52 protein-coding genes and 1 tRNA gene (1 of these 53 only partly in view) are annotated in these 56,262 nt (G+C 66.1%); 21 read left to right on the top strand and 32 right to left on the bottom strand.

The features are described 5' to 3' along the window. Nucleotides 1-7: 7 nt before the first annotated feature. Nucleotides 8-964, bottom strand: coding sequence for a zinc metalloprotease HtpX (htpX, locus tag K9B35_RS10880; protein WP_224921863.1), 957 nt, complete (start codon nt 962-964; stop codon nt 8-10). Between the two features lie 66 nt (nt 965-1,030). Here htpX and K9B35_RS10875 point away from each other — a divergent pair, with 66 nt between their 5' ends. Both K9B35_RS10875 and K9B35_RS10870 read left to right on the top strand, forming a co-directional pair. Next, on the top strand, nt 1,031-1,192 hold the full coding sequence (locus K9B35_RS10875; RefSeq protein WP_224921862.1) for a DUF1674 domain-containing protein: 162 nt from the start codon (nt 1,031-1,033) through the stop codon (nt 1,190-1,192). Between the two features lie 66 nt (nt 1,193-1,258). After that, entirely contained in the window at nt 1,259-3,073 is a 1,815-nt protein-coding gene (locus K9B35_RS10870) for an AsmA family protein (RefSeq protein ID WP_224921861.1), read from the top strand. Here K9B35_RS10870 and K9B35_RS10865 read toward each other — a convergent pair. From K9B35_RS10865 to K9B35_RS10840, 6 genes are read right to left on the bottom strand one after another with little or no spacing between them, the layout of a single operon-like run. After that, entirely contained in the window at nt 3,070-3,585 is a 516-nt protein-coding gene (locus tag K9B35_RS10865; RefSeq protein WP_224921860.1) for a DUF1697 domain-containing protein, read from the bottom strand. The genes K9B35_RS10870 and K9B35_RS10865 overlap by 4 nt on opposite strands. A gap of 11 nt (nt 3,586-3,596) precedes the next feature. After that, nucleotides 3,597-4,574, bottom strand: coding sequence for an NAD(P)H-dependent glycerol-3-phosphate dehydrogenase (locus K9B35_RS10860; protein ID WP_224921859.1), 978 nt, complete (start codon nt 4,572-4,574; stop codon nt 3,597-3,599). Then, entirely contained in the window at nt 4,571-5,596 is a 1,026-nt protein-coding gene (gene tsaD, locus K9B35_RS10855; RefSeq protein ID WP_224921858.1) for a tRNA (adenosine(37)-N6)-threonylcarbamoyltransferase complex transferase subunit TsaD, read from the bottom strand. The genes K9B35_RS10860 and tsaD overlap by 4 nt, the downstream gene beginning before the upstream one ends. Nucleotides 5,597-5,613: 17 nt before the next feature. Further along, complete coding sequence (locus tag K9B35_RS10850; protein WP_224921857.1) at nt 5,614-6,168, bottom strand: SRPBCC family protein; 555 nt, start codon at nt 6,166-6,168, stop codon at nt 5,614-5,616. Further along, a complete protein-coding gene (locus K9B35_RS10845) occupies nt 6,165-6,497 on the bottom strand; it encodes an ArsR/SmtB family transcription factor (protein WP_224921856.1) in 333 nt (110 codons plus the stop codon). Before K9B35_RS10845 ends, K9B35_RS10850 begins: the two co-directional genes overlap by 4 nt. 44 nt (nt 6,498-6,541) lie before the next feature. Next, nucleotides 6,542-7,204 carry an MBL fold metallo-hydrolase gene (locus K9B35_RS10840; protein WP_224921855.1) on the bottom strand — a complete coding sequence of 221 codons (663 nt, stop codon included), beginning with the start codon at nt 7,202-7,204 and terminating at the stop codon, nt 6,542-6,544. A gap of 79 nt (nt 7,205-7,283) precedes the next feature. Between K9B35_RS10840 and pabB the strand changes: the two genes are divergently transcribed. The 3 genes from pabB (at nt 7,284) to msrA (ending at nt 11,345) form a co-directional block, all read left to right on the top strand. Further along, the gene (gene pabB, locus K9B35_RS10835) at nt 7,284-9,053 is read left to right on the top strand and encodes an aminodeoxychorismate synthase component I (RefSeq protein WP_224921854.1); all 1,770 of its coding nucleotides are present in this window, start codon (nt 7,284-7,286) and stop codon (nt 9,051-9,053) included. Between the two features lie 33 nt (nt 9,054-9,086). Continuing rightward, on the top strand, nt 9,087-10,286 hold the full coding sequence (locus K9B35_RS10830) for a pyridoxal phosphate-dependent aminotransferase (RefSeq protein WP_224921853.1): 1,200 nt from the start codon (nt 9,087-9,089) through the stop codon (nt 10,284-10,286). Between the two features lie 381 nt (nt 10,287-10,667). Further along, nucleotides 10,668-11,345, top strand: coding sequence for a peptide-methionine (S)-S-oxide reductase MsrA (msrA, locus tag K9B35_RS10825; protein ID WP_224921852.1), 678 nt, complete (start codon nt 10,668-10,670; stop codon nt 11,343-11,345). A 115-nt stretch (nt 11,346-11,460) separates the two neighbouring features. Here the strand turns inward: msrA and K9B35_RS10820 are convergent, their stop codons facing one another. Together K9B35_RS10820 and mgtE are read right to left on the bottom strand one after the other, a co-directional pair. Beyond that, on the bottom strand, nt 11,461-11,856 hold the full coding sequence (locus K9B35_RS10820; RefSeq protein WP_224921851.1) for a DUF1489 family protein: 396 nt from the start codon (nt 11,854-11,856) through the stop codon (nt 11,461-11,463). Between the two features lie 36 nt (nt 11,857-11,892). Beyond that, nucleotides 11,893-13,299, bottom strand: coding sequence for a magnesium transporter (mgtE, locus tag K9B35_RS10815; RefSeq protein ID WP_224921850.1), 1,407 nt, complete (start codon nt 13,297-13,299; stop codon nt 11,893-11,895). A 149-nt stretch (nt 13,300-13,448) separates the two neighbouring features. Here mgtE and K9B35_RS10810 point away from each other — a divergent pair, with 149 nt between their 5' ends. The 6 genes from K9B35_RS10810 (at nt 13,449) to K9B35_RS10785 (ending at nt 18,861) form a co-directional block, all read left to right on the top strand. Then, nucleotides 13,449-13,907 (top strand): peptidylprolyl isomerase, encoded by a 459-nt coding sequence (locus K9B35_RS10810; protein ID WP_224921849.1) that lies wholly within the window; start codon nt 13,449-13,451, stop codon nt 13,905-13,907. 169 nt (nt 13,908-14,076) lie between these two features. Then, complete coding sequence (locus tag K9B35_RS10805; protein WP_224922234.1) at nt 14,077-14,688, top strand: LolA family protein; 612 nt, start codon at nt 14,077-14,079, stop codon at nt 14,686-14,688. Between the two features lie 253 nt (nt 14,689-14,941). Beyond that, nucleotides 14,942-15,727, top strand: a complete 786-nt coding sequence (locus K9B35_RS10800) for an exodeoxyribonuclease III (protein WP_224921848.1) — start codon at nt 14,942-14,944, stop codon at nt 15,725-15,727. 47 nt (nt 15,728-15,774) lie between these two features. Then, the gene (gene ribA / locus K9B35_RS10795) at nt 15,775-16,806 is read left to right on the top strand and encodes a GTP cyclohydrolase II (RefSeq protein ID WP_224922233.1); all 1,032 of its coding nucleotides are present in this window, start codon (nt 15,775-15,777) and stop codon (nt 16,804-16,806) included. A gap of 277 nt (nt 16,807-17,083) precedes the next feature. After that, nucleotides 17,084-17,422 (top strand): P-II family nitrogen regulator, encoded by a 339-nt coding sequence (locus K9B35_RS10790; RefSeq protein ID WP_145848270.1) that lies wholly within the window; start codon nt 17,084-17,086, stop codon nt 17,420-17,422. Between the two features lie 14 nt (nt 17,423-17,436). Continuing rightward, nucleotides 17,437-18,861: an ammonium transporter gene (locus K9B35_RS10785; protein WP_224921847.1), complete on the top strand. Its 1,425-nt coding sequence runs from the start codon at nt 17,437-17,439 to the stop codon at nt 18,859-18,861. Nucleotides 18,862-18,950: 89 nt separating this feature from the next. On the opposite strand, the gene K9B35_RS10780 is transcribed toward K9B35_RS10785, so the two are convergent. From K9B35_RS10780 to K9B35_RS10755, 6 genes are read right to left on the bottom strand one after another with little or no spacing between them, the layout of a single operon-like run. Next, nucleotides 18,951-20,522: a GMC family oxidoreductase gene (locus K9B35_RS10780; RefSeq protein ID WP_224921846.1), complete on the bottom strand. Its 1,572-nt coding sequence runs from the start codon at nt 20,520-20,522 to the stop codon at nt 18,951-18,953. Further along, the gene (locus K9B35_RS10775; protein WP_224921845.1) at nt 20,456-21,418 is read right to left on the bottom strand and encodes a sterol desaturase family protein; all 963 of its coding nucleotides are present in this window, start codon (nt 21,416-21,418) and stop codon (nt 20,456-20,458) included. The genes K9B35_RS10780 and K9B35_RS10775 overlap by 67 nt, the downstream gene beginning before the upstream one ends. A 53-nt stretch (nt 21,419-21,471) precedes the next feature. Further along, entirely contained in the window at nt 21,472-21,867 is a 396-nt protein-coding gene (locus K9B35_RS10770; protein ID WP_224921844.1) for a hypothetical protein, read from the bottom strand. A gap of 4 nt (nt 21,868-21,871) precedes the next feature. Next, complete coding sequence (locus tag K9B35_RS10765; protein WP_224921843.1) at nt 21,872-22,297, bottom strand: TIGR01244 family sulfur transferase; 426 nt, start codon at nt 22,295-22,297, stop codon at nt 21,872-21,874. Continuing rightward, complete coding sequence (gene recQ, locus K9B35_RS10760; protein WP_224921842.1) at nt 22,298-24,067, bottom strand: DNA helicase RecQ; 1,770 nt, start codon at nt 24,065-24,067, stop codon at nt 22,298-22,300. It lies immediately after the preceding gene. Further along, a complete protein-coding gene (locus K9B35_RS10755; protein WP_224921841.1) occupies nt 24,064-24,954 on the bottom strand; it encodes a hypothetical protein in 891 nt (296 codons plus the stop codon). The genes recQ and K9B35_RS10755 overlap by 4 nt, the downstream gene beginning before the upstream one ends. A 65-nt stretch (nt 24,955-25,019) precedes the next feature. Here K9B35_RS10755 and K9B35_RS10750 point away from each other — a divergent pair, with 65 nt between their 5' ends. Beyond that, nucleotides 25,020-25,310, top strand: coding sequence for a GNAT family N-acetyltransferase (locus tag K9B35_RS10750; protein WP_224921840.1), 291 nt, complete (start codon nt 25,020-25,022; stop codon nt 25,308-25,310). A 121-nt stretch (nt 25,311-25,431) separates the two neighbouring features. On the opposite strand, the gene K9B35_RS10745 is transcribed toward K9B35_RS10750, so the two are convergent. From K9B35_RS10745 to K9B35_RS10735, 3 genes are all read right to left on the bottom strand, one after another. Continuing rightward, a complete protein-coding gene (locus tag K9B35_RS10745) occupies nt 25,432-26,523 on the bottom strand; it encodes an ATP phosphoribosyltransferase regulatory subunit (protein ID WP_224921839.1) in 1,092 nt (363 codons plus the stop codon). Between the two features lie 19 nt (nt 26,524-26,542). Next, on the bottom strand, nt 26,543-28,120 hold the full coding sequence (gene serA / locus K9B35_RS10740) for a phosphoglycerate dehydrogenase (protein WP_224921838.1): 1,578 nt from the start codon (nt 28,118-28,120) through the stop codon (nt 26,543-26,545). 86 nt (nt 28,121-28,206) lie between these two features. Next, nucleotides 28,207-29,367, bottom strand: a complete 1,161-nt coding sequence (locus K9B35_RS10735; protein WP_224921837.1) for a phosphoserine transaminase — start codon at nt 29,365-29,367, stop codon at nt 28,207-28,209. 334 nt (nt 29,368-29,701) lie between these two features. Here K9B35_RS10735 and rnk point away from each other — a divergent pair, with 334 nt between their 5' ends. From rnk to K9B35_RS10720, 3 genes are all read left to right on the top strand, one after another. Then, nucleotides 29,702-30,118, top strand: a complete 417-nt coding sequence (gene rnk / locus K9B35_RS10730) for a nucleoside diphosphate kinase regulator (RefSeq protein ID WP_224921836.1) — start codon at nt 29,702-29,704, stop codon at nt 30,116-30,118. Nucleotides 30,119-30,201: 83 nt separating this feature from the next. After that, complete coding sequence (locus tag K9B35_RS10725; protein ID WP_224921835.1) at nt 30,202-30,888, top strand: extensin family protein; 687 nt, start codon at nt 30,202-30,204, stop codon at nt 30,886-30,888. A 46-nt stretch (nt 30,889-30,934) separates the two neighbouring features. Beyond that, on the top strand, nt 30,935-31,801 hold the full coding sequence (locus K9B35_RS10720; protein ID WP_224921834.1) for an LOG family protein: 867 nt from the start codon (nt 30,935-30,937) through the stop codon (nt 31,799-31,801). 72 nt (nt 31,802-31,873) lie between these two features. On the opposite strand, the gene K9B35_RS10715 is transcribed toward K9B35_RS10720, so the two are convergent. After that, nucleotides 31,874-32,539 (bottom strand): c-type cytochrome, encoded by a 666-nt coding sequence (locus K9B35_RS10715; protein WP_224921833.1) that lies wholly within the window; start codon nt 32,537-32,539, stop codon nt 31,874-31,876. A 111-nt stretch (nt 32,540-32,650) separates the two neighbouring features. On the opposite strand from K9B35_RS10715, the gene K9B35_RS10710 reads away from it, so the two are divergent. Further along, nucleotides 32,651-33,544 (top strand): prephenate dehydratase, encoded by an 894-nt coding sequence (locus tag K9B35_RS10710; protein WP_224921832.1) that lies wholly within the window; start codon nt 32,651-32,653, stop codon nt 33,542-33,544. A 113-nt stretch (nt 33,545-33,657) separates the two neighbouring features. Here K9B35_RS10710 and K9B35_RS10705 read toward each other — a convergent pair whose 3' ends face one another. From K9B35_RS10705 to rpmI, 10 genes are all read right to left on the bottom strand, one after another. Next, entirely contained in the window at nt 33,658-35,232 is a 1,575-nt protein-coding gene (locus tag K9B35_RS10705) for a peptide chain release factor 3 (protein ID WP_224921831.1), read from the bottom strand. Between the two features lie 38 nt (nt 35,233-35,270). Further along, nucleotides 35,271-36,140, bottom strand: coding sequence for an aldose 1-epimerase family protein (locus tag K9B35_RS10700; RefSeq protein ID WP_224921830.1), 870 nt, complete (start codon nt 36,138-36,140; stop codon nt 35,271-35,273). 1 nt (nt 36,141) lies between these two features. Next, on the bottom strand, nt 36,142-36,879 hold the full coding sequence (locus K9B35_RS10695; protein ID WP_224921829.1) for an SDR family NAD(P)-dependent oxidoreductase: 738 nt from the start codon (nt 36,877-36,879) through the stop codon (nt 36,142-36,144). Nucleotides 36,880-36,881: 2 nt separating this feature from the next. Next, nucleotides 36,882-37,292 (bottom strand): hypothetical protein, encoded by a 411-nt coding sequence (locus tag K9B35_RS10690; RefSeq protein WP_224921828.1) that lies wholly within the window; start codon nt 37,290-37,292, stop codon nt 36,882-36,884. 5 nt (nt 37,293-37,297) lie between these two features. Continuing rightward, nucleotides 37,298-39,724 (bottom strand): phenylalanine--tRNA ligase subunit beta, encoded by a 2,427-nt coding sequence (pheT, locus tag K9B35_RS10685; RefSeq protein ID WP_224921827.1) that lies wholly within the window; start codon nt 39,722-39,724, stop codon nt 37,298-37,300. Next, on the bottom strand, nt 39,721-40,809 hold the full coding sequence (gene pheS, locus K9B35_RS10680; protein WP_224921826.1) for a phenylalanine--tRNA ligase subunit alpha: 1,089 nt from the start codon (nt 40,807-40,809) through the stop codon (nt 39,721-39,723). Before pheS ends, pheT begins: the two co-directional genes overlap by 4 nt. Nucleotides 40,810-40,860: 51 nt before the next feature. Next, nucleotides 40,861-41,484 (bottom strand): LysE family translocator, encoded by a 624-nt coding sequence (locus K9B35_RS10675; protein WP_224921825.1) that lies wholly within the window; start codon nt 41,482-41,484, stop codon nt 40,861-40,863. Nucleotides 41,485-41,514: 30 nt separating this feature from the next. After that, the gene (locus tag K9B35_RS10670; RefSeq protein ID WP_224921824.1) at nt 41,515-42,540 is read right to left on the bottom strand and encodes a hypothetical protein; all 1,026 of its coding nucleotides are present in this window, start codon (nt 42,538-42,540) and stop codon (nt 41,515-41,517) included. Between the two features lie 96 nt (nt 42,541-42,636). Then, complete coding sequence (gene rplT / locus K9B35_RS10665; protein ID WP_224921823.1) at nt 42,637-43,002, bottom strand: 50S ribosomal protein L20; 366 nt, start codon at nt 43,000-43,002, stop codon at nt 42,637-42,639. Nucleotides 43,003-43,015: 13 nt separating this feature from the next. Further along, a complete protein-coding gene (rpmI, locus tag K9B35_RS10660; RefSeq protein WP_224921822.1) occupies nt 43,016-43,216 on the bottom strand; it encodes a 50S ribosomal protein L35 in 201 nt (66 codons plus the stop codon). A 170-nt stretch (nt 43,217-43,386) separates the two neighbouring features. Here rpmI and K9B35_RS10655 point away from each other — a divergent pair, with 170 nt between their 5' ends. Then, nucleotides 43,387-45,546: an AsmA family protein gene (locus tag K9B35_RS10655; RefSeq protein WP_224921821.1), complete on the top strand. Its 2,160-nt coding sequence runs from the start codon at nt 43,387-43,389 to the stop codon at nt 45,544-45,546. Nucleotides 45,547-45,550: 4 nt separating this feature from the next. Here K9B35_RS10655 and K9B35_RS10650 read toward each other — a convergent pair whose 3' ends face one another. The 3 genes from K9B35_RS10650 to K9B35_RS10640 are packed head-to-tail and all read right to left on the bottom strand — an operon-like array spanning nt 45,551 to nt 47,521. Beyond that, nucleotides 45,551-45,919, bottom strand: coding sequence for a DUF2809 domain-containing protein (locus K9B35_RS10650; protein WP_224921820.1), 369 nt, complete (start codon nt 45,917-45,919; stop codon nt 45,551-45,553). 1 nt (nt 45,920) lies between these two features. Beyond that, nucleotides 45,921-46,703, bottom strand: coding sequence for a histidinol-phosphatase (gene hisN / locus K9B35_RS10645; protein ID WP_224921819.1), 783 nt, complete (start codon nt 46,701-46,703; stop codon nt 45,921-45,923). A 41-nt stretch (nt 46,704-46,744) separates the two neighbouring features. Continuing rightward, complete coding sequence (locus K9B35_RS10640; protein WP_224921818.1) at nt 46,745-47,521, bottom strand: DUF1134 domain-containing protein; 777 nt, start codon at nt 47,519-47,521, stop codon at nt 46,745-46,747. Nucleotides 47,522-47,677: 156 nt separating this feature from the next. Here K9B35_RS10640 and K9B35_RS10635 point away from each other — a divergent pair. From K9B35_RS10635 to K9B35_RS10620, 4 genes are all read left to right on the top strand, one after another. Next, nucleotides 47,678-47,767: transfer RNA gene (locus tag K9B35_RS10635), tRNA-Ser, on the top strand. A 482-nt stretch (nt 47,768-48,249) separates the two neighbouring features. Then, entirely contained in the window at nt 48,250-49,440 is a 1,191-nt protein-coding gene (locus tag K9B35_RS10630; protein WP_224921817.1) for a M48 family metalloprotease, read from the top strand. After that, nucleotides 49,437-54,875, top strand: a complete 5,439-nt coding sequence (locus K9B35_RS10625) for an AAA domain-containing protein (RefSeq protein ID WP_224921816.1) — start codon at nt 49,437-49,439, stop codon at nt 54,873-54,875. Before K9B35_RS10630 ends, K9B35_RS10625 begins: the two co-directional genes overlap by 4 nt. A gap of 475 nt (nt 54,876-55,350) precedes the next feature. Beyond that, nucleotides 55,351-56,262, top strand: partial view of a TonB-dependent receptor gene (locus K9B35_RS10620; RefSeq protein WP_224921815.1) — the 5' end (the start) only. 1,833 nt of this gene lie beyond the right edge of the window; only the first 912 of its 2,745 coding nucleotides appear in the window; its start codon is at nt 55,351-55,353; the stop codon falls past the right edge of the window.

Raw genomic sequence — 56,262 nt, 5'->3', positions numbered from 1 at the left:
CAAAGCGTCATCCGCGCCGGTTGGGGTCGAGCGCGCTGCCGCGACGGGGCGTCGCGCGTACACCGAGCGCGGACGGACGGTTGGCAGGCGCGGGGGCAGCGAACACGTCGAGCGGCGCACTCTGGCCCATCGTGACCGCCAGTTCCTCCAGCGCCGCGATGCGGTTGCCGGTATCGGGGTGGGTCGAAAACAGGCTGTCGCCGCCGCGTGCGAGGCCGGGGACGATGTACAACTGCGACGCAGCCGGATTGCGCTCTGCAACCGGGTTGGGCACCGCTGCCGCGCCCTGCGCGAGCTTGGCGAGCGCTGAGGCGAGCGCGCGGGGGTTGCCGGAAATCTCCGCGCCACCCTTGTCCGCGCCATATTCGCGGGTGCGGCTGATCGCCATCTGCACGATCATCGCGGCGAACGGCGCGACGATCACCGCGAGGATCGTCGCCAGCATCGCGCCGCGATTGTCCCCGCCGCCGCCGCGAAAGAACAGGCCGAAATTGGCGAGCATCGAGATCGCACCCGCAATCGTCGCGACCATCGTCATGATTAGCGTGTCGCGGTTGCGCACATGTGCGAGTTCATGCGCCATCACGCCGGCAATCTCTTCGCGGTTGAGGATGTTGAGCAGGCCGGTTGTCGCGGCGACCGCCGCATTCTCGGGATTGCGGCCAGTAGCGAAGGCGTTGGGGTGGGGCGAGTCGATGACATAGACCTTGGGCATCGGCAGCTGCGCGCGCTGGGCCAGCCCGGCTACAAGGTTGTAGAATTCGGGAGCCGAAGTCGCGTCGACCTGTCGCGCGCCATGCATTTTCAGCACAATCTTGTCGGCGTTCCAGTAGGTGAACAGGTTCATCCCCACCGCGACCAGCAGCGCGATGATCATGCCCCCGCGCCCGCCGATGGTGAAGCCCAAAGCCATGAACAGCGCGGTCAGCGCTGCCAGCAACATCGTCGTCTTGAAGCCGTTCACTTGGATTCGATCCTTTCACTCCCCAATGTGGGAAATGCCACGTCCCGCTTCAATCGAGGAACCATCATGGGCAAGCGTCCCCCACATGTGAAGCCGCCCGCATACCTGTCCAAGAGCCCGCCGCTGCCGCGACCGGAGGCGGGCAAGAAGGCGGAAACCGACCCGCTCGGCAACGATCCCACGCGCTATGGCGACTGGGAGCTGAAGGGCATCGCGATCGATTTCTGAACCGGCCCCGGAACGAAATCGGGGACGGCGCGTCCTGCGGCGATGACTGCGCCTTCCCGCACCCTGATGATCCGGATCGCTATCGGCATTGCCGCGGCGCTCCTTCTGCTGCTGCTCGTGCTCGCGATGATGCCTTGGGGGGCGTTCAAGGGGCGGGCGGAACGCGCGTTGTCGGCGCAGATCGGTGCGCCGGTTACGATCGGGGCGATCGAGCGGCGCGGGTTCTTTTCCTTCTCGCCGCTGCTCGACATTCGCGATCTGCGCATTGCCCAGCCCGACTGGGCCGGTGCAGGCGAAATGGTGCGGGTCGAGCGGGTGACCGTGCGGCTGCCGGTGTTGCCGATTCTGACCGGACGCTTTGCGCCCGAGCCGGTCGAGGCGGAGAATGGACGCATCGTGCTGATTCGCGCGAAAGATGGCCGCAAGAGTTGGGAGCGCGAACGCGAGCGCAGCAGCGGCGGGGGCAGCGGGCTCGACCGGCTGGCGGTGCGCAACCTGATCCTCGATTATCGCGATGCAAAGAAGGACCGACGCGCGACGCTGCGGATCGATTCGGATGGATCGGCCTTTCGTGCGGGTGGCGATGGCGCGCTGGGCGATGAACCGGTGCGAATCCGGATCGCTGGCGACCCGGTGGCGGGGCGCAAGCGCTGGGGCTTTCGCGCGACCGTGGCGGGACCGCGCACCCGGATCGAGGCCGACGGCGCGATGGCGGCACCGTTCAATACCCGCGACATGGCCTTTGCACTCAAGGCGCAGGGTAACGACCTGCTCGATATCGACCGGGTGATCGAGGCGGGACTGTTCGGTACCCAGCCGGTGGCGCTGACCGGACAGGTGTCGCGCAAGGGTGACCAGTGGCGGATCGAGCGGCTCGCCGGTACGATCGGGCAATCGCGCCTGTCGAACGCGAACGCAACCGTGGACAAAAGCCAGCCCGGACGGACGCGGATCGAGGGCGATGTCGAGCTCGCCACGCTCGCCTTTGACGATCTCGCCAGTGATCGCGGGCTGGCCATCGCTGCCGCGCGCCGCGCACGGCTGGGCGACCGGCTGGTCCCGGCGACGCAGATCGACCTCAAGAGCGTGAGCGATGTCGATGGCGTGCTGCGCGTGCGGGTGGACCGGATTCTCGGCACGATGGGCTTCGGTTCGGTCGAGGCGACGCTGACGCTCGACGATGCGCGGCTGACCGTCGCTCCGTTCGCGATGGGGATGACGCCCGGGCGGATGAGCGGGCGCGTGGTGATCGACCAGCGTGGCGGGAAGCCCGCACCGACCTTGACGCTCGATCTGTCGCTGCGTGGCAGCCGCATCGCCGCGCTGGCCGGGGACGGGGTGCTCGATGCGCCGCTGCAGGGGCATGTCCGTCTGACCGGAGAGGGGCGCACGATCCGCGCTGCCGTCGGTCGGTCGAGCGGCAGCGTCGCGCTGGTCGGTGGCGCGGGGCAGATTCCGGCGAACATCGCATCGTATCTGGGCCTGGATGTCGGGCGTGGCGCGCTGGTCGATGGCGACAAGGTGGCGGCGTTGCGCTGTATGATCCTGCGGCTCGACGTGAAGGGCGGCACCGGGACGCTGGCGCCGTTCCTGATCGACACGTCGCGCAGCCAGTCGCGTTTTGCCGGCACGGTGGACCTGTCGAACGAGCGGCTGTCGCTGGCGATGACCGGATCGCCGAAGAAGGAAAGCCTGTTGCGGCTGACCAAACCGGTGCCGGTGTCCGGCACGATCAAGTCGCCGGTGATGCGCCTGCCCGAAGGCGCGAAGCCCAATGTCGGCGGGGTGCTGAAGCTGCTGGGCGATGCGATTGCCGGCGATCGTCCGCCGCTTGCGCAGGATGCCAATTGCAGCGCGCTGGCGGCGGCAGCGCTGCGCTAGAGTGCGTCGCGGATCTTCAGGACGGTGTTCCAGTTGCGCGCGGTGTTGACGGGATCGCGCGTCGCCTTGCCCAGCGGAGCATGCAGGATCGACCGCGCCTGACCTTCCGGAAAGTCGATATACAGCTCCCGGCCGATCGCCTGCGCGCGTTCGGGGCCATCATGGCTGGCCATCAGCGCGTCGACGGCAGCGGCATCCACTGGCTTGCGATGGAAGGTGACGACGAGAAAGCTGGGCCGATCCGCGGCCGCATCGGGGAACGGGTTGGCTGACACGACCGCCGCCATCTCCTCGGGCGTGCGGACGAAGATTTCGGACTTGAGCCCGGTCGCCTCTGCCAGCGCGGCGTGGATCTGCGTTTCGAGCACGTCGCGGATCGCGCCGGGCGCGGTGAACATGACATTGCCTGAGGCGAGCAGGGTCCTGACGTCGGTAAAGCCCAATCCCTCGATCACCGCCTTGAGTTCCGCCGATTTGAGCTGACGCTTGCCGAGGTTGATCCCCCGCAGCATCGCCGCCCATCTCATGCGGCTTCGCCGCGCGGCGGGCGGGCGAGCAGTGCGTCGACCACGGTGCGGACCGGCGTTCCTTCGAGCAGTGCACAGACGGCTTCGGTCACCGGCATTTCGACCCCGGCGGCGCGCGCGGCCTCGCGCAGCACCGGCGCGGTCGCGGCACCCTCCGCCACGGTGCGGCGGTCGGCAAGCAGCTCGGCGGCGGCTTTGCCCTGACCGAGGCCAACGCCGAGCGAGAAGTTGCGCGAATTGGTCGAGGAGCAGGTCAGGACGAGGTCGCCCAGACCCGACAGCCCCGCCAGCGTCTCCGGCCGCCCGCCGCGCGCGACGCCAAAGCGCTTCATCTCGGCAAAGCCGCGCGCGATCAGCGCGGCGCGGGCGTTGAGGCCGAGCCCCGCGCCCTCGACCACGCCGCACGCGATCGCGAGGACATTCTTGACCGCGCCGCCAATCTCCGCGCCGGTGACGTCGGACGAGCCATAGGTGCGGAACGTCGCGCCGCCGAGTCGCTCAGCCAGTGCATCGCGCAGGGCATCGTCCTCGCACGCCAGCGTGACGGCGGTAGGCAGCCCCTTGGCAACTTCATGCGCGAAGGTCGGGCCGGACAGGACCGCGACCGGCGCGTCGGGATGCAACTCGCGGGCAATTTCGGCGACGAGTTTCTGCGTCCCCGCCTCGATCCCTTTGGCGCACAGCACCAGCAGGCGGTTGTCGGTTGGCAGTTGCGCGAGGACCGAGCGGAGGAACTGCGCGGGGACGACGACGAGCAGCGCGTCGCAGTCCGACAGCGCCGCGAGGTCGCTGGTCGCTCGGATCGACGGCGCGAGCGGGATGCCGGGCAGGAACAGCGCATTCTCATGCGCCGCGTTGATCGACGCCACGACGTCATCCTCGCGCGCCCACAGCGTCACTGGCTGGTCGTTACGCGCCGCGACCTGAGCGAGCGCCGTGCCCCATGCTCCGCCACCGAGAACTCCGATCTTCATGCCTTCACCCCCGCGCCACGCACCTTTTCCGCATCCGGGTCGAGCGGCCAGCGCGGGCGCGCGGGCATGTCGAGCGGATCGGTCAGGCCGAGCGCAAACCGCTCGACCCCGGCCCAGGCGATCATGGCGGCATTGTCGGTGCAGAGCCAGAGCGGCGGCGCGACGAAGCGCAGGCCATGTTCTGCGGCGAGCAAGGTGAGCGCCCCACGGACGGCGGTGTTGGCAGCGACCCCGCCCGCAACGACGAGAGCGGTAGCCTCAGGTGCCTTGGCCAGCGCAATGCGGGTGCGATCGACCAGGCAGTCGACCACCGCTTGCTGGAACGAGGCGGCGAGATCTTCGGGCGCGAACTTGCCGACCTTGCGCGCGACGTCGCTCTTGAGGCCCGCGAAGGAGAAATGCGGCTCGCCCGATCCGACCAGCGGGCGCGGCAGCGGGACTGCGCGCGGGTCGCCGCGCTTGGCCGCTTCTTCGACCGCCGGGCCGCCGGGAAAGCCGAGGCCGAGCAGCTTGGCGGTCTTGTCGAACGCCTCACCCGCCGCATCGTCGATCGTGGTGGCGAGGCGGCGATAGGCGCCAACCCCCTCGACCAGCAGCAGCTGGCAATGCCCGCCCGAGACGAGGAGGAGGAGGTAGGGGAAGGCAAGGTCGGGGTCGGAGAGGCGCGGGGACAGCGCGTGTCCCTCCAGATGGTTGACCGCCACCAGCGGCTTGCCCGCGGCGTGCGCCAGCGCCTTGCCGGTGACGAGGCCGACCATCACCCCGCCGATCAGTCCCGGCCCGGCGGTGGCGGCGACCGCATCGACATCGGCGAGGGTGACGCCCGCTTCCTCGAACGCGGCGGCGATCAGCGGCTCCAGCGCCTCGACGTGCGCGCGCGCGGCGATCTCGGGGACGACGCCGCCAAACGGGCGATGCGCCTCATCCTGTCGCGCGAGGCGGTGGGACAGGATGCGGCGGTCACCCGTCACCAGCGCGGCGGCGGTTTCATCACAACTTGATTCGAGGCCGAGGATCAGCATCGCGCCGATCTAGGGAGTCATCGCGTGCTTGTCGAAGTCTCTGCGAGCGTGGCTGCGACCTTCGCCTCCGATTCCGCATGCAGCGCCCAGAAATTGCGGACCGGCTCGCCGGCCAGCAGCCCCTGAAGTACCGCAAAATGCGAATGCCAGCCGCCGCCGAAATTGGCCATCGGCGCGGGGCCGGTAATGCCGCTGTGCGTGAGGACGAGGCGGGTCTTGTCGCTCCCTTCGGCGAACAGCTCGAACCGGGCGGTGCCTTCCTTGCCATCGTCCCAGCTGATCGCGAAGACGTGGGGCGGATCATATTCCACCACCCGCTCGCGCCCGGCCGCGCCTTTCCATTTGGCGTATTTCTCGGGATAGGGGACCGCGTCCGCCGACAGATTGTCGTGGTCGAACAGCAGTTCGACCGGCGCATCCGCGTGAGCATCGGTGCCGCCCGCGAACCATTTCCGACGCAGATCGGCTTCGACCAGATAGCGCCACACCATTGCAGGTGGCGCGTCGAGGACGCGGACAATGCGCAGCGTGCCGGGGGCGAGGATGGCGAGATCGGCAATCGTGTCGGTCATGGCGTGTCTCCCTTGGGAAGGTCGGCGAGCAGGGTGTCGAGAGTGTCGAGCCGCGCGGTCCAGAACTTCGCCCATTGTTCGAGCCACTGGTTCGCCTCGGCGAGCGCGGCGGGGTTGAGCGCGCAGCGATGGGTGCGCCCGTCGCGGCGGCGGGTGACGAGGCCGGCGCGTTCGAGCACCTGGACGTGCTTGGATGCGCCGGCGAGGGTCATCGCATAGGGCTGGGCCAACTCGCCGATGCTCTTCTCCCCGCTGGAGAGGGTGGCGAGCATCGCGCGTCGGGTGGGATCGGCGAGCGCGTGGAAAGTCATGTCGAGTCGTTCAACCATTTGGTTGAATTATCCGCCGCCCCGATAACTGTCAACCGATCGGTTTAATTTCCGGCGAGCGCGCGATCCGAGACGAACGGATTTGTCTTGCGTTCCTGTCCGAAGCTACTCGGCTGGCCATGGCCGGGGACGAATACGGTGTCGTCGCCGAGCGGCCACAGCTTGCTGGTGATCGCGTCGAGCAAATCCTGATGATTGCCCATTGGGAAATCGGTGCGGCCGATCGAGCCCTGAAAGATCACGTCGCCGACGATGGCGAGCTTTGACGGCGCGTGGTGGAATACGACATGGCCCGGCGTGTGGCCGGGGCAGTGATAGACGTCGAGCGTCAGCTCGCCGACCGTCACGGTATCGCCATCGACCAGCCAGCGATCGGGCTCGAACGGCTTGCCGTCGATGCCGTAGTTGCGACCATCATCGTCGAGCCGGCTGATCCAGAAGCGGTCGGCCTCATGCGGACCCTCAATCGGCACGCCGAGTTCGGCGGCGAGTTTCCCGGCCTGACCGCAATGGTCGATATGGCCGTGGGTAATCAGCAGTTTTTCGATGGTGACGCCATGCTGCTGTGCTGCGGCCTTCAGCAAGTGGAGGTCTCCGCCGGGATCGGTGAAGACGCCGCGCATGGTGCGGGTACACCACAGCAGGGTCGAATTCTGCTGAAGCGGGGTGACAGGCACGATGGCGGCGCGCAGCGGGGGCGTGGACATGTCCGGGGAGATAGGCGGCGCGCGGCCAAGCGGCAACAGAGGCTTGCGGGCGGACGTTTAGCGCTTCATGGCCAGTGCGATGCTTGTCCAGACACCGTTTGTGCTGCTCGACGATGCCCGGCCGGGTGGTGCGGAAGCGCGCCTCTACACCGCGCCGGTGCGGGTGATCGCTGCGCATCGACCGGAGGAGGTCGCGCCGGCGCTGGCCGCGCTCGACGCAGCGCAGGCGGAGGGGCTGCATGCGGCGGGGTATATCGCCTATGAGGCCGGCCATGCGCTGGAGCCGCGCTTAGGCGGGCTGAGTCGGGAAGGCGGCACGCCGCTGTTGTGGTTCGGCTTGTTCGAGACGGTCGAGCACCTCGCCCCCGACGCGATCGCCGCACGATTACCCGATCCGGCGGGCGCATGGGTCGGCCGGCCAACGCCGCAGATCTCCCGCAGCGACTATGACGCCGCCTTCGCGCGCGTGCATGACTGGATCGAGGCGGGGGACATATATCAGGCCAACCTAACCTTTCGCGCGGCAGTGCGCGTCGCGGGCGATCCGCTTGCGATCTATGCCGCGATCCGCTCGCGCGCGGCGGCGGGCTATGGCGGAATCGTGTGGACTGGCAGCGACTGGCTGCTGTCCTTCTCGCCCGAGCTATTCTTCGCGCTCCGCCAGGGCGAACTGATCGCGCGGCCGATGAAGGGGACGACCCCGCGCGGCGCGACCCCGGAAGCGGATGAGGCGGCGCGCGTGGAACTCGCGCAGGACGAAAAGCAGCGCGCCGAGAATCTGATGATCGTCGATCTGATGCGTAACGACCTCACCCGCATCGCCGCGCCGGGCAGCGTATCGGTGCCCGAGCTGTTCAAGGTCGAAACCTATCCGACGCTGCACACGATGGTGTCGACCATCGCCGCGAAGCTTGCGCCCGAAATCGGGCCGGGACAGGCGCTGGCGGCGATCTTCCCGTGCGGATCGGTGACGGGCGCGCCCAAAATCCGGGCGATGGAGGTGATCGCTGCGGTCGAGCCCGATGCGCGCGGCGCCTATACCGGCTCGATCGGGCGGATTGACCCGGATGGCGATGCCGCGTTCAACGTCGCGATTCGCACGCTCCATCTGCGCGACGGGGCCAGCGAGGCGAGCATCGGGCTGGGCTCGGGCGTGGTCGCCGATTCGCGCGCCGGCGAGGAATGGGACGAGTGTCTGGCCAAGGGCGCGTTCCTCACGCGCGGCCAGCGGCGGTTCGACCTGATCGAGACGATGGCGTTCGATCCGGTCGGCGGGATTGCGCTGCTGGAGCGCCATCTTGAACGCATGCGCGCGAGTGCCGAGGCGTTCGGCATCCGCTTCGACCGCCACGGCGTGCGCAACGAGCTGCAGGCGGCGACCTTCCGCCTGCGCCATCCGGCCAAGGTGCGTCTGCTGCTGTCGCCGGAGGGGCGCATCGCGATCGGCACCGCACCGATGCCTGAGGTTCCGGTCGATCCGGAGACGGTCGCGCTTGCCACCCGCAAAGTCGCGCCGCGCGACTTTCGGCTGGCGCACAAGACGACCGACCGTCGCCCCTGGCCGCGTGTCGCCGGGGCGTGGGAGACGATATATGTCGATGCCGATGGCTATCTGACCGAGGGCAGCTTCACATCGCTTTTCGTGGCGCGCGACGGCATGTTGCTGACGCCGCCGCTCACCCGTGGCATCCTGCCCGGCGTGCTCCGCGCCGAGCTGATCGCGAGTGGCCGCGCGGTCGAGGCCGACCTGCGCACTGAGGACCTTTCTGACGGATTTTTCCTCGGCAACGCCCTGCGCGGGCTGGTTTCGGCTGTTACGGTTGCGGATGGGGGCATCACGACCCTATAGGGCGCGCGGTTTCCATTCAGAGAGGCGTTTTCCATGCAGACCTCCGCCGCGCTCAACCGCATCCAGCCCTCCGCGACGCTCGCGATGACGAGCCGCGTGTTCGAGCTGAAGCGCGCCGGGGTCGATGTCATTGGCCTTGGCGCGGGCGAGCCCGATTTCGACACGCCCGATTTCGTCAAAGAAGCCGCGATCGAGGCGATCCGCCGCGGTGCGACGAAGTACACCAATGTCGACGGCACGCCCGAGCTGAAGGCCGCGATTGTCGCCAAATATGCGCGCGACAACGGCCTGACCTATGCCGAAAACCAGATCAGCGTGAATTCGGGCGGAAAGCACACGCTGTTCAACGCATTCTGCGCGACCATCGACGCGGGCGACGAGGTGGTGATCCCCGCGCCCTATTGGGTCAGCTATCCCGATGTAGTCGAGTTCGCGGGCGGCAAGCCGGTGTTCGTCGCTGCCGGTGCCGACCAGAATTACAAGATCACCCCGGCACAGCTCGATGCGGCGATCACCGCCAAGACCAAATGGGTCGTGCTTAACTCCCCGTCCAACCCGACCGGCGCGGCATACAGCGCGGCCGAGCTGCGCGCACTGGGCGAAGTGCTGGAGCGGCACCCGCATGTCCTGATCTACGCCGACGATATGTACGAGCATATCCTCTATGACGGCTTCGAATTCGCGACGATCGCGCAGGTGTGTCCGGCGCTGTTCGACCGCACCCTGACCGCCAACGGCGTGTCGAAGGCCTATGCGATGACCGGCTGGCGCATCGGCTATGCCGGTGGACCGCAATGGCTGATCAAGGCGATGGGCAAGCTGCAGTCGCAGTCGACCAGCAACCCATGCAGCATCAGCCAGGCCGCGTCGGTGGCGGCGCTCAACGGCGACCAGTCGTTCCTGACCGAACGTAACGCGGCGTTCCAGACGCGCCGCGATCTGGTGGTGTCGATGCTCAACCAGATCGATGGCATGACCTGCCCGTCGCCCGAAGGCGCCTTCTACGTCTATCCCGAATTCAGCGCGCTGATCGGCAAGACGACGCCAAAGGGTCTGGTAATCGACACTGACGAGACGATGGTCGGCTATCTGCTTGACGATGCGCGCGTTGCGGCAGTGCATGGCGGCGCGTTCGGCCTCTCCCCGGCGCTGCGCATCAGCTATGCCACCAGCGAGGCGCTGCTGACGCAGGCATGCACGCGAATCCAGGAAGCGTGCGCCGCGTTGCGTTAGAGTTCAGCTGCGCTGAAGCGGCGCCGGCCCGCTCCCCCACCCGGCCACCCATAGAATACACTCGCGTTGGGTGGCCGGGTGGGGGAGCGGGCCGGTGCGGCCTAATCTAAGCCGCCACTTTTTTCGACCATTGCTGAAACCTTTTGCGCGGCCTTCCCGAATATGAACGGGAAGGCCAGCGCAGGTTCAGCGTGGCCAAGTTACTCTTTGCTTGGAATCGGAGCTGGCATCCCCATCTCCGCGCCAATCAACAAGGACCAGACTCATGATCGCGGCTCTCAAATCGCCGTTCCTCCGCCGTTTCCTCACCGGCTTTTCGCTCGGCGCGATCGGAATGATCGCGCTCCATGCGGAGCAGGTGATCGCGGCGCCGTTGTTCTGATGCTGCGCGCGGCCGCTCTTGGCCTCGCAGGCCTTGGCGCAGTCGCCTTTGCCAACCTCGCGGGGCTGGTGCCGCCGGTACTCGCGGGCGGCGGGGAGAAGGCGGTCGCGATTCCCGCTTCTGCCACCGATGTCGCGCCTGAACAGGGCGATCAGGTCGCAGTGCTCGCGGGAGGCTGCTTCTGGGGCATGGAGGCGGTGTTTGAGGGGGTGAAGGGCGTCAAGTCGGTGGCCAGCGGCTATGCCGGCGGCACGCGCGCGACGGCAACCTATGCTCAGGTCTCGACCGAGCGCACCGGCCATGCCGAGGTGATCCGCATCGTCTATGACCCGCGCGTGGTCAGCTATGCGACGCTGCTGCGCATCTATTTTTCGGTCGCGCACGATCCGACCCAGCTCAACCGTCAGGGTCCCGATACCGGCCCCAGCTATCGCTCGGCGATCTTTCCGCAAAATCCGGGACAGGCCCGCGTCGCGCGTGCCTATATCGACCAGCTTGGCAAAAGCGGTGCATATCGCGGGCCGATCGTGACGAAGATCGAAAGCGGTGCGTTCTTCGAGGCGGAGGCCGAGCATCAGGACTTTGCCCGCCGCAACCCGAACCACGGCTATATCGTCCGCTGGGACAAGCCCAAGGTGGCGGCTTTCCGGGCGGCGTTTCCGAGTCTGGCGCGATAGGTCTGCGGCGGAGCCGCAGGATCTTTGAATCGCACAAAGACACGAAGCCACAAAGAAGGTGCACGCTCTTCGTGGCTTCGTGTCTTTGTGCGAGAAAATCAGAACCGCTGCGCGCTCAAAACCCCAACTCCGCCAGCTTCCCCGCCAATTCGGGCGGGAGTGACGCGATGTCGCCGCTGCCGAGATCAACCGGGGCGTCGCTGCCCTCCAGATAGCGCCAGCCCTGATGCGCGCGCTTGGGCTGCGGCACGACCTGCACCAATGTCGGATCGAGCAGGATCGCGCAGCGCCCGCCCTCGGCCTCGGCAAAGCCCAGGATCGGCGAGCGGGCGATGAGCTGGTGCTTGAGGATCCAGAACAGCGATCCCTCTCCCGTAATCTCCTCATGCCGCTTGGGCAGATAGCGGGTGGTCAGCGCAACCGGGCCGGTCACGCCGCGCAGTGTGAGGCGTTCGCGCAGATGCTCAAAACTTGCGGCGCCGAATGCGACTTTGGTCAGATGGAGGGCCATCGCGGCGATCTGGGGGCCGCGCGCCTGCCGGTCAAGCTACCAGCCGACCAGTCCCGACGCGACGGCAAGGCCGAGAAAGGCGAGGAACCCCATCGAATCGGTCACCATCGTCACGAACACCGATGACGCGACCGCCGGATCCTGATCCATGCGGTCGAATGCGACCGGGACCAGCACTCCGGCGAGGCCCGCGACAAGGATGTTGATGACGATCGCCGCCGCAATCACTCCCCCCAGCGCGGGGTTGGAGAAGACCAGCCCGGCACCCAGCCCCAGCAGCACCGCGATCGTCCCGCCGTTGAGCAACGCGACCTTGATCTCGCGCTTGACCATCCGCATCGTGTTCGATTGGGTCAGCTGATTGGTGGCGATCGCGCGCACGATGACCGCCATCGTCTGCGTTCCCGCATTGCCACCGATCGAGGCGACGATCGGCATCAGCACCGCGAGCGCCACCATCTGCTCGATCGCGCCGCCAAAGATTGCGATGATCGACGACGCCACTAGCGCCGTGAACAGATTGGCGATCAGCCAGCGAACGCGCGCGATATAGGTGTCGCGGATCGGCTCGTTGATGTCGCCATCGCCCGCGCCCGACAGCAGCAGCGCGTCCTCGCCGGCTTCTTCGGAGATGATGTGGACGATGTCGTCCACGGTGATCACGCCGACCAGTCGCCCGGAATCGTCGGTCACAGCGGCGGAGATCAGCGCGTATTTTTGGAAGATCAGCGCGACTTCCTCCTGGTCCATGTCGACCGGGATCAGCGTCTGTTCGCGCTTCATCACATCGGCCATCGATACCGATCGCGGGGTGCGCAGCACCCATGACAAGGCACAGGTACCGACCGGGTGATGCGCGGGATCGACGACGAATATTTCCCAGAAATCGGTCGCCAGCTCCTCTTCGCCGCGCAGATAATCGAGCACGTCTCCAACAGTCCAATGTTCGGGCACCGCGATCAGCTCGCGCTGCATCAGGCGGCCGGCGGACTCCTCGGGATAGGACAGCGCCTCTTCGATCGCCGCGCGATCATCGGGGTCGAGCGCGCGGAGGACGGCGCGCTGGTCCTCTTCCTCCATGTCCTCGATGATCGCGACGGCGTCGTCGGTATCGAGCTCAGCGGCGATGTCGGCGACTTCGTGTGGCTCAAGCGCCTCGATCAGCGCCTCGCGCACCCAATCGTTCATCTCGGCGAGCACGTCGCCGTCGATCAGGCCGGCGATCGCCGCAGCGAGTGCCTGACGCTGGTCGGTCGGCGTCAGTTCGACCAGATCGGCGATGTCGGCGGGGTGCAGCGGTTCGACCCGCTCGCGCACAGCCTCGGTATCGCCCGCCTCGACCAGCTCGAGGATGGTGCGAACAAAGTCGGGCGACAGGCTGTCCTGCGCATCGTGCGACGCCGACTCGGCGGTGCCGGTCGCGGTTTCGGTCTCGTCGTTCATCGAGCCTCCTCCGACTGCGCTGCCTCGCCCCCCTCTAACGCGCTCGAATCGTGCTGCCAATCCGCCGCAGCCGCGATGCGATTTGCAACCCGCCCCGCTGCGCCCTAGTGGGGGTGCCAGAGTGTTTCCCTTCTGGAGTATCCCTTTCGATGTCCGATCTTCCGACGCGCCTCATCATGACGCTCGACGCCGGCGACGTTCATATCCAGCTGCGCCCCGACCTCGCGCCCAAGCATGTCGAGCGGATCGTCAAGCTGGCCGACAGCGGCTTCTATGACGGCGTCGTGTTCCACCGCGTGATCGACGGGTTCATGGCGCAGGGCGGCGATCCGACCGGCACCGGCATGAGCGGGTCGAAGGAGCCGAACCTGCCCGCCGAGTTTAGCCGCGAAGCGCATGTCCGTGGCGCGTGCTCGATGGCGCGCACCAACGATCCGAACAGCGCCAATTCGCAGTTCTTCATCTGCCTCGACGACGCGACCTTCCTCGACGGCCAGTACACCGTGTGGGGCATGGTGACCGAAGGCATGGAGCATGTCGACGCACTGCCCAAGGGCGAGCCGCCGCGTGAGCCGGGCAAGATCGTCAAGGCGCGCAGCGAAGCGTGATCTGACAGCTTCGCCGTGACGGTGCTGGCCCGCTCCCCCACCCGGCCACCCAACGACAGTGTATTCTATGGGTGGCCGGGTGGGGGAGCGGGCCGGCACCGCAACCTACGCGTTCAGACCAAGTTCAACGCGGAACCGGCAGGGGCGGGACATGTTTGGCACTAACATGATGTTTCGCCCCTTCGCGGCCGTAGCCGCAATCACCCTCCCGCTCGCAGTGCCTGCCGCCGCGCAGCAGGGCACCCTCGCGCAGGTGCAACAGCATCTGCGCGCCACCCAGACGATGACCGCCGCGTTCAGCCAGACCGACCGGGTCGGCAAGACGCTCAATGGCACGATGACGCTCAAGAAGCCGGGCAAGATCCGGTTTCAGTATGAAAAGGGCGTCCCGCTGCTGATCGTCGCCGATGGCAGCGCCTTGTGGTTCATCGATTATTCGGTGCGGCAGGTGCAGCGCTGGCCGGTCAAGGATTCGCCGCTCGGCATCCTGATGAACCCGGACGGCAATGTGGCCCGCTATGCCAAGGTGGTTCCGACCGGCAATCCGAACGTCGTGAGCGTCGAGGCGCATGACCCCAAGCGGCCCGAATATGGCCGGATCACGATGGTGTTCGCGCGTAATGCCTCGGCCCCCGGCGGGCTGATGCTCCAAGGCTGGGTCGCGCTGGATTCGCAGAACAACCGCACCACCGTCCGCCTGTCGAACCAGCGATTCAACGCGCCGGTCAGCGACGGAGCGTTCCGCTGGAACGACCCGCGGAAAACCGGCGGTCGTCGCTGACATTCGCGTTCATGTTGGTGACAGCTTTGAGTCGCTAAACCGGATTTTGCGGACGGGGCCTTGGGATTTTTCCCCCTGTTGCCTGAGGCACATCCCGTCCCGCCTGCGTGACGAACGCCAGGTCGGCCCTCGCTCCATGCCCCCGGAGCGGGGGCCTTTTGGCGTTTATGTGCGGCGCTCGCGCGGCGGTGCGGTGCCAGCCCGCTCAACCTTGGGCTGGCATCGGCGAGGGATCGCCCCTAGATCACGCGCGATGAAGATCGCCTCCTGGAACATCAACTCCGTTCGCTTTCGCATGGAGATCGTTGAGCAGTTTTTGCGCGAAGAGGCGCCGGATGTGCTGTGTCTTCAGGAAACCAAGGTGATCGACGGCGATTTCCCGCACGCGCCGCTGCGCGCGCTGGGGTACGACCATATCGTCATCCACGGCCAGCGGATGCATCACGGCGTCGCGATCATCAGCAAGGTGCCGTTGGTCGAGGACGATCGGCTCGACTGGCAGGCGAATGGCGAGGCGCGGCACGTGGGCGTACGGCTGCCCAATGGCGTGCGGCTCGAGAATGTCTATGTTCCGGCGGGCGGCGATATTCCCGACCGTGAGAAGAACCCCAAATTCGGCCAGAAGCTCGATTTCGTCGAGCGCATGACGCGCTGGTCGGAAGGGTTGGGCAGCTTGCCCGTGATCGTCACCGGCGATTTCAACATCGCCCCGCTCGAATGCGATGTCTGGAGCCACAAGCAGTTGCTCGACGTGGTCAGCCACACGCCGATCGAGGTCGCGGCGCTGGGGCGGATGCAGGCGGCGAACGACTGGGTCGATCTTGGCCGCCGCTTCATTCCAGCGCCCGAGCGCTGCTTCACCTGGTGGAGCTATCGCGCAAAGGACTGGGCGGCGTCGGATCGCGGGCGGCGGCTCGACCATATGTGGGCGAGTAGCGACGTCGCGGCGCAGGCGACGGCGCACCGCGTGTGTGAACCGTGCCGCGGCTGGCTCAAGCCGTCGGATCATGTCCCGATCGTCACCGAGTTCGACTTTTGAGCGGCACTGCTCCCGATCCCCGCGCCGCCGCGCGCGCGATCGACGCGATGCGGCGCGGCTGGCCGCTTGCGATCCGCGGAAGCACCGGCGCCTTGTCGCTGCTGGCGGTCGAAACGGCGGATGCCGGTCGGCTCGCCGAGTTCGATCCGGGGATCGCAGCGCCGTTGCTGATCACATCGGGCCGCGCGGTGACGCTCAAGCTCGCCAATCAGGCTGCCGCCGCCGTTCCGGATTCGCCAGTGATGATCGCGCGCCGCCCGTGGCTGGATTTTGACGCGGCGGTCGCGCTGTCCGATCCCCAGCTTGATCTGCGGGTTCCGCTCAAGGGCCCGTATCGCGCGGTGCCGGCGATGGCGCCCGATGCGGCAGCGGCGGCGCTGCGGCTCGCGCGAATCGCCGGGCTGCTCCCCGCATTCTTCGTGCGCGGTGAGGGGCCGGGGCACCGGATCGACGATGCGATCACTCCGGCCGACATTCAGGCGCATGAGGATCCCGCGCGCTTGCGGCTGGTTACTCGCGCGCGGCTGCCCGTCGTCGGGGCCGAGGATGCCGAGATCGTCGCCTTCCGCACGCCCGAATCGCCGGATGAGCATATCGCGCTGCTGATCGGCCAGCCCGATGGCAATCCGCCGCTGGTGCGGCTGCACAGCGAATGCCTGACCGGTGATGTGCTCGGCAGCCTGAAGTGCGATTGCGGACCCCAGCTCCACGCCGCGATCCGCGCGATCGCCGCCAATGGCTGGGGCATCCTGCTGTATCTGCGGCAGGAGGGGCGCGGGATTGGCCTGATCAACAAGCTGCGCGCCTATGCGCTGCAGGCTCAGGGGTTCGATACGGTCGATGCAAACACCCGGCTGGGCTTCGCGGTCGATGCGCGCGATTTCGGGGTAGCCGCGCGGATGCTGACCCAATTGGGGCAGAGAAATGTGCGGCTGCTGACCAACAACCCCGCCAAGGTTGCCGGGCTGGAGGCCGCCGGGGTCGCGGTGGCGGAGCGAGTGGCGCACCAGCTGCCCGCCAACCCGCACAACGCCGCCTATCTCGCGACCAAGCGCGACCGCACCGGGCACCAGCTTTAGCGCTGACCGCCGTCTATGATGAGCGTGTCGAAGCACCGTTCCCGCGATGGTCGGGAGGCCCGTCATCGCGCCTCCGTCAAACGACGTTTTGGGCAATCTGCTTATTGTGCGAGCAGCGCAATGTGCCGCCTAAAAATTAGGCAGTTGTTCGCGCCTGCACAATTTTTTACCTTTCGGTAACGTTTCGATCGCGCGGAATCCCCGGAATCCTGCCTTTTCCGACTCTGGCACGCCCTTTGCTGAATGCCTCCCCGGGACAAACGCGAAAGGGGGCGGAATGAAACTCGTCATCGCTATCATCAAGCCGTTCAAGCTCGATGACGTCCGGGAGGCGCTCACCGAGTTGGGTGTTGCCGGGATGACCGTGACCGAGGTTAAGGGGTTCGGGCGGCAAAAGGGCCAGACCGAAATCTACCGCGGCGCGGAATACAGCACCAACATGGTGCCCAAGCTCAAAATCGAAGTGGTCTGTGCCAGCGATCTGGCGGGCCGGGTGGTCGAGGCGGTTCAGGCCGCGGCGAACACCGGCGCGATCGGTGATGGCAAGATCTTCGTGCTCGACGTCGGTCAGGCCGTGCGCATCCGCACCGGCGAAACCGACCAGACCGCGCTCTGATGAAGGGGGTTACGATGAAAACTGCACTCAAACTGGCCGCAGGCGCGGGAGCCGCGCTGTTCGCGGCTCTGCCCGCCTGGGCACAGGACGCGGCTGCCGCTGCGCCCGCCGCACCCTTCACGCCCACGGCCGAGATGGTCAACAAGGGCGACGTCGCGTGGATGATCGTCGCGACGGCACTGGTGCTGATGATGTCCGTCCCGGCACTCGCACTGTTCTATGGCGGTCTGGTTCGCACCAAGAACATGTTGTCGGTGCTGATGCAGGTGCTGACGATCGTCTGCGTCGCAGCGCTCGTCTGGTTCGCCTGGGGCTATTCGATGGCCTTCACCAACGGCGGCGACCTCAACAAATATGTCGGCGGCTTCTCGAAGGTGTTCCTTGCGGGCGTCGATCCGACGACGTTCGCCGCGACCTTCTCGAACGGGGTCTACCTCCCCGAACTCGTGTTCGTCATGTTCCAGATGACCTTTGCATGCATCACGCCGGCGCTGATCGTCGGTGCGTTCGCGGAGCGCGTGAAGTTCACCCCGCTGATCCTCTTCGTGGTCGCGTGGCTGACGCTCGCATATTTCCCGATCGCACATCAGGTCTGGTACTGGGCTGGCCCGGACTTCCTGCACGCTGCGCCGGATGACACCGGTCTGCTGTGGAGCTGGGGCGCGCTCGACTTCGCGGGCGGCACCGTGGTTCACATCAATGCGGGTATCGCTGGCCTGGTCGGCTGCCTCGTGATCGGTCCGCGTATCGGCTACAAGAGCGAGCCGATGCCTCCGCACAATCTGGTGATGACCATGATCGGTGCGTCGCTGCTGTGGATCGGCTGGTTCGGGTTCAACGCCGGATCGGGTCTCGAAGCCAACGCGTTCGGTGCGCTTGCCTTCGTCAACACCTTCGTCGCCACCGCGGCGGCAGGCGTGGCCTGGGCAGTGATCGAGCAGATCGTGCACAAGAAGCCGTCGCTGCTGGGTGCCGCATCGGGTGTCGTCGCGGGTCTCGTCGCGATCACTCCGGCGGCGGGCTTTGCCCACCCGGGTACCGCGATCATCCTTGGCGCGGTTGCTTCGCTGGTCTGCTTCTTCTTCGTCACCACGGTGAAGAATGCGCTGAAGTATGACGACACGCTCGACGTGTTCGGCATCCACGCGGTCGGTGGCATCATCGGCGCGATCGGCACCGGCATCGTCGCCGACCCGGCGCTCGGTGGTCAGGGCTGGATCGACTATAGCGCTCCGGTCGCCACTGCAGGTGCGTATGACATGGTTGCCCAGGTCATCACGCAGCTCAAGGCAGTTGGCTGGACGATCGCATGGAGCGGCGTGGTCAGCGCGGTGCTGTTCCTCGCGCTCAAGTACACGATCGGCCTGCGCCCGAAGGCGGAAGTCGAGGTCGAGGGTCTCGATCTCAACGAGCATGGCGAGCGCGCCTACAACTACTGACGAAATTGGGGCCGCGCCCATGCGGTGCGGCCCCTCACGATGTTCCTCCTGCGGACGACTGGGCTGGTGCGAAAGCACCGGCCCTTTTTTTATGCGAGGTCCGCCTTTACGAAGTCGGCGCAGCGTTCGCCGATCATGATGCTCGGCGCATTGGTGTTACCCCCGATCAGGCGCGGCATGATCGAGGCATCGGCGATGTACAGCCCATCCACCCCACGCACGCGCAACTGCGGGTCGCACACCGCGTCCGCGTCCGATCCCATCCGTGCGGTGCCGACCGGGTGGTAGATCGTGTCGGCCCGCGCGCGGATCAGCCGCTCCAGCGTCGCATCGTCGTCGAACGGGTAGCGGTCCTTGCCGCCGAACGCGGCGAGCGGCTCTTGCTCAAGGATCCGGTACATCATCCGCGTCCCCTTCATCAGCCCGGCCAGGTCGCGCGGGTCGGACAGGAATTGCGGATCGATCAGCGGCGCCGCGCGCGGATCGACGGACTTCAGCCGCACCGTCCCCCGGCTTTCGGGACGCAGGACGCAGGCATGGCAGCTAAAGCCATGCGCCTTCACCTTCGCCCTGCCATGATCCTCGACGATCGCGATCAGGAAATGGAGCTGAATGTCAGGCACCTCCAGCGCGGGATCGCTCTTCAGGAACGCACCCCCTTCCGCATAGGGAGAGGTCATCATGCCCGTCCGGCTGCGGAACCAGCGCCACATGCCACCAAGCCCGGCCAGCGACCCGCGCAGCGAGCGGCCAAGGAACTGCGTCCCCGGCGCCTCGAATGCCGCGACATAATCGAGATGGTCCTGAAGATTGCCGCCCACTTCCGGTCGGTCGATGCGGACTTGAAGCCCCATTTCCTTAAGGTGCGCCGCCGGGCCGATGCCCGACAGCATCAGCGTCTGTGGCGTGCCGAATACGCCGCCCGCCATCACGACGGCGCGACGTGCGCGGATCATTTTGGTCTGGCCGCCACGCGAATAGGCGACGCCCCAGACGCGGCCATCCTCGAACAGCACGCGTTCGACCGTCGCGTCGCAGATGATGTTGAGGTTGGCGCGTTCCTTCAGATAGCCGCGCGCGGCGGTCCAGCGCTCGCCATCCTTCTGCGTCACCTGATAGACGCCGATACCCTCCTGCCGCGCGCCGTTGAAATCGGCGTTGCGCGGGATCTGCAGCGCTGCCCCCGCCTCGACGAAGGCGCGGGTGCCGGGGTGGACGAAGCTCTGGTCGCTGACATGCAGCGGCCCTTCGCCGCCGCGGAAATCGTCTGCGCCGTGTTCGTTGGTCTCGCTGCGCTTGAACACGGGCAGGACATCGTCCCAGCCCCAACCGGGACAGCCGAGCCGCGCCCAATTGTCATAGTCCCACGGCACCCCGCGAATGTAGAGCATCGCGTTGATCGCGCTCGATCCGCCGAGGCCGCGCCCGCGCGGCTGGTATCCGCGGCGGCCGTCAAGACCCGGCTGCGGCACCGTTTCATAGGCATAGTTGGTCGCGGGCGTCTGCATCGCGATGCCGCCGGGCATCAATGTGCGGAAGCTGGTGTTACGCCCGCCCGCCTCGAGCACGGCGACGCTGTACTTGCCGTCCTCGCTCAGCCGACCTGCTGCGGCGCTTCCCCCGGATCCGGCTCCGATGACGACGATATCTGCTTCGTCCACGCTTTCCCCGCCTTTTCCCGCGCCTCCCAGCGCGCCTTGATCGTCTCGGATGTATCGCGACTGCCGTCATGGCTCCAGCCGGGCGGCGCGATCATGTACATGAGGCGCGCGTGCCAGTTCGGGGCAGTCCACACGTCCTGCGCGATCCCCCACCATTCGTGGAAGGCGGCGCGGACCAGATTATAGTCGGGCAGGTTCTTGACGATGCCATAGCGCGGGCGATCGTCATCGCGCTCCGCCTCGAACGTGCCGAACATGCGGTCCCAGATGATGAACACCCCGGCATAGTTCGTATCAAGATAACGCGGGTTGGTCGCGTGGTGGACGCGGTGATGCGACGGCGTGTTCATCACCGCCTCGAACCAGCGCGGCATCCGCCCGATCACTTCGGTATGGATCCAGAATTGGTAGACGAGGTTCAGCCCCGCGACGAAGAAGATCATCGCCGGCGGAAAGCCGATCAGGAACAGCGGCAGGCGGAACAGGAAGCCCAGGCTGAAGAACCCGGTCCAGGTCTGCCGCAGCGCGGTCGACAGGTTATAATGCTGGCTGCTGTGGTGGATGACGTGGCTCGCCCAGAACCAGCGGACGCGGTGCGCCGAGCGGTGGAAGACATAATAGGCCAGATCGTCCAGCACGAAGGCGAGGACGAACCAATACCAGGCATAGGAAATGTCGAAGAGGCGGAACTGGTGCACCCACACCGCCATGCCGAACACGAAGCCTGCCGCCAGCACGCCCGCAATCGTGCTGCCAAAGCCGAGCATCAGCGAGGTCAGCGTGTCGCGCGGGCAATAACGGCTGCGGTCCTTGAGCCGCGCGGCGACCATCTCCGCCAGCACCAGCACGACGAAGGCCGGGACGGCGAGATCGACCGGGTCCGGCAGGTTGGGCATCTACTCTCCTTACACGCGTGTAAATAAGCGCGTCGAAGAGCCCTTGGCAATGGTCAGCCTAGCGTTTCGGTAAAGGCCCGCGCGGCGTCAGCATCGGCAACGGTAATGCGGAACATCATCGCGGGCTGAAGCTCCAGCGTGATTTTGGTGCCGTCTGCTGCGGGGTGCGCCATGACGACGCGCGCGTGCTTGTACCGGGTCGCCCGGTGACGCGCGCCGAGCGGTTCGATCACCACCAGATCGCTTGGCCCACCCACAACCGCGGCGCGTTGGCCATCGGTGGCGACGATGCCGACCTTGCCCTCGAACCCGGACACCAGCGCTTCGGCGAGCTTGATCGCGTCGTCGCCGGTCTCAAGTCGCTGTGCGCCACCCAGGCCGAGCAGCCGCGCGATACCGCCCAGCGCCAGCACTGCGGCGAGCGACCCGGCGGCGAGCCACCAGTTCATGTCGTCACGCCTTGCCCGATAAGGCGTCGAGCATCGGGCGCAGGCCGCTGATATCGTACCCCGCCTGTGCCGCCTTGCCGATCAGCGTTTCGGGATCGCCGCCCCGGCTTGCCTCGGCCAGTGCCCACAAATTGGTCGAGCGCGTGCCCGACCGGCAATAGGCGAAGACCGGGCCGCCAGCCCCCTCGATCGCGGCGCGCATCGCCTCAACCTGCGGCATCGAGAAGCCGGCATGGGTGACGGGGATAGCGTGATAGGACAGGCCCAGCGTCTGCGCGACCGCGCGGATCGCATCGCCCTCGGGCTGGCCGGGCTCTTCCTCGTCCGGGCGGTTGTTGACGATTGCCTTGAAGCCCGCGCGCGCCAGTTCGGTCACGTCGGCCGGCGTAATCTGGGCGGAGACGGAGATAGTCTCGTCGATCGTGCGCATTCAGTCGGCCTCGCGGATCACGTTCAGGAAGGCATCGCCATAATCCGCCAGCTTGCGCGCGCCAATGCCCGGAATGCGCGACAGATCGGCGAGGGTGGCGGGACGCGTCGCCGCCATCTCGCGCAGCACCGAATCGTGGAAGATGACATAGGGCGGCACCGCGCCAGCCTGCGCCAGCGTGCGGCGCTTGTCGCGCAGCGCTTCGAACAGCGGATCGCCGACCGGATTGGGCACGCCGCCGCTGCTTGCGCCCTTGCGCCGCCGTTCGCGCTTGGGCTGAAGGACAAGGTCGAGCGTGGCCTCACCCTTCAGGATCGGGCGTGCGCCGGGACCGAATTCCAGCCCGCCATGCGGATTGGTGCGCAGCGCGTCGCGCAGCTGCAGCGCGCGGCCGACCGGCTTGATCAGCGCCGCCTCATCCCCCTCGATGATCCCCCAGACCGACAGCGCCTCATGCCCGTTCATCAGGCTGCGTTCGCTCGATTGGCCGGTCAGCACCTGCTCGATATAGGTCGCGCCGAAGCTTTGGCCGGTGCGGAACACGGCGGAGAGGTATTTCTGGGCGGTCACGCTGGCGTCGATCGCCTTGGGCGCCTCAAGGCAATTGTCGCAATTGCCGCAGGTCGCGGGCGGTTCCTCGCCGAAATGGCGCAGCAGGATCGCGCGACGGCATCCGGCGGTCTCGACCAGCGCGCCCAATGCGTTGAGCCGCGCGCGCTCGCCCGGCTGCCGCTCGGGCTCGACCTCGGCCATGCGCTGGCGCGCGCGGGCGAAATCATCGGCACCCCAATACAACTGGGCAAGCGCGGGGTCGCCGTCGCGGCCAGCGCGCCCGGTTTCCTGATAATAGGCCTCGATCGACTTGGGCAGGCCGGCATGGACGACGAAGCGGACATCGGGCTTGTCGATCCCCATGCCGAACGCGACCGTGGCGACGATCACCATGTCCTCGCTCGACACGAACGCGGCCTGGTTGCGGCGGCGCACCGCGGGGTCGAGCCCGGCGTGATAGGGCAGGGTCGGGCGTCCGGTCGCGGCGAGCTTTTCCGCCAGCTGCTCCACCGCCTTGCGCGTCTGGGCATAGACGATGCCGGGGCCGGACTGAGCGGCGATGAAGTCGGCGACCTGGCGCGGCACATTGTCGCGCGGGGCGATCTGGTAACGGATATTGGGCCGGTCGAACCCGGCGACGATCAGCCCGTCCTCGGCGATGCCGAGCTGGTTGAGGATGTCCGCGCGCGTATGTTCGTCTGCGGTCGCAGTCAGCGCGAGCCGGGGGACGTCCGGAAACGCGTCCATCAGCGGGCGCAGCAGGCGGTAATCGGGACGGAAATCGTGGCCCCATTCGCTGACGCAATGCGCTTCGTCGATCGCGAACAGAGCGAGCGGGGCGGAGCGCAGCAGATCGCGGAAGCTGCCGTTCGACGCGCGCTCGGGCGCGACATAGAGCAGGTCGAGATCGCCGTTGCGGAAGCGCTCGATCGTTTCGGCGCGGTTCTCGTCAACGCTGGTCAGCGTCGCCGCGCGGATGCCCACCGCCTCGGCGGCGCGCAGCTGGTCATGCATCAGCGCGATCAGCGGCGAGATCACGACGCAGGTGCCGTCCATCATTGTCGCGGGCAGCTGATAGGTCAGCGACTTGCCCGCACCGGTCGGCATCACCGCAAGCGTGCGCTGTCCCGCGAGCACGCGGTCGACCACCTGGCGCTGGACGCCGCGAAAGTCTGGAAAGCCGAAGGTCGTGTGTAAAACGTCGCGCGGGTCACTCATGCGGCGGGGATATAGCCAGTCTCCACAAGGAATGCGCGCAGTCCGGCGGGATAATCGGGATATTCGATCAACTGGCCCTCGGGGCAGATGCCGTCCTCGCTGCGATCGACCTTGCAGCGGTCAGGCCAGGCGGCAGGGTCCTTGCGATATTCGACAAGGATCACCGGCCAGACCGCGTCGAGCGTGCCGAGCCGTGCGGCGGCGGCGGCCCAGGCGGCGCAGGAACCGTTGGGATACTCCTCCCCGATGCACGCCTTGCGCGCGCTTGCGGCGGCCTTTTCGAAGATTTTCGCGTAGCCGGGGTTTGCTGACACATCGCGGACGGTGCCGTCGACGACGTTCAGTACCTTGGGCGGCGCGACGCTCGCGGCATAGCTCTCAAAGGCGTAGAGAAAGCGATCATCGCTCACCACGAAATCGCGAATCCCGTCACCGTCCACGTCGCGTGGCCAGCCGATCTCGGCGCCGTCATAGCCGCCCAACTCGGCAACCTTGAGTGCATCGCCCGCCGGGGTGACGACACGCATCCGCTGGCAGCAGTGCATCCCCCCGGTATAGTCCTGGAAGAAGGCGACGACCGGTCCATCCTTGCTGAGGCGACCGAGCATCAGGATATTCTGCATCGGCGACCCGTCGAGCTTGACGCTTGATCCGTCGGCGCGGGTGATCGTCAGCACCGGGTCGACATCGCCGTCTTCGCACTCCTCGCCCAGCGGCGCGCACTGGACGCGGTCGAACACTGCGGTGAGGTCGCCCAGGCGATAGACCTTGCGACCCTCACCCATCGTCCATTCGATGCGCTGGCCATCGCGCACCGGCTTTCCGGGAGAGGCGGCAGCACCGAGCATCAGGGCCGCCGCGATCAGGCTGAACAGGCGTAGCTTCAAGCGATTGTCCTCCGTCCCCGGATCGCTACCATTCACCCGGATGCACGGCAATCAGGAGGCGGGTGATGGATTCTGACGCGATTCACGACAATGTGGAGCGGCACCAGTTCGAACTGACCGTGGATGGCGATCTGGCGCGCGCCGAATATGTGATCACGGGTGACGTCATCACCTTCACCCACACGATCGTTCCGCCCGCGCTGGAGGGACGGGGGATTGCCAGCCGGCTGATCCGCCACGGCCTGTCCGAAGCACGGGCGCGGGGCCTGAGCGTTGTGCCGCAATGCCCGTTCGTCGCCGCCTATATCCGCAAGCATCCCGAGTGGGCGGACCTGCTGGTCGAACCGCTGGATTAGCGCCTTTTCTGTCTGGCGGCACCGGCCCGCTCCCCCACCCGGCCACCCATAGAATACGCTGTCGCTGGGTGGCCGGGTGGGGGAGCGGGCCGGTGCCGGTTCAGCGCAGCTGAAAACACGCTTAAACCGGGCAGGGCTCGCCGTTGTTCAGAACGTGCGTACAGAGCTGCGCCTGCGCGCTGTCATCCGCATCAAGCGCGGCGACCGCGACCCAGCCCTCGCTGCGCCAATGCGCCGCCGTGTTCGCGTCGGTGCCGAATGGCAGGAACAGCCGCCGCCGCTCCGCCGGGGCCAGTCCCGCGTCGAGCAGCGGATCGGCATAGAGTGAAAAGCCCACGGCCGGTTCCTCACCCTGCGCGCCGAGCACCGAATAGCTGCCGCCCCGCCCGATCTCACCGCGCACGCCGCGCGCGAACAGCGAGAAGCCGATCCAGCTTTGATATTCAAAGCCATGGCGTTCGGTCGGGTCGAGCGTCAGCGCAGCCTTGCCTGCCACCGCCTGCGCGACCGCCTCGAGCCCGTCGAGACGGCTGGTCAGCGCGCCGCCGGTATCGTGTGCGCGCAGCCGGGCGATCGCCGTATCGAACGGTCCCGCCGCCTCGATCAGCGGGAGGAATGCAGGGTCCATCGCGGCGACGGCGGCGGCATCCTTGGCGTCGAGCGCCGCGCGCAGCGCGGTCAGCTGCTCGGCCGCCATATCAGGAGCAAGCTGCTCGACCAGATCGGGCAAGGTGAAGTCGATCGCGAGGCCAGGGACGCCCGCCGCTTCCAGCGCCGCCACCGCCACGGTCACGATCTCGCGCGCCGCTTCGATACTGTCGCGCCCGATCAGTTCGCAGCCAATCTGGCGCATCGCGCGCTCGGGCCGCAGCTCGCTGGCGCGCAGCTTGAGCACCTGGCCGGCATAAGACAGGCGCACGGGGCGCGGGTGGTGCGCCATGCGTGTCGCGGCAATGCGACCGACCTGCGCGGTAATGTCGGGACGAATCGCCAGCGTGCGGCGTGACACAGGATCGGTGAAGCGCACCGCATCCTTGCCGCTCGCCGCCTTGAGCCGCTGGCCCAGCGACTCCTCGAACTCGGCAAGCGGGGGATCGACGCGCTCATAGCCATGCAACCGCGCGACATCGAGCACGCGCGATTCGAGGGTGGCCGCTGCATCGGCAAGCGGGGGCAGGCGGTCGTGGAATCCTTCGGGAAGTAGTCCGTTCATGCCCGCCCCCATAAGCGCCTCAGAACTTGAGCGCCATGGCAGTCTTGACGCCCGGCAGCGCGCGGACGCGACCGATCAGCTCCGGCGTCACCGCTTCGTCGACCGACAGCAGCAGCACCGCTTCGCCACCGGCATCGCGGCGGCCAAGGTGGAAGGTGCCGATGTTGACGCCGGCATCGCCCAGCGCGGTACCGATGCGGCCGATAAAGCCCGGCGCGTCCTCGTTGACGACGTAGAGCATGTTACCGGCGAGATCGGCCTCGATCTTGATCCCGAACAGTTCGACCAGCCGCGGCTCGCGGTTGTTGAACAGCGTGCCGGCGACAGAGCGCTCGCCCGAGTCGGTCTTGACCGCGACGCGGATCAGCGTGTGGTAATCGCCTTCCTTCTCGGTCTTGACCTCACGCACCTCGATCCCGCGCTCCTTGGCGAGGAAGGGGGCGTTGACCATGTTGACCGTGTCGGTCTGGGTGCGCAGGAACCCGGCCAGCACTGCGCTGACGATCGGCTTCTGGTTGACCTCGGTCGCCGCGCCCTCGCTGTGCACCGAGACGCGCGGGATAGTGCCGGTGGTGAGCTGACCGACCAGGCTGCCCAGCTTTTCGGCGAGCGCCATGTACGGCTTCACGCGCGGCGCTTCCTCGGCAGTCAGGCTAGGGACGTTGAGCGCGTTGGTGACGCCACCATTGACGAGGTAATCGGCCATCTGCTCGGCAACCTGGATCGCGACATTGACCTGCGCTTCGCTGGTCGATGCACCCAGATGCGGGGTGGCGACGAAGTTCGGGGTGCCGAACAGGTCATGTTCCTTGGCCGGTTCGGTAACGAACACGTCGAGCGCTGCGCCGGCGATATGCCCGCTGTCGAGCAGCTCCTTGACCGCCGCCTCATCGACCAGCCCGCCGCGCGCGCAGTTGATGATGCGCACGCCCTTCTTGGTCTTGAGCAGATTGTCGCGACTCAGGATGTTGCGCGTCTGGTCGGTCAGCGGCGTGTGCAGCGTGATGAAGTCGGCGCGGGCGAGCAAGCCATCCAGCTCGACCTTCTCGACGCCCAGCTCGACGGCGCGTTCGGGCGACAGGAACGGGTCGAACGCGATCACCTTCATCTTCAGGCCAAGCGCGCGGTCGGCGACGATCGACCCGATATTGCCCGCGCCGATCAGGCCGAGGGTCTTGCCAGTCACTTCGACGCCCATGAAGCCGTTCTTCGGCCACAGGCCCGCCTGGGTCTGGGCGTTCGCCTCGGGCAGCTGGCGCGCGAGCGCGAACATCAGGGCGATGGCATGCTCGGCGGTGGTGATCGAATTGCCGAACGGGGTGTTCATCACCACCACGCCCTTCGAGGAGGCATAGGGGATGTCGACATTGTCGACGCCGATGCCGGCGCGGCCGATGACCTTGAGGTTGGTCGCGGCGTCGATGATTTCCTTGGTCGCCTTGGTCGAGCTGCGGATGGCCAGGCCGTCATACTGGCCGATGATCGCCTTCAGCTCTTCCGGCGTCTTGCCGGTGATTTCGTCCACCTCGACCCCGCGCTCGCGGAAAATCTGGGCGGCCTTGGGGTCCATTTTGTCGCTGATGAGTACCTTGGGCATGGATCGTCTCCGTCGCCCCGGCGAAGGCCGGGGCCGATAAGTTTGGGAATGCTAGATGGCGGCCCCAGCCTGCGCCGGGGCGAGGATTACGCGGTCTTCGCGGTCGCGTAGGCCCAGTCGAGCCACGGGCCGAGCGCCGCGACATCGGCGGTGTCGACCGTCGCACCGCACCAGATGCGCAGGCCCGCCGGGGCATCGCGATAGCCGGCGATGTCATAGGCGGCGTGTTCTGCCTCGAGCAGCGACGCGAACTTCTTGATGAAGGCTTCGTCGGCGCCCTCGACGGTCAGGCACACGCTGGTCTTCGAGCGCGACGCGGGATCGGCGGCGAGATGGCCGAGCCAGTCGCGCTCGGCGACGAGCTGGTCGAGCGCGGCCGCATTGGCGTCGCTGCGTGCGATCAGGCCCTCGAGCCCGCCCAGACCCTTGGCCCATTCGAGCGCGAAGATCGCATCCTCGACCGCCAGCATCGACGGGGTGTTGATCGTCTCGCCCTTGAACACGCCTTCGGCCAGCTTGCCCTTCGCCATCAGGCGGAACACTTTGGGCAGCGGCCAGGCGGGGGTGTAGTTTTCGAGCCGCTCGACGGCGCGCGGGCCGAGGATCAGGACGCCATGGCCGCCTTCACCGCCGAGCACCTTCTGCCAGCTGAACGTCGCGACATCGATCTTGTCCCACGGCAGGTCGTACGCGAACACCGCGCTGGTCGAATCGGCGAAGGTCAGACCTTCGCGGTCGTCGGGGATCCAGTCGCCATTGGGCACGCGCACGCCGCTGGTGGTGCCATTCCAGGTGAACAGCACGTCGGTCGACCAGTCGATCGCGGTCAGGTCGGGCAGCTGGCCATAATCGGCGCGGACGATCGTCGGATCGAGCTTGAGCTGCTTGACGGCATCGGTGACCCAACCTTCACCGAAGCTTTCCCAGGCGAGCGTGGTTACGCCGCGCGCGCCGAGCATCGTCCACATCGCCATTTCGAACGCACCGGTGTCGGAACCGGGGACGATGCCGATACGGTGCGTGTCGGGCAGGCGCAGCATCTCACGCATCAGGTCGATGCAATATTGGAGGCGGGTCTTGCCGAGCTTCGAGCGGTGCGAGCGTCCAAGGACCTCGGTCGCGAGCTTCGATGCATCCCAGCCCGGAGGCTTGGCGCAGGGACCCGAAGAGAAATGGGGGCGAGCCGGCCGGGTGGCGGGCTTGGCAATGGACGCAGTTCCGGCGTCGGCGGCAACAAACTCAGTCATGTCAGTCTCTCCTCGCAGAGAGCACGCGCGGCGTTGGGACCGCGTGGCCCGTCGGCGGCCCTAACGATTTGGCGGGCGCTGTCAATCGATCTGCGGCGCATGCCGGCCGGAGCGTTTGACACGAAAGGGCGAGGGATCCATCATCGCCGGATGATCAGGCCGGTCCTCTTTCAGCGATGCCGCGTTCACGCGGGCCAATCGGCGGCGCGCGTCTAGCCCGGGCCTTTCATACGGCGAACGCCTGTCAGGTCCGGGATCTCCACTCAGTTCAATTCAACGGCGCGTGCAGCGTTTCGACTGCGCGCGACCCTGTTCCGAGACCGAAAGGCCCGACATGAGTCCCGATTCCCCCCTCGTCGCAACCGCACAGCCCCCCCTCCATGTCATCGACACCGAATATGACCGAATCGCAGATCTGGCGATGCGTGTCAGCGCATCCGAGCCGATGCTTGCCCAACGCCTGATGGACGAACTCGATCGCGCCGACGTGCATGCTGCGGGCGATTTGCCCCCGGGAGTGGTCACACTGAACGCACAGGTCGATTTCGTCGACGAAGGCAGCGGATCACGCCGGTCGGTGCGGCTGGTGCTCCCTGCCGAGGCAGATGTGGCGGCGGGCAAGGTTTCGATCCTGACGCCGGTCGGCGCGGGATTGATCGGCATGTCCGAGGGGGGCGCAATCCTGTGGCCGGATCGTGAGGGCCAGCCGCGCACGCTGCGAATCGTCCGCGTGACCCCGGTAGAAACATAACGGCGGACGCGCGACCGCGTCGGTTCGTCGAATCGGGAAGCGCCGGATAAGCAGCGGTTAACCATAATGGGTTAGAGGGGGGCATGGTCACGCGTGTTCTTCTGACCCTGTCCCTGCCGCTTCTCCTCGCCGGATGTCTGTTCGGCGGGGGCAATGACCGTGCGCCGCCGCGCGCACCCGTGCGGCCCGATCCGCGCGGGCCGGTGACGCTCGACCTGCCGACCAGCCGCGAGACACAACAATGCTATGCCGATTTGTCGCGTGCGCAGGTGCGGTTCAGCCCGCTGCCGGACCGCGATTATGGCGGCGGATGCCAGGTCATCGGCGCGGTGCAGCTGATCGATGTCGGCATTCCCGTGTCTGGGCTGAAGGCAATGCGCTGTCCGCTCGCGCGCAATTTCATCGCGTGGATGCGTCACGCCGCGGTCCCCGCCGCACGCGAAATCCTGGGCGGTGAACTGGTGCGGGTGGAGACCTATGGCACCTATGCCTGTCGTGGCATTGTCGGCGGCAGCGCGGCTTCGGCGGGGCGGGTCTCCGAACATGGGCTGGGCAATGCGGTGGATGTCGCGGCCTTTGTCCTGCGCGACGGCCGTAAGATCAGCGTGCTGGGCGACTGGAGCGGCGGGACGGCGGAGGAGCGCGAATTCCTGCGGGTGGTCCACAAATCGGCCTGTCGCCGCTTCACCACGGTGCTGGGGCCGGAGTACAACAGCGCGCACGCCAACCACTTCCATTTCGACATGGGCGGCAAGTCGTTCTGTCGGTGACGCTCGACACTTTGCCTCGGCACCGAAACCCGCTAATCCCGCGCCAATGACAGACAAGAAAGTGCCGTCGCGCGTCTTTGCCCGCGCGAGCCAGGATGCGGAGACCGCTCGGACCGCCGTCTCCACCCCCCAGACCGAACACCCGGCCTACCGCCTCGCCTTTCAGGACATGGAGTTCCTGTTGCGTGAGGATCTGCGCCCGGTGCGTTTCCAGCTGGAGCTGCTCAAGCCCAGCGTGTTGATGGACGAGGCGAAGATCGCGTCGCTGTTCGTCATCTATGGCTCGGCGCGGATTCCCGAACCGGTCAAGGCGCAGGCGTTGCTCGACCTTGCCACCGACGACCAGTCGCGCCGCATTGCCGAGCGGCTGATCGAGAAGTCGAAATATTACGACGTTGCGCGGGAGCTGGCGGGGCTCGCCAGCTGCTACCCGGTTGACGAGAATGGCGACCGCCATTTCGTCGTCACTTCGGGCGGTGGGCCGTCGATCATGGAAGCGGCGAATCGCGGCGCGACCGAAAAGGGCTGCGAATCGGTCGGGCTCAACATCGTGCTGCCGCATGAGCAGGCGCCCAACGAATATGTCACCCCGTCGCTCAGCTTCCAGTTCCACTATTTCGCGCTGCGCAAGATGCACTTCCTGCTCCGTGCCCGCGCCGTGGCGGTGTTCCCGGGCGGGTTCGGCACGTTCGACGAATCGTTCGAGCTGCTGACGCTGATCCAGACCGGCAAGATCGCGCCGATCCCGGTGCTGTTCTACGGCAAGGACTTCTGGACCCGCGTGGTCAATTTCGAGGCGCTGGTGGAGGAGGGCGTGATCAGCCCGCGCGACCTTGGCCTGTTCCACTTCTGCGAAACGGCCGAAGAGGGCTGGGCGATCGTCCAGAAATTCTGGGAAGAGCGGAAGGGATAATCCGCGAAACGAAAAGGGCGGCCCGTCGAGGCCGCCCTTTTTGCATTCCGACCTGCGATTGCACAACCGGAGTTATTCCTTCTTCGCGGCTTCCTCGGCAGCAGCCGGATCGACCGAAGGCGCGCCCGATGCCGGGGTACCGGCATTGCCCATTTCGGTGGGCGTAATCGCATTCTCGATCGTCGCTTCCTCACCCTCGGCCGGAGCCGCTTCGGGTGCCGGGAGCGGGAGGTTCGAACCCTGCGCATTCATATAGGCGATGACGTTGGCGCGCTCCTGCGGGTCCGACAGACCGGCAAAGGTCATCTTGGTGCCAGCGGCATATTTACGCGGGCTGGCAAGCCATGCGTCCATCGCTGCGAAGTCCCAATTGCCCGGAACCGCCTTGAGCGCATCCGAATAGGCGAATCCGGCGACATGGCCGTGCGGCTTGCCCAGCGAATCCCACAGATTCGGGCCGACGCCGTTTGCGCCGCCCTGAGTGATCGAGTGGCATGCCGAGCATTTGGCGAACGATGCCTGCCCCTTGGCGACATCGGCCTTGGCCAGGCGGTTGGCGATCGGCTCGACCGCTGCGGGACCGCCGTCACCCTCGGCGCCGTCGGCGCTCTCGACCGGATAGCCTTCCTTTTCGGGCTTTCCGCCATGATAGATCATGCCGCTGGCGATCGACAGGCCGAGCGCCGAGGCACAGCCGAACAGGACCCAGCCTGCGATCGTGTTCATGCGATTGTCCATGTGCGCCCGTTCTGCCCCGTGTTGATCTTGGCCGGGTTCTTTAGTCGGGCCTTTTGTTTGCCGCAACCCGGGCTTGCCGCAAGTTGCTCCGCCGGTTACGCGCACGCGCCGATGGACAATTTTGCAGCCCCCGCCCGCCCGATCGTCGAACGGATGACGCAGGCCGCTCTGGCGGAGCCCAAGCGTGCGGTCGCGTTTCAGGGCGCGCCGGGCGCAAATTCGCATATGGCGGCGCTCGAAGCCTTCCCGACCGGGCTGCCCTTGCCCTGTTTCAGCTTTGAGGATGCGATCGACGCGGTGCGCGACGGGCGTGCCGATTGCGCGATGATCCCGATCGAAAATTCGCTGCACGGGCGCGTCGCCGACATTCATTTCCTGCTGCCCGAATCGGGGCTGGTGATCATCGGCGAGCATTTCCTGCCGATCCGGTATGCGCTGATGGGCCTTGGCAGCCGCGCCGGGGTGCGTCAGGCGATGAGCCATCCGCAGGCGCTGGGTCAGTGCCGCCACTGGCTGAAGGCGCAGGGGATCGCGCCACTCTCATACCCCGACACCGCCGGTGCTGCGGCAGTCGTGGCGGAGGCCGGCGATCCGCAGGTCGCCGCACTGGCCCCTCCGGGTGCCGCGCCGCTCTATGGCCTGACGGTGTTCGACAGCGACGTCGCCGACGCGGACCATAACATGACCCGATTCGTCATGCTGGCGCGCAGCGCGCCGCCGCTGCGCGACCATGGGCCATACATGACCACCTTCGTGTTCGAGGTGAAGAATATTCCTGCGGCACTGTACAAGGCGCTGGGCGGCTTCGCGACCAATGGCGTCAACATGACCAAGCTCGAAAGCTACCAGCGTGGCGGCAGCTTCGCGGCGACCGAATTTTATTGCGACATCGTCGGTCGCCCGGGCGATGCGGCGGTCGACCGCGCGCTCGAGGAACTCAAGTTCCACACCAAATCGATGCGGGTACTCGGCACCTACCCCCAGGCGCGCGCGCGCCCGGAGTAACTCGATTCGATTCAGTTAGGCGGCACCAGCCCGCTCCTCCACCCGGCTACCCAGCGGTAGCATGATATGGGTGGCCGGGTGGGGGAGCGGGCTGGTGCGGTCTTTCCAACAGATCAACGCTCGCGCGTCGCCATGAATTTCACCTTGGAATAGCGGTCGGCGATATAGCTGACTTCCCATGCCGACTTGGCGAGGAAGACGGGGTTGCCGTCGCGGTCCTTGGCCATGGCGGTGCGGTTGAGGTCCATGAATTCCTTCACGTCGCCTGCTTCGCCGCCGACCCAGCGTGCGGTGTCGAACGGTGCGGGCTCGAGCACCGCGCCGACCTTGTATTCGGCATCGAGGCGGCTGAGCAGCACTTCGAGCTGAAGCTGCCCGACCACGCCGATGATCCAGTTCGACCCGATTTCGGGGTAAAACACCTGGATCACGCCCTCTTCGGACAGATCGTCCAGCGCCTTGCGCAGCTGCTTGGTCTTGGTCGGATCCTTGAGCACTACGCGACGCAGGATCTCCGGCGCGAAGTTGGGCAGGCCGGTAAAGCGAACCCCGGCTTTTTCGCTCAGCGTGTCGCCGACTCGCAGCGTGCCGTGGTTAGGGATGCCGATGATGTCGCCCGGAAACGCCTCGTCCGCCAGTTCGCGCTGCTGGGCGAAGAACATGATCGGTGAGTGGATCGCGATCGGCTTGCCATGCCCGCTCGGGGTCAGCTTCATGCCGCGTTTGAACGTGCCGGACACCAGCCGCATGAACGCGATGCGATCGCGATGGTTGGGGTCCATGTTCGCCTGAACCTTGAACACGAAGCCGGTGACTTCAGGATAGTCGGGCGACACCGGCGCGGGTTCGGCGGGCAGGGCGTGCGGCGGCGGCGCGTGCAGGGCGAGCGCGTCGATCAGCGAGTCGACCCCGAATTCCTTCAGCGCCGACCCGAAATAGACCGGGGTCAGGTCGCCATTGCGATAGGCGTCGCCGTCGAACGTCGCATAGCCGGCGAGGCCGAGTTCCGCCTCTTCGCGGACCTTCGCCAGCGTCTGCGCCGAGATCAGCGAATCGAGCTGCGGATCATCGAGGCCGCTGGTCTGCACGACCTTGCCCTGGAACTCGCGGCTGTCACCCTCGGGCAGCAGCAGGCGATGGTCGACCAGGTCGTAAATCCCCTCAAACTGTCCGCCCATCCCGACCGGCCACGTCATCGGCGCGACATCAAGCGCGAGCAGGTCGGCGATCTCATCGAGAATCTCGAACATCTCGCGGCCTTCGCGATCGACCTTGTTGACGAAGGTGATGATCGGCACGTTGCGCAACCGGCACACTTCGAACAGCTTGCGCGTCTGGCTTTCGATGCCCTTGGCGGCGTCGATCACCATCACCGCCGAATCGACCGCGGTCAGCGTGCGATAGGTATCCTCACTGAAATCCTCATGCCCCGGCGTGTCGAGCAGGTTGAAGGTGATGCCGTCGCGCTCGAACGTCATCACCGAGCTGGTGACGGAGATGCCGCGCTGCTGCTCGATCTTCATCCAGTCCGACCGCGCGCGCCGCGCCTGGCCACGCGCTTTCACCTCTCCGGCAAGATGGATCGCGCCGCCGAACAGCAGCAGCTTTTCGGTCAGCGTGGTCTTGCCGGCGTCAGGGTGAGAGATGATCGCGAAGGTGCGGCGATCAGGAGTCGAATTTTCGGGCATCGCGGCCCTCTAGCGGCAAGTGCGCGGCGAATCCAACTCTACCCCGCGATCCAGCTGACGCGTATGGCAAAGCGACGCGATTCGCCGGGCGGGATCGCGACGACGCCGGGCTTGTCGCGCAAGTCGCCGGTGAAGCCGGCGGGGTCGGCATGCCCCTGCCATGGTTCGACGCACACGAACGCTGCGCCCGGCTTGGTCCAGATGGCGAGTGTCGGCAGGCCCTCGAACGCGATGTCGAGCTGTGGTCCGGTCGTGCCGCCATAGCGGACCGAGCGGCTTGCAGGGGCCATCCAGATCAGCGCGTCGTCCGCGAACAGATCGTCGGCGAGGTGCAGTGTGCGCCCGTCAAGCGGGCTTGCGCGTTCGCCGGCGCCGATCAGCCCGCCGTCGAGTGCCGCCAGCGGACCCGGCTCGGCCTGCGCGAAGACGATCCGATGATCCTCCCGCGCGCCGCCGCCGGGCAGTGGCCAGGCAAAGGCGGGGTGAAAGCCGAAGCTCGTCGGAAGCACGGTTGCGGTGTCGGGGTTGGTGACCTCGATCTCGGTAACCAGCGTCGCGCCGTCGAGGCGATAGGTCGCGCGCAGTTCGAACGCGAAGGGATAGGCCGTGCGGGTCTCCGCATCGTCGCACAGCGTGAAGGTCGCGTGGGTCTTGCCCGAGTCGGTGACCGCGAACATGCGCCGCCGCGCAAAGCCATGCTGCTTCATCGCATAGTCGCGCCCATCGACCCGCAAGACATCTCCATTCAACCGCCCGACGATCGGGAACAGCAGCGGCGCGTGCCCGGTCCAATGGGCCGGATCTGCATCGGTCATCAGCTCACGGCCATGCGGATCGCACAGGCTGACCAGCTCGGCCCCGAGCGGGTCGATCCGCGCGGTGAGCGTGCCGTTGCCGATCGCGATCATCTCAGCGCTCGCGGTGGACGGCGAAACCGGCAAAATCCTGGTTCACCGGCATCAGCTCCAACCGGTTGATGTTGAGATGCGGCGGCAGCGTCGCGACCCATAGCAGCGTTTCCGCAATGTCCTCCGGCGTCATCGGGTTCACCCCGGCATAGAGCCGGTCGGACGCTTGCTTGTCGCCGCCAGTGCGCACGGTCATGAACTCGGTCTCGACCATCCCCGGCTCGATCGAGGTGACGCGCACGCCGGTGCCGTGCAGATCGGCGCGCAGCGCGAGGCTGAAGTGATTCACGAACGCCTTGGTGCCCGCATAGACATTGCCTGCGGGGTAGACGTAGCTGCCCGCGACCGAGCCGAGGTTGATGATCGCGCCCTTCCGTTCGACTAGCATCGGCAGCAGCTTGTGGGTGATCGACATCATCGCGGTGACGTTGGTGTCGACCATCGTCTTCCAGCTATCGAGATCGGCGTCCTGCGCCTTCTCCAGCCCGCGCGCGAGCCCGGCATTGTTGATCAGCAGGTCGACGTTGGCGAAGGGCTCGGGCAACGAAGCAAGCGCCGCATCGCGCGCAGCCTCATCGCGAATGTCGAATTCGAGCGTGTGGACGGTGTCGCTTTTCAGAGCCGCCAGCCGGTCGGCGCGGCGCCCGGTGGCCACGACATGCCAGCCCGAATCGGCAAAGGCATGGACCGCCGCTTCGCCGATCCCTGCAGTCGCGCCGGTGATGAGTACGGTGGGCATCGTCAGAATCCTTCCAGCTTGTCTTCGTCAAACGAACGGTCTTCGCCGAGCTGCCAGCGCTCCCCGTCCCATCGGTCTTGCAGATCGCGATATTGGATCATCGTGTCGACGGGACAATCGAGCTCGACCAGTTGCTCGCGGACCAGCGCCCGACCGCGATCCATATCGACCAGATCCATGTCGATGATCGAATAGGCGGTCCGCCACGCGTCATCATCGTCCAGTTCCGACACCGAACTGCCACCGCCGCACGTGCCAAGCCCGACCAGCCGCAATTCGGCATCGAGATGGATGCCGAATCGATAGTGACGCTCGAACGGGTCGAGGTCGCCCGGAAAGACGACCGCGACATATTCGGTATTGTCCGGCTCCCCCAGCATCGCATCCATGCCGATGAGGAACCGTTCGATCATCCGGCTCAGCCCCGCAGGTTCGCGCCCAGCTTGGCCGCCGCCGCGATCACCTTGTCCGCTACTACCTTGATCTCGGCGTCGGTGAAGCTCTTGTCGCCGGGTTGCAGCGTCACTTCGATCGCGAGGCTCTTTTTGCCCTCCTCGACGCCTGCGCCGGTGAACAGGTCGAACAGCCGCGCGTCGGTGATCGTGGCCTTGTCCGCGCCCTTGACCGCGCGGACGAGATCGTCCGCCGCTAGGCTCGCCGGAACGATGAACGCGAAGTCGCGCGTCACTGCCTGCAGCGCCGGGGGCGTGTAGGGAGCGCGCGCAAAGCCGGTCGCGCGCTTGGCGGGAATCGCGTCGAGGAACAATTCGACTGCGGCGACCGGGCCGTCGAGGTCGAATGTCTTGGTCAGGCTCGGGTGGAGCATGCCGAACGCCGCAAGCACGGTCTTTGGCCCCAGCCGGAGCGTTGCCGACTGGCCGGGATGCCAGGCCGCGCCCGCTTCACCCATGACCTGCAGGTTCGCCACCGGCGCACCGGCGGCTTCGAGCAGCGCCAGCGCTTCACCCTTGGCGTCGAACGCGCCGAAGGGCTGCGCCTTGCCGTTCGCCCAGCCGCGCGGGCTGCGGTCGCCCGCGAGCAGGACGGTGAGGGTCAGCTTCTCGCCATCGGCCAGATAGCGGCGGCCGAGTTCGAACAGCCGCACGCTCGTCGCGCCGCGCTTCACATTGCGCGCCGCCGCCATCATCAGGCCGGGCAGCAGCGAGGGGCGCATGACCTTGAGGTCTTCGCTGATCGGGTTGGCGAGCGTCCATGCGCCGCCGCCGACCGCTGCGGCCTCGCTCTCGGAGATGAAGCTCCATGTCACCGCTTCGTTCAGGCCGCGCGCGGCGGCGGTGCGGCGGATGCGGCGCTCGAGCTTCTGTTCGGGCGTTGCGGTCGGTTTGGCGACGCCGGGCGCGCGGGGCAGGGGGGTGGAGGGGACCTTGTCGATCCCCTCGATCCGGATCACTTCCTCGACCAGATCGGCGGGGCCATCGACGTCACGCCGCCAGCTCGGCGCGGTGACGCGGAAGCCGTCGCACGCATCGTCCAGCTCGCACGGGTCGCCATTGGCGTCGAGCGGCTGAACGGTGAAGCCGAGCGATTCGAGGATGTCGCGCTGGCGCGCGGCCGGGATCGCCAGGCCGCCCAGCGTCTCGGCGAGCGTCGGGTCATAGCCGGTGGTGATGCCGACGCGCGGAATGCTGCCCGCGCGGGTCACCTCGCTCGGGGTCCCGCCGCACAGCGCCAGCACCAGCCGGGTGGCGATCGCCAGCCCCTCATCGAGAAACTCGGGATCCACCCCGCGCTCGAAACGGGTGCGCGCGTCGCTGGTCAGCAGCAGCTTCTGCCCGGTCCGGGCGATATGTTCGGGATCGAAATAGGCGCATTCGATCAACACGTCGGTCGTGGTGTCGCTGCACCCCGAATGTTCGCCGCCCATGATGCCGCCGATGTCGTGCACCGCCGCATCATCGGCGATCACCGTCATCGTCGTGTCGAGCGTGTAGCTCTTGCCGTTGAGCGCGAGCACCTGTTCGCCCGCCTGCGCCTTGCGCGCGACCAGGCCGCCGTTGAGCGTCGCGAGATCATAGACATGGAGCGGACGCCCCAGCCCGAACATCACGAAGTTGGTGATGTCGACCAGCGCCGAGATTGGCTTCTGCCCCACTGCCTTCAGGCGACGCTGCAACCACTCGGGCGACGGCCCGTTCTTCACGCCGCGCACGATCTGGCCGTAAAAGGCCGGGCAGCCCTCGGTGTCGTCGGTCCGCACGTTCGGCCCGGCACCCTCCGCCACGATTGCGGGAAGCCCCGACACCACCGCGTCGAGCGGCTTGAGCGTGCCAAGCCCCGCAGCGGCAAGATCGCGGGCGATGCCGCGCACGCCCATGCAATCCTGACGGTTCGGGGTGATCGACACGTCGATGACCGGATCGTCGAGGCCGGCATAATCGGGGAAGGGCGTGCCGACCGGCGCGTCCTCGGGCAGCTCGATGATGCCGTCATGATCATCGCCCAGCTCCAGCTCGCGGCTGGAGCACATCATGCCGTTCGATTCGACGCCGCGCACGGCGGCGACCTTCAGCACCATCCCGTTGGCGGGCACGGTCGCGCCGGGCAGGCCGAGCACGCCGACCAGCCCCGCACGGGCATTGGGCGCGCCGCACACGATCTGCAGCGGCTCGCCGTCTCCGGCATCGACGGTCAGCACCTGCAGCTTGTCCGCCTGCGGATGGCGCTCGGCGGTCAGCACGCGCGCGACCTTGAACGCGGCGAGCGCGGCACCGGGATTCTCCACGCCCTCAACCTCATGCCCGATGCGGTTCAGGGCATCGAGGATCGCGGTCAGGTCGGCATCGGTATCGAGATGCTCCTTGAGCCAGTTCAGCGTGAACTTCATGCCCCGACTCCCCCCGATAGCGTGGGCACGTCGAGCGCCGAGAAGCCGTAATGCTTCAGCCAGCGTAGATCGCCGTCGAAGAATGCGCGCAAATCATCCATCCCATATTTGAGCATCGCGAGGCGATCGACCCCGGTGCCAAAGGCAAAGCCCTGCCATTCGTCGGGGTCCAACCCGCATGCCTCGATCACCCGGCGATGGACCATGCCGCTGCCCAGCACCTCCATCCAGCCGCCGCCCTCGGCATCGCCGCTGCCACCGATCACGCGCTTGCCATTGATCCACGTGAAACCAACATCGACCTCGGCGCTCGGCTCGGTGAACGGGAAATAGCTCGGGCGCAGCCGCAGCACGATGTCGTCGCGCTCGAAATAGGCCTTGAGGAAGGTCTCCAGCGTCCATTTGAGGTGGCCCAGCGTGATGCCCTTGTCGATCACCAGCCCTTCGATCTGGTGGAACATCGGCGTGTGGGTCGCGTCGCTGTCGCTGCGATAGACGCGGCCGGGCGCGATGATGCGGATCGGCGGGGGCGTCGACGTCATCGTGCGGATCTGCACGGGGCTTGTGTGCGTGCGCAGCACCATCGGCCGCTCATGCTCGCCGGCCAAGTAGAAGGTGTCGTGCATCGCGCGCGCCGGATGCGTCTCGGGGATGTTGAGCGCGGTGAAATTGTGCCAGTCGTCCTCGATCTCCGGACCCGTGGCCACGGCAAAGCCCATGTCGGCGAAGATCTCGGCGAGCTCGTCCATCACCTGGCTGATCGGGTGGACCGTGCCAGTGGGCACGCCATCCACCGGCAGGGTCATGTCGAGCGTCTCGCTGGCGAGCTTCGCCTCCAGCGCCGCGCCTTCCAGCGCCGCCTTGCGCGCCGCAATCGCTTCGGTCACCGCCTCGCGCAGGCCGTGAATGCGCGGGCCGGTCTCCTGCCGCTCCTCGGGGCTCATCCCGCCGAGCGTCTTGAGCAGGCCGGTGACGCTGCCCTGCTTGCCCAGCGCCTGGACGCGCACCGCCTCCAGCGCATCGACGCCGGTGGCCGCGTCGATCGCGGCGAGAAGGTCGGCCTTGAGTTGGTCGAGATCGGTCATGGAATTCCCGTTCATTGGTCTAGTGGCCCGAACCGCAGTCAGGCGCGAAGGTCAAGCCCGGCTGCCCAGCAAAGCGACGCCGAACGCGATGAACACGCCGCCGGTCACGCGGTTGAACACCCGCTGGCGGTTGGCCGGCGCGAGCCACGCGGCCAGCGAACGTCCGCCCAGCGCGTACATGCTGAACCAGAACGCCTCGATCACCGCGAAGCTGGCGATCAGGATGGTGAGCTGGGGCGCGAACGGCGCGCTGGTATTGATGAACTGCGGGAACAGCGCGGCGGCGAAGATGATCAGCTTGGGATTGGAGAAGCCAGTGCCAAGCCCCGCGCCGAACATCGCGACCAGCGAGGGCGGGGCGGGCTTCTCTGCGTCCGGATCGCTGCTCGCGACCGGCGCCCGCCACGCCTTGACCCCCAGCCAGACCAGATAGCCGACCCCGGCGTAGCGTAGCGCATCGAACAGCATCGGCGAGGCCTTGAGCAACGCCCCAAGGCCCGCCGCCGACGCAAGCAGACAGACCAGATTCGCGGTCATCAGCCCCAGCATCGACGCGACCGACCGGCGCGCGCCATGATGGATGCTCTGCACCATGACGTGGAGCATATTCGGCCCCGGCGTCGCGGAGATCAGGAACACGGCGGTGACATAGAGCCACCAGGTCTGGAGCGTCATTGCGCGAAGCCTGGATAGGAGGGGAGTCGATCAGTCACGATATGCGCTCCGGTCAAGTTGCCGCATGAGATGCGCCTGACGCTCGCGCCCGAGCGCGAACATGATCATTGCAGGGACGCTAACGATTAGGAAATTGACGATTATTTCCGGTACGCTCTCGAACGAGAACGTGGCGATATAGAGGGCACGCAAGGCGAGGGCGATCGCCGACGCCATCAACGCGAAGTTGAAGATGGTATTTGCGACGATGCTCAACAGAGATTTTTTCATGGGCGGCGGCGCTGCCATGTCAATCGATGCCCGGCGCTCCCGCTGACGGGCCTCCTCGACATAGCTGAGGAGCAATTCGAATCGATCCAAATCGATGAAGTTCGCCAAAAACGGGCGTGAATGTTTGACTGTGCCCAGCAAGGTGGTCATGCAACCGGGGTGCACGCTTTCCAGTGGCACATCTTCTCCGGTCAGCGCCGCCCAAGCGGTCTTGTAGTCGGGATTGTAGCGCTGCAACTGCCTTAGATAGGCGTAGTCGTCGGCGAACTGACAGATGTCGCGCACAATATCCGGGCAGTCATAATCCGCCAGCCGCTTCGTCCAGTCGAATCCGCTGATTGCAGGTGCGAGCATTCCTTCTGAGCGCGGCGCGTGGTCCATGATAGCGGTGGCGAGCCAGATCTCGATTTGCTCCGACTGGCCGATCGGGGATGCGCGACTTCGTTCCACCAAGTGCCCGGTCAACTCGGTCAGCGCTGCATCGATGTCGACCCCAATCGCTTCGCGCTCCAAAAGCCGCTGGATGTCCGCCATCTCGCTAGATGCCGACAACGGGGCCTCAACCACATGATCCTGCTGCTCGACCGGGATTGCGGTCGTGGCGTGCCGCATGACCGCGGCGGGGGTTGTCGCGTGCGCGCTTCCCATCGCATCGTCATAGGCCGCTCTCAGGGCGATAAACGCCTTTGGATCAGCTTCAATATCGATGCCCCGCAACCGCTGGGCATAGGCTGTGCGGATCAGCCGCACGTCATCGGTCGGCTCTATTCCAAGCGTGTCCCACATGACTCACCTCATGCCCGCGAAAATCGATACCGGCCAAGAAAAAGGGCGCCGGTGGATGGTCCACCGGCGCCCCAATTTCGGTCGCTACAGGTCGCCTCAGGCGGCCTGGGGCAGCGCCGCCTTCGCCTGCGCGATGATGGCGGTAAACGCATCACCTTCGTGCATTGCGATGTCGGCCAGGACCTTCCGGTCCAGTTCGATGCCGGCGAGCTTCAGCCCGTGCATGAACTGCGAATAGGTCAGGCCTTCGGCGCGGACGCCGGCGTTGATGCGCTGAATCCACAGGGCGCGGAAGCTGCGCTTCTTAACCTTGCGGTCGCGATAGGCGTACTGGCCGGCCTTTTCGACGGCCTGACGCGCGATGCGGATGGTGTTTTTGCGACGGCCATAATAGCCCTTCGCCTGATCCAAAATCCGCTTATGCTTCGCCTTGGTGGTTACACCACGTTTGACACGTGCCATGGTCTATCTCTCCTTACAGGCCGTACGGCGCCCAGAGGCGCACGTGACCGGCATCAGCTTCGGACAGGACCGACGTGCCGCGGTTGGTGCGAATATACTTCGCGTTATGGCTGCTCAGGCGGTGACGCTTGCCGGCGACGCCGTGCTTCACCTTGCCCGTTGCGGTGAATTTGAAGCGCTTCTTCACACCGCTCTTGGTCTTCATCTTGGGCATTTTCGTCTCCTTTTACGCGCGACGAATTCTCGAACAGCCCCGGCAGCCCTTGTTAGCCGGGCGGTTCCTGAATCGCGGAAAGGCGGGCCTGTACCGGGTGAACTCCGATTTTGCAACCGCGAAGGGCGGGTTCGCCGGAACTTGTATCGCCCGCCAAGTCTTATGCCGTGATGACCGACCGGGATTCCGCGATTGTCACGCAGGATGGGACGTCAGTCGATCCGCCGGTGACCGAAGTTCACGCCGACGGCGAGCGCAAGCGGTTGCCGCGTCCGCTCGTCATCGCGCTGCGCATCGTCGGTGGCGTGCTGCTGGCGATCTTCCTCGCCTGGGCGATTCTCTACATCACCAAGGGGCGGTTCCTCAAAGGCACGTTCGAGCGGGTCGCCAGCAGTTCGACCGGGCGCGCGGTCGCGGTCCGCGGCGACTTCCAGCTCTATTTCGATCCGTTCGACCTCAAATTCGTCGCGCAGAAGATGACGATCGCCAACCCGGACTGGGCGTCGAAGCCGCATCTGTTCGCCGCCGATTCGATCCACACGCGAGTCGCGCCGCTGTCGCTGATCTTTGGGCGCTATCACGCGCGCTTCCTCGACCTGCGTAACGCCGCGATCGACCTGGAATGGAACGCGGCGCGCGCCAACACCTGGACCTTTGGCGATGGCGAGGGCGATCCGGTCGAGTTTCCAACGATCGACCGCGCGACGCTGGCGGGCACCACGCTGCGTTATCGCGATCCCCGGCTGCAATTGCTCACCGACCTCAAGTTCGAAACCGTCCGCTCGACCGGTACGCGGATCGGTGATTCGGTGCGCTTTTCGGGTGATGGGGTCGCGCGCAAGACGCCGTTCACCGTCAGCGGCGCGCTGCTCAGCCCGAACGAGACCGCCGGGCGCGGCAAGAACCAGCTGGAATTGCAGGCGCGCGCGGCCGGCAACGATATTACCGTTACCGGCACATTGCCGAGCCTCGCCGATATCGAGAATGTCCCGCTGCGCACCAGCGCGCGGGGTGGCAACCTTGCCAGCCTGCTGGGCATCATCGGCGTCGTGCTGCCCGACACGCGCACCTATCGCGCGCACGCGACGCTGGTGAAATCGGGCGATCTCTACAGCTTCACCGGGTTGCGGGGCCGATTCGGCAACAGCGATCTTTCGGGCCAGTTCGCTGCGGATGGCCGTGGCGAGCGGCTGCTGATGACCGCCGACCTGGCCACGAAGTCGCTCGATATCGTCGATGCCGCCCCGTTCATCGGCTTCAACCCCGATATCGTCGCGGCGCGCGGCGCGATGGCTGCGGCGGCGGCGACCGGCGCGGGACCTGCCCGCTTGTTGCCCGATGCGCGTTTCCCGGTTGAATCGATGCAGCCGTTCGATGCCAAGGCGAAATGGCGAATCGCCACGGTGCGGTCACGAAGCGTGCCGATCTCGAACGTCGCGGTCACGGTCGATCTCGATCGCGGCCGACTCGCGCTGTCGCCCTTCACCTTCGCAATGGCGCGCGGCAATGTCGCGTCCGACCTGATCTTCGACACGCGCCAGCGGCCCAGCGCTGTATCCTATGACGTGCGCCTCGCGCCGACACCGCTCGGCACCTTGCTGAAAGGGTGGGGCGTCGTCGAATCGGGCACCACCGGCACGATCAGGGGTCGGATCGAGTTGAAGGGGCGCGGCGACACGCTGCACGATTCGCTGGCCAATTCGGGCGGGCGAATCGCGTTCGTGCTGCCCAAGGGCAGCTTCTGGACGCGTAATATCCAGCTCGCCGAACTCGATATCGGTACGTTCGCGCAGAAGATGTTTGAGGGGAAGCTGAAGGAGCCGGTCCAGATCAATTGCGGGTTGGTCGCGTTCAGCGTGCGTCGCGGGATCGCCGCAGCCGACCCGATCCTGATTGATACGCAAAAGAGCGTGATGATCGGGCGCGGTGGCTTCTCCTTCCGTAATGAAACGCTCGACATGGCCTTCCGCGCGGATTCGAAGAAGTTCAGCGTGTTTGCCGGCCAGTCGCCAGTTGGGATCAACGGGACGTTCGCGAGCCCGGGGTATGACGTGGTCAGCGACCAGTTGCTGGCGCGCGCCGGCGCCGGACTGGGCCTCGCGCTAGTGGCGACGCCGCTCGCCGGTGTGCTTGCCTTTGTCGATGTTGGTGACGCCAAGGCGGCGGACTGCGGCCCGGTGCTCAGCGCGGCGTCTGCCAAAGGCCAGCGCACCAACACGGGCGAGCAGCGCGACGATGTCGGCAAGGGTACGACCGCCAAGTCAGAGGATGGCAGCCGCTCAAAGGGCGAGCGCAAGGAGCAGCGCAAGAAGTTCCTGGGAATTTTCTAAGCGTTCAGCGGGGCTTGAAACGCTCGGCCAGCACCGCGATGCACGCACCGGCTGCATAGGCGAGGACGTCCTTCCAATCGAACCCGGTGCCGAGCACGGTTCGCGCGAGCGCGTTGTCACGCCAGCCGAGCAGGTCCAGTATCCCGATCAGCTGCCCCAACTCGACCAGCGCCGCGACCCCGAATGCCGCCAGCGCTGCGGGCACGACCTCCAGCCGCGTGACGGCTCGCAACCCGCAATAGACCAGCAGCACCGCAAGCGTGTCGCCCAGATAGGGGCGCACGAATCGATCGCGGACATAGAGTGCGATCACCACCTCAATCGCGAACAGCGCCAGCGCGGCGAGCGCATATCCACGGTGCAGGCGAATCACGTCAATGCCCGCGACAGGCCAGCGCCTCGACCAGTTCCTCGATGCGCGCGGGATCGCCCGCCGCGATCACCTCGCCATTGCTGCCCGCGTGGAGCGGATCGCCCTGCCAGTCGCACATGCGCCCGCCCGCGCCCTCGACCACCGGCACCAAAGCGGCGAAATCGTGCAGCTTCAGCCCCGCCTCGATCACCAGATCGAGATGGCCCGACGCGACCAGCCCGTAATTATAGCAATCGCCGCCCAGCACCGTGCTCAGGACTGCGGCATCGACATGCTCGAACGCATGGAGCTGGTCGTCAGTGAACAAAGCGGGGGAGGTGGTGGCGAGCAGCGCTTTGGACAGCTCGCGGCACGTCCGCGCCTGCGCGGGCTGGCCGTTGAACAGGGTGGTGCGTCCAGTGACGCCCAGCCAGCGTTCGGCGATGATCGGCTGGTCGATGATGCCCAGTACCGGCCAGCCATCCTCGAGCAACGCGATCAACGTGCCAAAGATCGGCCGCCCGACGATGAAGCTGCGCGTCCCGTCGATCGGGTCGAGCACCCAGGTTCGACCGCTGCTGCCCGCACGATCCTCTTCTTCCTCGCCGATGATCGCGTCCATTGGCCGTTCGGCGATGATCAGACGGCGCATCGCTGCTTCGGCGGCCTTGTCGGCGAGCGTGACGGGGGACGCGTCGTCCTTGGACTCCAGCCCGAACTTGCCACGGAAATAGGGGCGGATCGCCGCGCCCGCCGCATCGGCGAGGCGCTGGGCGAGATCGATATCGGCTTGGCTGACTGGCATTTGCTCCGCCTAGCGGTGCTGCGCCCGGATTAGAAGCCGGTTCAGAACGGCAGCCAGCGGCGCTTTTCGCTGAACTTCATATAGCCGACATTGGCCCCTGCGCGCCAGCCGACGCCAAGCCGTACCGGGATCAGCACCACATCGCCGCGACGCAGATAGCTGGCCGAGAAGCCGCCGACGAAATAGAGCCGCCCCTCGCCCGCCGGGAAACGCTTGTAGAGCTCCTGGCTGTCATAGAGGTTGTACACTAGCACGAACACCTTGTTGGCGTCCCCGCCGATGTCGAATCCGACCGACGGGCCGGTCCAGTACACGTCGCGCTCGCCCTCGACCGCATGAATCATCGTGCCCGAGCCATAGCGCAGGCCAACGACCACCGCGCCGGACCCTTCCGATCCGGCGATATAGGCGTTGGGCTCGCCCTGATCCTTGAGGATGTCCTCGATCAGCGCGGCAAGGCCCGTCGCGCCTTTGCCGAACACGCCCTCTGCCGCCGAGACCAGCCGCACCTGATCGAAAGTCGTCGGTGCTTCCGGCTTGATCAGGCCACCCGCCTGCGCGGCGCCTTGGGTCGGAGCCGGGCCAGCGGGAGGCGCTGGCTGCTGTCCATCAACGGGCGGCGCTTCATAAGGGGCGCCGGGATCGACCGGCTCGTCCTGCGGCGCGGGTTGAGCGGGAATCGCGGTCTGGGGCCGATCGAGATCGGCATCGATCGCGGTATCGGGATCGACCTTCTGGATACTCTGCGCCAGCGCGGGCGCAGCCGCCAGCGACGGCAGCGCGAGCGCCATCCCGATCCAGAGCATCAACCGTCGCATAGTAAAGCCTCCCGCAGCATCGCATTTATGCGCGGCGATGGGCCGGCGGCAATGAACCGGCGATGACCCGAGTCGATTTCGCGCCCAGCCGCCGCAAATCCGCCCATTGATCGCCAGCGAGACGCTCGCTATAGCGCCCCCTCGCCGCAGGCATCCGGAGACGTGGGTGAGTGGCTGAAACCAACGCTTTGCTAAAGCGTCGTACGGGGAACCGTACCGAGGGTTCGAATCCCTCCGTCTCCGCCATTTTGACCTGTTTAGGTCGCCGCCTGCTCTGGAAATCGATGGAAAGCCCGGAAATCAGCGGTTTTGCGTTCCGCTGCGTTCCACTCAATTCGACACCATTCCAAGCCAAATGTGGGAAAAGTGGGATGAGATGTCATGGGAAAGCGCGCTGCGACGACAACGCGCCGCCCCTCTCAACCGCCCCCTATTCCGACGCAGACGGCTATTCTCGAATCAGTGGACAAGGCGCGGCTAGCTGGGTTCGGCCCAGGTAATCGGCGGAAAGCGGCAGAGTATTGGGCTCGGCTCCGTGAACGGGTCTCGCTCGAGGTCGCCCGGCCGGACGTTTATCTAGGCCGTCCGATGGCGATTATCTGGTCGCTGCTTACGCCGGCTGATTGGCTGATTAGAGGCCGAGCGCGTTCTCCCCAAGGCCTGACGCGTGAGCGATTAGGGTATTCGCGAGGCTGGACGGGTTCCAAACCCCCGCTAGGATCGGCGCGATGGGGGACGAATCGCAATCCGCACCGGGGCTTGAGCCGCTCGCCTATCATTGCCAGATCGTTGGGCATTTGCGCGAGAACGAACCCGAAATCTGGGCATGGGGCGGTTCACTGCAAGCGCGCGAGGAGCAGGTGCAGGAGATGCGCTCCTACCTGCTGCGCGAAACCTATCGGATCGATGCGGCGGCGCATCCTGAAGTGCATGAGGATATTGCCGCGGTGCTGGCCAAGCTGGAGATTGACGCTCCGGTTACGCTGTATCAGGCGGCGGACGGCGCGATGAACGCGGCACTGTGCTACGTGCCCGGCGAGATCCATCTGCTGTTCCACGGGCCGGTGCTCGAAAAGCTCTCACGCGAAGAACGGGTTGCGCTGCTCGGGCATGAGCTGGCGCATTATCGGCTCTGGTCGATCGAAGACGGCGCCTATTACACGGCGACCACCATTCTCGACCATGCGCTTGCCTATCCCGGCGCTTCGCCAAGCCATATCGAAACTGCCCGGCTTTATCGCCTGCATACCGAGCTTTATGCCGATCGCGGCGGCGCTGTAGCAGCGAATGCGTCAGGCCCGGCGATCGCCACGCTGGTCAAGACCATGACCGGCCTCGCATCGGTGGACCCAGAGGCCTATCTCCGACAGGCTGGCGAGGCCGAGCGCGATGCAAAGGCATCGCAGGGGGAGACGCATCCCGAGATTTTCCTGCGTGCACAAGCGCTCGATAAATGGTGGCGCAACGATCCCGACACGGAGACGTGGATCGACCGGCGTCTTCGGGGGCCTTTGTCGCTCGCCGCGCTCGATCTGCCACGCCAGCACGAAGCCACCGCGATTACCCGCGGTTTCCTGACCCGGCTGGCGACGCATCCCGCCGCCGATGACGCGGCGTCGACCCTGCTTCGGCGCTATTTCCCGGACTGGCAGCCGGGCGAGGAAGCGGTGAGCGATGCGTTGATCTCGCCCGACCGCCTTGACGGCTCGTTCCGCGATTTTCTCGTTTCGCTCAGCCTGGATGTCGCGATGGCCGATCCCGACCCGGAGGGCCGCAACATGATGCTGACGGTCGGCGCGGAGATCTCCAGCCTGTATGGCGGCGTCGACGCGTTCAAGGCGGCGCTCAAGCGAGACCTCAAATTTACCAGGCCCGCGATTGATCGCATCTTTGCGAAGCTGAAGAGGGCGAAGGCATGAGCGAGGGGATCGTACTCACCCTGAGGCAGCGTGTGGCCGAGGGCGGCGCACTGCCGACTGAGGATCTGCTGCACGCAATGTTGCCGCTGATGCGCGCGGTCGCGGCGCTGCATGCGATCGAGCGCGTTGCCGATCTCGGCGGCGAAGCCGTGACCGATCCCGGCGATGGGGTTCTCGCACTGGCGCATCCCGATGGCCGCGCTCCCCGATACAACGCAGCCCGGCTGCGCGATGTTCAGCCCCATGCCGGATCGGCACTGCGCGTTGTCGGGGAATATCGCGTGGCAACCGATGTCGACAGCGGCAGCAGGGTCGAGGATCTGCGCGCGCGTGGCGATGATGCGGAGACGGATGTCAAACCGGCCTATCTCACCGGCTATCGCGCCTGGGAGCAGGCGATTGGCCATCATGACGAACTGGCCGACATCTTCGTCATCGGTCTCATCCTTGCCAGTCTCGCTTGCGGTCTCGATCTGAACGACGAGGAGGATGTTGCGAGATTCTCCGGCGCACAGGCCAATCTGTTCCGGCTCAACGGCGCGCTCCATCCGGTGATCGCCGCGCTGATTGCGGAGATGACTGCGCTCAACCGCCATGAGCGCGCCACCGATCTCGATGCGCTGACACAACGGCTGGAAGGCTATCGTGACCAGCCTGCGGGCCTCGATGTGGAACGCGCGCTGGCCGGTGCGACGGGGGCGAGGGGGCGCCGGGCTGCGGTACTCACCCATTTGCGCGATCGCCTGTTCGATCTCTCGCGGCGCAACCGGCTGATCCATTTTCGGCCGACGCAAGCAAGCGTGAACCTCACCGTGGCCAGCGTGCCCGTCGTGATGCGTCTTGAGTCGATCCGTGCCGAGCAATTGTGCACCTGGGACAGCAAGTTTGCGAAGGACGTGCTCGGCGGGGGGCAGATCGCGCTGGCCAAATGGCTGAGATTCGAGGACCAGCCCTATCTCCCCTCGGCATTCGACCGGATCATTCAGGAGACGCGGCGCGACCGGGCCGAATATGGCTTCAGCCATCTCCGACTCGTCGTCGCGTTCCTCCACTGGCACAACCTCAAGGACGCGCCGAACGAGCGCATTCAGTCGCCCCTGCTGTGGCTGCCGGTCGAGGTGGCCAAGAAGAAGGGCGTGCGTGACCAGTATCTGCTGCGCTGCCCCGGCACCGAGGCTGAATTCAACCCAGCGCTGCGCCACTATCTACGCCAGCTCTACGACATCGAGCTGCCCGAACGGGTCGACCTCGCCCAGACTTCGATCGAGCAGGTCCATGCCGACATTGCCGCGCAGATCCACCGCAGCGAGCCGGGGGTGACGCTGTCGGTCACCGACAAGCCGCAGATCGAGCTGATCCATCAAAAGGCTGTCCAGCGGCTCAAGCTGTTCCAGCGCCGCAAGCAGCGGACAGCGCGCGCGAGCGGCGTATCGCGGCCAGACTTCAGCTACGAACGGGACGATTATCGCCCGCTCGGCCTCGCGTTGTTCGAGAAATATGTGCGACCTGCTCCCCTGCCTCAGCGGCTTGCGGTTGGTGGCAGGATGCCGGCCCGGCCGGATCGGATGGTTGCCAGCGGTGAAGCGGAGGCACTGACCTATGCGCTCGCGGGCGGCGACGGGCATCGCTACAAATGGGAGATCGACCTTACCCAGGTGACGCTGGCGAACTTCAACTACAAGAAGATGTCGCTGGTTCGCGACTATAACCAGTTGATCGACGATGCCGTGCCGCCGCCTGCGTTCGACCGGATCTTCTCGATCGAACCGCGCGAGCTGGAGGCGGAAGCCCCGCCCGCTTTGCCACTGGTCGAGCTGTATTCCGTGGTCCCCGCCGATGCGACGCAGGATGCCGCGGTCGCGATGGCGCGATCGGGCCGCAGTTTCATCATTCAAGGCCCGCCCGGCACCGGCAAGTCGCAGACGATTACCAATCTGATCGCCGATTACGCCGCACGCGGAAAGCGGGTGTTGTTCGTCTGCGAAAAGCGCGCCGCGCTCGACGTGGTGTTCAACCGGCTCAAATCGGTGGGCCTCGACCGGCTTTCCTGCCTGATCCACGATTCGCAGGAGGACAAGAAGTCCTTCGTGATGGATTTGAAGGACAGCTACGAGCGCTGGACCAAGCAGGACGATGGGCTCGACGCGCTGCAGGCATCGCGCGCCCGGACGCTCGACGCGCTGTCACGCCATCTCGATCGCATCGCGGCGTTCGAAGCGGCGGCAGGTCGCGTGCCCGAGGCGACGGGCGCCAGCATCCGAACGATGGTTCGCCGTCGCGCCGCGCTTCCCGAGACCGAGCCGCTTGGCCCCGCCGACCGTGAACGACTACCGCTTCTCGCCGAATGGGATCGCCATCGCGGTTTGGCCGAGCGAATCCACCGCACGATGCGCGAGAGCTTCGGTCTGGTCAGTCTCGCCGAACACCCTTTTGCGCGCATCTCCCCCAATATGGTGGCGGGCGACCGCGCCTATGCCGAAGCCGAAGCGGCGATCGCGGAAGGTGAGCGCGTGCTAGATGCACTCGACGCCGCGCTGGAGGATGATGCACTTCTGCTTTCCCCGGACACGCGGCTTGCCGATGCGCTGGTGCTGGTCCGCGCGGCGCGACAGGCCATCGAGACGAACCTCGCAGGCAACCTGACGCTGCTCGATCCGGCTTCAGCCCTGTCCGCCGAGTTCGCTGCCGGACGCGCCACGCTGGATCGCGCGCAAGGCGAGGCTGTGGCCGCCGCCGAAGCCGCTGCCAACTGGCGCGACCCGTTGACGCCCGAGGATACGGCCGCAGCACTTGATCAGGCGCGGCAGCAGGAGCCGTCCTTCTTCAAGTTCCTGAGCGGCACCTGGCGACGTCTCAACCGCACCGTTCGCGCGCGGTACGATTTTTCGGCGCATGCGGTCGAACCCAGTGTCACTGCGGTGCTCGAACGATTGGCTGCGCGTCACGCGACTGCCGCTGCCGCTGCCGAAGCGCGCGGGGTTCTTGCGAGCCGCTTTGCCACCACTGATGCCGATGCGCTGGCCGTCGCAAGGGATGCCTGGGCAACCGCGACCGCGCCAATGCTGCGCACGCTGATTGGCCATGTCCGCGCGGCGACCGATCCGGCTGAGCTGATCGCGCGCGAAGCTGCATCCGCGGTTCATATCGAAGCCCTTGCCGCGCTGTGCCAGCGCTTCCTTGCTGATGCGGGGGACATGACGATCGGCGCACTATCCGAAGCGATGCGTGACATGCGCGAGGGGCTGGAGGAATTGCCCGACCTGCTCCCGCTGCTCGCCGCCGCCGATGCCGCCGGGCCGCGCATGGCGTTCGCGATGCGCGCGTTGCGGCTCGCCCCGCCGACGATCGAGGCGCATGTGATCGAAGAGGCGTTTGCGCGCGCCTTGCGCGATGAGCCTGCCCTCCAACGCTTCGATGCGGCTGAGCTAGGGTCCAGCGCCCGGCGCGCTGCGAAGGCTCGCGCGTTGCTCCAGACCGACAATTCGGCGACCATCCTTGCGACCAATCATCGTCGCTTCCGCGATCATGTGAAGCGGTCGATGCTGTCGGTGACTCAGCTCGACGCCGCCGGCCGCGAGTTCAAGCGCATCTATTCGACTGGCCGCCGCGAGCTTGAGCACGAGTTCGGCAAGTCGATGCGCTACCGCTCGATCCGCGACCTGTCGGACGACGAGACCGGACCGGTGGTGATCGACCTGAAACCGATCTGGCTGATGAGCCCGCTATCGGTGTCCGACACGCTACCCTTGCATCCCGAGCTGTTCGATGTCGTGATCTTCGACGAGGCCAGCCAGATCCCGACCGAAGAGGCCGTGCCCGCCCTGTCGCGCGCGCCGCAGGTGATCGTGGTCGGCGACGAGATGCAGTTGCCGCCTACCAGCTTCTTCGCTGCCGCACGCGATGACGATGAGATGCAGGTCACCGCCGAGGAGGATGGCCGGGCCGTCGCGATCATTCTCGACGCCGATAGCCTGCTCAACCAGTCCGCGCGCAGCCTGCCCGCGACGCTGCTCGCCTGGCATTATCGCAGCCGGTCCGAGGCATTGATCAGCTTCTCGAACGCCGCCTTCTACGATGGCCGCCTGATCACCATCCCCGACCGCGTCATCGCCGACCCGTCCGCCGCCCCCGAGCCGCTGCGTTCGGACGATCCCGCTTCTGCGCCCGTCGCGGTCAGCCGGATGCTCGCCCGCGCGGTCAGCTTCCACCCGGTCGCGGATGGGCTCTACGAAAAGCGGGTCAATGACCCCGAGGCGCGGCTGATCGCAGCGATGGTCCGCGACCTGTTGTTCCGCGAAACCGGCCTCAGCATCGGGATCGTCGCCTTTTCGGAAGCGCAGCAGGCCGAGATCGAAGATGAGCTCGAGACGCTGGCGGGCGAGGATAAGGCGTTCGCGGCGCGGCTCGAAGCGGAGTATGCCCGCGAGGACGATGGCCAGATCAACGGCCTTTTCATCAAGAATCTGGAAAATGTTCAGGGCGACGAGCGCGACGTGATCCTGCTCAGTATCTGCTACGCGCCCGATGCCAATGGACGCATGGCGATGAACTTCGGCCCGATCAATCAGCGTGGCGGCGAAAAGCGCCTCAACGTCATCTTCAGCCGTGCGCGCCACCACATGGCCGTGGTCTCGACGATCCGCGCGGAGGCGATCACCAACACCCATAATGATGGCGCGCGGGCGCTGCGTACCTTTCTCGCCTTTGCCGAGGCCCAGTCGCGGGGCGATACGAGCCATGGACAGAATGTGCTCGCAACACTCAATCCTGAGGCGCAGCGCGTATTCGCGCGCAGTGCGCCCGCCGACGCGTTGCGGGATGCTCTGGCAGAGGCGCTGACCGCCCGCGGCCATGATGTCCACGTCCATGTCGGCAGCGCCAGCTTTCGCTGCGACCTGGCCATATGTGGAGCAGAAGGTGGTCGCTACCAGCTGGGCATTCTGATCGACGGCAACGGCCACGGATCGGTCGAAGACCGGTATGTCTTTCAACCCGCGATCCTGCGCGCGTTTGGCTGGAAGGTGATCGATGTGCCTTCGCATAGCTGGCTGCGCGACCCTGGCGCAGTCGTCGCCCAGATCGAAGCGGCGCTACGCCGCGAGGTCGCAGATGGCGACGATGATCCATTTGACGGATCCACGATGCCGCTGCCGGTCGCGACTTCGCCGAAGCGTGAAGCGGACGACGCCGCGCCGACCGAACAACCCGATTTGCAATCCACCGCGCCAGCCTTCAGCGAATTCCGTTTCCAGCAAGGAAGTTCAGACAAGTTTTGGAAGATCGCCGTTTCCGGCTGCGAGATGACCGTGATTTTCGGCCGCATCGGGGCGAAGGGGAGCACGGTATTCAAGGTGTTCGATACGCCCGAACGCGCAAAACGAGAGGCGACCAAACTGATCGCGGAAAAGGTGCGCAAGGGCTATCTGGAAACCTAGCGCAGCACGAGGGCGCCATGAGGTGTGACTGACTTTCGTTCCTGATGCGGCGCGTAAAGTTCCATCGAACGCCAATAGCGGCAGCGATCGGCAGATAGAAGGCAGTGGCAGCCCATTGCCAGGAGCTCCCGACATCAGCGCGGCCGACCGCCAACAAAACCTAAATTGGCAATATAATGGTCCGCCCGTCACAAGCGCGTAACAAGTTTTCTTCACCTGCGTCCCGAGCCGAAGGGGGAGGCAGTGATCGTCTAACTGGCAATTCGCCAATCATTGCCGCTGGTTACGCAGCGATACGTTCATTCGGCCGGGAGAGGCTGGCGCGTTGAGGCCGACAGGCTGCCGAGCGCCAGAACAACAAGGCAAACACAGGACCAAATTGCACAGTCCCGGTCGTTGGGTCGGCCGGGGGGCGTAGTCGCGCGCCCGAGAAACGGCGGGCGGGTTCCGAGCATTGAAAAAAGGGGGTTTAATGATGCGTAGTTTCAACCGGCTCGATCGTACGAGCCAGCTTCTTCTCGGCGTCGCGCTCGCTGCGCTGACAGCCGTTCCCGCCAGTGCCCAGACCGCTCCGGCGGCGGGCGATGACACCGTTGTCGATGAGGAGATCGTCGTTTCCGGCTATCGCCGCAGCCTGGAAGAAGCGATCGACATCAAGCGTGAGACGGTCGGTTTCTCCGACTCGATCGTCGCCACCGACATCGCCGATTTCCCGGAGCAGAATCTGTCCGAAGCGCTGCAGCGCGTGCCGGGTGTGACGATCGAGCGCGAAAAGGGCCTAGGTACCCGCGTCAATGTGCGCGGCCTGCCGACCGAGTTTACCTTTGTATCGATTAACAAGCTGGCGACCGCATCCGGCTCGGGCGGGCGCGACGTTGAATTCGACATTTTCGCGTCCGAACTGATCCAGTCGGTCACCGTGCAAAAGTCGCCGACCGCCGCCGATGAAGAAGGCGGCATCGCCGGTTCGGTTTTGATCCGCACGGCGCGGCCATTCGATAACCCGGGCCTGCGCCTCGTCGGCGGTGTCGAGGGCGCGTTCAACTCGATCTCGCAGAAGATCGACCCGAACTTCTCGTTCCTCGCCAGCAACACGTTTGGCGATTTCGGCGTGCTGGTCTCGGTCGCCAAGCAGCAGCGCACCAACCGCACCGATTCGAACTCGGGCATCAACTTCCGTCCGATCGCGCGCTGGACCGACCGTTCGGGCACCGTTTATCGGAACCAGGCGATTTCGGTGCTGCAGCGCGACGCCGGCATCACCTTCACCGACGCGATGAAGAACAAGATCGTCTTCCTCGATAAGGTCGGCGATCGCGTGTACCAGAATGACCAGGACCGCCTCGGCATCTCCGGGTCGGTCCAGTACAAGCCGAGCGAGACGTTC

Source organism: Sphingomonas sp. R647, assembly GCF_020177055.1.
GTDB lineage: Bacteria > Pseudomonadota > Alphaproteobacteria > Sphingomonadales > Sphingomonadaceae > Sphingomonas.
The sequence above is the reverse complement of the archived record's forward strand: the minus strand, read 5'-3'. Positions and strand labels throughout refer to the sequence as shown.

Coding starts and splice junctions, on each gene's coding strand:
- K9B35_RS10640 (WP_224921818.1), bottom strand. CDS start 47,521: ATGCGACGGTTGATGCTCTGGATCGGGATGGCGCTCGCGCTGCCGTCG.
- K9B35_RS10840 (WP_224921855.1), bottom strand. CDS start 7,204: ATGTCCACGCCCCCGCTGCGCGCCGCCATCGTGCCTGTCACCCCGCTT.
- K9B35_RS10775 (WP_224921845.1), bottom strand. CDS start 21,418: ATGCCCAACCTGCCGGACCCGGTCGATCTCGCCGTCCCGGCCTTCGTC.
- K9B35_RS10875 (WP_224921862.1), top strand. CDS start 1,031: ATGGGCAAGCGTCCCCCACATGTGAAGCCGCCCGCATACCTGTCCAAG.
- K9B35_RS10655 (WP_224921821.1), top strand. CDS start 43,387: ATGACCGACCGGGATTCCGCGATTGTCACGCAGGATGGGACGTCAGTC.
- K9B35_RS10725 (WP_224921835.1), top strand. CDS start 30,202: ATGGTCACGCGTGTTCTTCTGACCCTGTCCCTGCCGCTTCTCCTCGCC.
- K9B35_RS10820 (WP_224921851.1), bottom strand. CDS start 11,856: ATGGCCCTCCATCTGACCAAAGTCGCATTCGGCGCCGCAAGTTTTGAG.
- K9B35_RS10870 (WP_224921861.1), top strand. CDS start 1,259: ATGATCCGGATCGCTATCGGCATTGCCGCGGCGCTCCTTCTGCTGCTG.
- tsaD (WP_224921858.1), bottom strand. CDS start 5,596: ATGCTGATCCTCGGCCTCGAATCAAGTTGTGATGAAACCGCCGCCGCG.
- recQ (WP_224921842.1), bottom strand. CDS start 24,067: ATGAGTGACCCGCGCGACGTTTTACACACGACCTTCGGCTTTCCAGAC.
- rnk (WP_224921836.1), top strand. CDS start 29,702: ATGAGTCCCGATTCCCCCCTCGTCGCAACCGCACAGCCCCCCCTCCAT.
- serA (WP_224921838.1), bottom strand. CDS start 28,120: ATGCCCAAGGTACTCATCAGCGACAAAATGGACCCCAAGGCCGCCCAG.
- K9B35_RS10735 (WP_224921837.1), bottom strand. CDS start 29,367: ATGACTGAGTTTGTTGCCGCCGACGCCGGAACTGCGTCCATTGCCAAG.
- K9B35_RS10625 (WP_224921816.1), top strand. CDS start 49,437: ATGAGCGAGGGGATCGTACTCACCCTGAGGCAGCGTGTGGCCGAGGGC.
- rplT (WP_224921823.1), bottom strand. CDS start 43,002: ATGGCACGTGTCAAACGTGGTGTAACCACCAAGGCGAAGCATAAGCGG.
- K9B35_RS10850 (WP_224921857.1), bottom strand. CDS start 6,168: ATGACCGACACGATTGCCGATCTCGCCATCCTCGCCCCCGGCACGCTG.
- K9B35_RS10770 (WP_224921844.1), bottom strand. CDS start 21,867: ATGAACTGGTGGCTCGCCGCCGGGTCGCTCGCCGCAGTGCTGGCGCTG.
- K9B35_RS10690 (WP_224921828.1), bottom strand. CDS start 37,292: ATGATCGAACGGTTCCTCATCGGCATGGATGCGATGCTGGGGGAGCCG.
- K9B35_RS10765 (WP_224921843.1), bottom strand. CDS start 22,297: ATGCGCACGATCGACGAGACTATCTCCGTCTCCGCCCAGATTACGCCG.
- K9B35_RS10810 (WP_224921849.1), top strand. CDS start 13,449: ATGTCCGATCTTCCGACGCGCCTCATCATGACGCTCGACGCCGGCGAC.
- K9B35_RS10720 (WP_224921834.1), top strand. CDS start 30,935: ATGACAGACAAGAAAGTGCCGTCGCGCGTCTTTGCCCGCGCGAGCCAG.
- mgtE (WP_224921850.1), bottom strand. CDS start 13,299: ATGAACGACGAGACCGAAACCGCGACCGGCACCGCCGAGTCGGCGTCG.
- K9B35_RS10745 (WP_224921839.1), bottom strand. CDS start 26,523: ATGAACGGACTACTTCCCGAAGGATTCCACGACCGCCTGCCCCCGCTT.
- K9B35_RS10830 (WP_224921853.1), top strand. CDS start 9,087: ATGCAGACCTCCGCCGCGCTCAACCGCATCCAGCCCTCCGCGACGCTC.
- msrA (WP_224921852.1), top strand. CDS start 10,668: ATGCTGCGCGCGGCCGCTCTTGGCCTCGCAGGCCTTGGCGCAGTCGCC.
- K9B35_RS10845 (WP_224921856.1), bottom strand. CDS start 6,497: ATGGTTGAACGACTCGACATGACTTTCCACGCGCTCGCCGATCCCACC.
- K9B35_RS10790 (WP_145848270.1), top strand. CDS start 17,084: ATGAAACTCGTCATCGCTATCATCAAGCCGTTCAAGCTCGATGACGTC.
- K9B35_RS10695 (WP_224921829.1), bottom strand. CDS start 36,879: ATGCCCACCGTACTCATCACCGGCGCGACTGCAGGGATCGGCGAAGCG.
- K9B35_RS10675 (WP_224921825.1), bottom strand. CDS start 41,484: ATGACGCTCCAGACCTGGTGGCTCTATGTCACCGCCGTGTTCCTGATC.
- K9B35_RS10860 (WP_224921859.1), bottom strand. CDS start 4,574: ATGAAGATCGGAGTTCTCGGTGGCGGAGCATGGGGCACGGCGCTCGCT.
- K9B35_RS10865 (WP_224921860.1), bottom strand. CDS start 3,585: ATGCTGCGGGGGATCAACCTCGGCAAGCGTCAGCTCAAATCGGCGGAA.
- K9B35_RS10785 (WP_224921847.1), top strand. CDS start 17,437: ATGAAAACTGCACTCAAACTGGCCGCAGGCGCGGGAGCCGCGCTGTTC.
- K9B35_RS10805 (WP_224922234.1), top strand. CDS start 14,077: ATGTTTCGCCCCTTCGCGGCCGTAGCCGCAATCACCCTCCCGCTCGCA.
- K9B35_RS10670 (WP_224921824.1), bottom strand. CDS start 42,540: ATGTGGGACACGCTTGGAATAGAGCCGACCGATGACGTGCGGCTGATC.
- ribA (WP_224922233.1), top strand. CDS start 15,775: ATGCGGCGCGGCTGGCCGCTTGCGATCCGCGGAAGCACCGGCGCCTTG.
- K9B35_RS10715 (WP_224921833.1), bottom strand. CDS start 32,539: ATGGACAATCGCATGAACACGATCGCAGGCTGGGTCCTGTTCGGCTGT.
- rpmI (WP_224921822.1), bottom strand. CDS start 43,216: ATGCCCAAGATGAAGACCAAGAGCGGTGTGAAGAAGCGCTTCAAATTC.
- K9B35_RS10700 (WP_224921830.1), bottom strand. CDS start 36,140: ATGATCGCGATCGGCAACGGCACGCTCACCGCGCGGATCGACCCGCTC.
- pabB (WP_224921854.1), top strand. CDS start 7,284: ATGCTTGTCCAGACACCGTTTGTGCTGCTCGACGATGCCCGGCCGGGT.
- pheS (WP_224921826.1), bottom strand. CDS start 40,809: ATGACCGATCTCGACCAACTCAAGGCCGACCTTCTCGCCGCGATCGAC.
- pheT (WP_224921827.1), bottom strand. CDS start 39,724: ATGAAGTTCACGCTGAACTGGCTCAAGGAGCATCTCGATACCGATGCC.
- hisN (WP_224921819.1), bottom strand. CDS start 46,703: ATGCCAGTCAGCCAAGCCGATATCGATCTCGCCCAGCGCCTCGCCGAT.
- K9B35_RS10630 (WP_224921817.1), top strand. CDS start 48,250: ATGGGGGACGAATCGCAATCCGCACCGGGGCTTGAGCCGCTCGCCTAT.
- K9B35_RS10800 (WP_224921848.1), top strand. CDS start 14,942: ATGAAGATCGCCTCCTGGAACATCAACTCCGTTCGCTTTCGCATGGAG.
- K9B35_RS10705 (WP_224921831.1), bottom strand. CDS start 35,232: ATGCCCGAAAATTCGACTCCTGATCGCCGCACCTTCGCGATCATCTCT.
- K9B35_RS10710 (WP_224921832.1), top strand. CDS start 32,651: ATGGACAATTTTGCAGCCCCCGCCCGCCCGATCGTCGAACGGATGACG.
- K9B35_RS10750 (WP_224921840.1), top strand. CDS start 25,020: ATGGATTCTGACGCGATTCACGACAATGTGGAGCGGCACCAGTTCGAA.